This window comes from Micromonospora sp. NPDC126480 (assembly GCF_040302465.1).
Taxonomy (GTDB): Bacteria; Actinomycetota; Actinomycetes; order Mycobacteriales; family Micromonosporaceae; genus Micromonospora.
Map to the genome: position 1 here is coordinate 1 of NZ_JBEORU010000044.1, position 41417 is coordinate 41417.

Sequence of the window (41417 nt, forward strand, 5' to 3'; positions counted from 1 at the left end):
CGCCCAGTCCTCCACGCTCAACACCCTCCCGATACTGGAAGGGGGGTCCAGATTCGCCCGCCGCCTGGGGGTCAGTCTTCACGCGTCGCCGACAGCCGGGCCCTGCTCACCGCCGAAGCCGCGGCTGCTGGGCGAGTACCGCGGCGTTGCAGATCCACCTCGCCACCCTCCAGGCCGAGGCCGCCGAGCAGTTGACGTCGGGCCGGCGGTGTCACAACTTCGGGGAAGATGCTGTCTCGTCGCGCGACGAGGCGACATCTTCCCCGAAGTCGCGCCCTCGCTCGGACGGAGATGGAGCCCCCGGCCGGGATCGAACCGGCGACATCTCGCTTACAAGCTCTGTGCGGGCCGTCCAGCGTCGTCTGCCGCCGTTCGCGACCTCGGGCGTTTGTCCGCGCTCATCCGCCAGCGGGCGCCCTCGTCCGGGCCTGTTGCTGTCACCGCTGCTGTCGATCCGCGGTGGGGCCGAGCTGGTGTTGTCGGTCGACAACCCAGTGGATGACGGTCCTCACCGAGCTGCTGCACATCGAGGCGTCACCGAGCCGGCTCGCTACGCCGAGACTCGAACCCTGAACCCCTCCGGACCAGACCGGCACCGCCTCGTGCGCTGCCTTCTTGCTGCCTCGGATGGGAGCCCCACGCAAAGGCGGATCAAAGCTTCACGGTCCGCCGCCTGTGGACGCGCCCGGCAGCCGTGGGCCGCGTCATGACGGCGAGGGGCGATACAGCCGGGGGCGTGGTTTACCGCCTAAGCTCGATCCCGATCTACACACTCCCGCCAGCGGTGGGAGACCTCTGGCGCTGGGAGTCCTTCGTCAGAGCCCAGTCAGTTCGGGAGGACGCTACCGTGGGTAACGAGCGGAACACTGAGGCGATTGTCCGCTCTCACTTTCAAGCTGACGCCACCGCCAATCTCCTCATCGAGGAGCAAGCCTCGACCGATCCACGGGTCACGAAGTGCCTAGCCCGCGCTAGCAAGCTGGGGAAGGGGCGCGGCAAGCCGGAGTTTGTTATTCGTCATCCCGATCACCCGGCGCTTCTAGTAGTTGTGGAGTGCAAGGCGTCATTGGCTGCACACGAGAGCACCAATCGTGGCCGGCCGGCTGATTTCGCGGTCGACGGCGTCCTCCACTACGCGAAGGCCCTATCGTCGAGCTTTGATGTAGTCGCCGTCGCCGTGAGCGGAGAGAGCTCCAACCGGATGAAGGTATCCACCTTCCGTCACCTTAAGGGAGCCCCTGCAGCAGAACTTCTGAGTTCCAATCTTGGGCCAGTTGAAAAGCTGATTGCGTTTGCCGAGTATCGCCACCTACTGCTCTTTGACCCAGCGGTACGCCGCCGGACACTAGACGAGTTGATGGCGTACAGTCGCACACTCCACAACTTCATGCGGGATTACGCAAAGGTTTCTGAGGCTGAGAAACCGCTGCTTGTGTCCGGAATTCTTCTTGGCCTCCGAGACGATGCTTTCCGGAACACCTATCAGAGGTACAGTCCGCGAGACTTGGCAATCCAACTCTACGAAGCGATCAAAAGAGTACTTAGCGCAGACCTTCCGACATCGAGCCTTGCAATTACGCTCCAGCCCTACTACTTCATTAAGACGCATCCGGAACTAGTTCGACCCGTTCGCATCAAGAATGGGCCGACCATAGTTCCCCTGGTTCAGCTCACCCATGAGATCGATGAGCATGTGCGCCCTTTCGCAGACACATACGATGACGTCGACGTAATCGGGCAATTCTACGGCGAGTTCCTTCGCTACAGTGGCGGCGACAAGAAGAGCCTCGGCATCGTCTTGACACCGCGCCACGTAACGGAACTCGCCGCACGGGTTGCCAATGTGAAGCCAACTGACACTGTTGTTGACACCTGCGCAGGCAGTGGCGGCTTCCTCATCTCGGCAATGGCCTACATGGACTCCCGCGTTCCCCAATATGACACGGAAGCACGCCGACAGATTAGAGAGAACCGGCTCGTCGGTGTGGAGCAGCAGCCCCCGATGTTTGCACTTGCGATGTCCAACATGCTTCTCCGAGGTGACGGCAAGAGCAACCTCTATCAAGGCAGCTGTTTCGATCCCGATATCATCTCAAAGCTTACGGATGGGGCCGGCCGGCACAAGCGGCCCACGATTGGCCTGATCAATCCTCCTTTCGCGCAGAAGGGTGAAGGGCTCCAAGAGCTGAACTTCGTCGAAACACTCCTCGACATCCTCGCCCCCGGTGGTACGGCTTTCTGCATTGTGCCTATGTCCTGCGCGATCGGCTCATCCGCAGCAAAAGAAGCGATTCTGGCACGGCACACACTTACGGCCGTGCTGTCCCTCCCGGATGAGCTCTTCTACCCGGTGGGAACGATCACGTGCGCCATGATCTTCAAGGCTCACGAGCCCCACGAGTTCGCTAACACCCCGACCTGGTTTGGTTATTGGAAGCACGACGGATTCGTGAAGGCCAAGGACCGGGGACGAATCGACTTGTATGATCGATGGCCCGAGATCCGTGACGAATGGCTTCGGGATTACCATGGTCGGATCGTTGCGCCAGGCCGCAGTGCAGCGCGGTATGTCACGGCCCAGGACGAATGGTGTGCTGAGGCCTACATGGATACGGATTACAGCAAGGTGGGCCGCCAGGAGTTCAGCGAGGTGGTCCGCGATTTCGCGCTGCACAGAGCCCGCGGAACAACGGCACCAACTGACGAGCTGTCGGGGGAGTGAGGAACCTTTCATGCCTCAAAGGGTTCGCGACTTATTCTTCGCCCGCTACGGGCAAAACCTAGAATTGAACCGGCTTGAAGTGACTGGAGGCTCCGACGCAGTCAACTTCGTCTCGCGTACGGCGCGCAACAACGGCGTCTCGGCACGCGTGAAGCCGGTTGCAAATGTGCCGCCGGCGGATGCCGGATGCCTCACTGTTGCATGCGGCGGCAGCGTGCTAGAGACATTCGTTCAGGCGGCTCCCTTCTACTGCGGGCGAGACGTGTACATTCTTGAGCCTAAGGAGTACATGACCTTGGCCGAGAAGTTGTGGTGGGCCACCTGCATCCGATCCAACAAGTACCGCTACAACTATGGACGCCAAGCAAACAGGACGTTCCAGGATCTGCCACTGCCGGATGCCGTGCCGGGCTGGATATATGAGGAGGCTGAGCGATGTGTCGCTGGCATAGCGTCACGGCTGAGTTCCGTTGCGAGCGATCTGACAAACATCTGACGGTGTAACTGCTCCGCCACAGCTGGCCAGCCGTCGCCTCGACCCGCCCTCCTGCTGTGGGGCCGCCCCCGGCCGCCACGTCATCAAGCGGACCTTGGGACAGGTTCGGACGCTGGCGCCGAGCGGTGGTTTGCTTGTCGACTGAAGCCCTGGTCGATGACATGTGGCTGGCCCACTACAGCTGCCACCTACTGGTCCAGGCCGTGAGCCTCCGGCCATCCTGGAGCCGGACCCCTCTTGTAGTTCTTGGGTCCGGCGGCGGCAGTCGCTGCGCCCCTTACTCGTCCGTCTCTAGTTCGTCGTCCTCTTCCTGGTATGCCTCGTCTTCTTGGCGAGCGCGTTCTGCTAGCTCCACCAGCGAGCCCTTGCCCGGCCAATACCACCTGGCCGTGCCCTGGACAGCGCGTGGGGCCGAGCCTGTAGCTAACTCCAGCATCCTCGTGACGAGGCCGGTCGGCGAGTAATACTGGTTGTCAGCGAGCCAGCGCAACGGCGCGCGTCGGTTGCCGGCGCTCCAGGCGGCAAGCCCCCGCTTGGGATCCTCTACGACCCACGGCGCCAAGGCAGCTCGCTCGGTGCGGTTTACGCCTCGGAACTCAAGAAGCGTGCCATCAGGAATGAATCCGGAATCGAACAGGACAGAGACTGCATTCATTCGGCGGCCACTTGTAGTTGACCTATACGGCCGCGGCATCTCTGGAGCCACCGCATCGGGGTTGGCCATCTGAGCAAGGACATCCCTTACAACTGTCCTGCTACGCTCCGAGCTCTTACAGGTAGCGATCACATAGCTGGAAGGTCCAAATTGCTTATCGATCGCTCGCGCCAGCCAAAGGAACGCGGTTTTAGTCAGCTCGGGGATTTGCTCAATGGCATGTTTCCAATCCGGGTCTGCCGCGGTGTCCTCGGCCTTCGAGAGGTCGAGCCCAAGCTTCTGAAACACAATGTGCGCGATAAGGAGGTCTCCATAAAGCGTCACAGCGGCTTTGCGGCCCGTCAGCGTCCTGCCTAGGGCCTCCAACTCGGACCGCACCGCCCGCAGCACAAGGACGCAACGCCAGACACGGTAAGCGTTCGGATGCGTGCCGAAGATCGCATGATATGTACGGTCTTCCCAGAGCAGCTCTTCCTCACGCTTGGCCCGTGCTGCGTATTCGGGGCTCTTGTGTGCGCAGGCGAGGGCAATCGCAGCCTCGTCGATAGAGCACCCTTCATCTGGCTCCGGACGCTGCTCGCCACGTTTGATCACATACTTCTTGCGGAGAGCCCTTGCGAAGTCTTCTCTCAGTCGGTGTTGGCCGTGCTCAAGCGCCCTAAAGTCGCGCGTTTCGACCTTATTCTGCGTGTTAGTCTTTTGGGTAACCTGCTCGCCAAACCCTTCAGGACAGTTCTCAAGCGATATTAAACGCACCAGAACTTGCCCAGGATTGGGGGTCTCGGAGCCCTGCCTCAGCGCTCGGTGGATCGCCGCGACGGTCTGTGCACCATTTACGACACTGGCACCAACGATTTTGAAGTCGCCGGGGCCACCTGGGGACGGAACGAAGCGCGGAGTCTTGGCCACAGAGTCACACAGCACCGTTATTCCATTGTTGAAGTACCAGAACTTCTCGGGGTTATTGCGAAGCGTATCGACTATGGAGACGTTGACGTCTGTAAGATCCAGGGAATCTCTAATGTTCTTACTAAACAGTGCGCGACCATGTTCGTCATACCAGCTCGCAATGTCAGCCACGGCCATCGAGCCGTAATAGGCTTCATACGGCTCTTTTTGAATGTTCCAACCCTCCAAGCGAGCATCTAGATCGATCTGCGGTTGCGCGGCGTCTCCGAGGATTGCCTGGTAGAAGTGCTTCAGTCCCAAGACGCGGAGATCGACCATAGGCTTGGCGAAGTTCAGCTTGTCGCACTCTTCTTGTAGCACGGACATTACGTCGTCATGCAACTTAGTGTTACCCAAGAGAGCCACGACTAGCGTGATTTGGACCCCTCTAATTCCGAGAACCCGATCCACATCAGGAGCGATTGCCTGGAACTTATTGTTGAATATCTCGTACTCGCTGTTGAGAATCTTCTGCATTCCGCGAATGAATTGAAGCGCCTCATCTTGCTTCAAGCTCGCATTACCACTCTCAGCCCACTTCGTTTGAACGAGCCAGAGGCGTGGGGCCTTCTCTGGAGCCGAGATTGCCACCGCATCAATGCCTTGGTCCTGGCCGCCGTCGATCACTGCGGCGGCAGCCTCTTCGTCTGTGCAACCGGTTTCAACCTGAACGGCGAGGGCGGTTAGCGCTCGGCTTCGGAAGATTGGGCGTCGCCGATCCTCAGCGGCATTCGCCCAGTCCGACATGTCGATCAGTCGCTCAAACTTCTCAATGATGGCTTCCCGGATGTGCCGGACTTGAATCGGGTTCAACTTGGACTCCCCAGCCCTCGTTCACATCAGCGCCTTAGGCTGATCACCTAGACGACTCATGCTCTTTGGCGAGAATGTCTGTGTCAACCGTCGTTCGTCCTGACTAGACCAACCGCCATCCCGGCTGCCATCGACCCGCCCTCCAGGGGAGCGGGCCGCCGCCCGGCCCGCCACGTCAAGCGGACCTTGACGGCTCGTACGGACGCTGGCGGGTCGGGCGGTGGTCTGCTCGGCTTGCCCGGGTTGATGGCAGGCGGGATGCCTACCGTAACCACCCACGGACCGCGACCCGCCGACCCAGCCCTGGCCATCCCGGAGCCGGAGCGCCCCCGCCGGAGGCGCACTAACCGCAACCCGCGACCGCCGCCAGCTCGCCGACGCGGCCGGCGTGCGCTCCCCTACGCCGCGCGGGCTCGTGGCCGCGCGGCCCGGCCGGCTGCTGGCCCAACATACAACCGTCAACGGCCTGTCGTTCTGCGGCGGCCCACCGGGTTCCCCGCTGTCCGCGCCAGCCGCCGGGCATCCGGCGTGACGGCCGCAGAGCGACAGCGGCAGCGGCCGGCGCGCGCCCAGGCGGCGGCGCGTGCGGCCCGTCAAGGGCCGCCTTGAAGACGTACAGAAAGTTTGAACCAACTCTGCCGGCAGCCGACCGGATAGGGAGTATTGCGCGGTGGTAGCCGGCGCTATGGTCTGTGCATGTCGCTCGTCCCATGGGCCTATGAGATCTCCCGGCAGAACCTTTCTGCCACGTTGCCTCGTCGATGGGCTCACGTTCAAGGCGTCGCCCTAAAGGCACGCACCCTCTCTGCGGCCGTCGGCGATGATGCACCCCTGCTGGAAGCCGCCGCGATTCTTCACGATGTCGGCTACGCACCTCACCTCGCTACGACCGGCTTCCATCCGCTAGACGGCGCGGTTTACCTGCAAGGCTTGGCTGCGCCGGACCGCCTGGTCCACCTAGTAGCGCACCACTCCTGTGCGGTCAGGGAGGCTCGTCTACGGGGCCTGGAAAAAGAGCTCGCGCCCTTCCATGACGAGGAGGGGCCAGTGAGGGATGCGCTGTGGATGTGTGACCTTACAACGACGCCTGACGGAGAGCCTACGGACTTCGCCAGCAGGGTTGCCGAGATCAAGGAACGGTACGGTCCCGGTGACCTGGTCACAGCCTTTATCGACAGTGCCCAGCAGGATCTGTCAGACGCGATAGCTAGAACGAACAGCCGACTTCAAGCAATCGCCGGCTAACCGATGTAAGGAGCGTCGCTCGTTAGGCCATGGCGGATTCGCAAGAGCATGGACGGGTGGATCGGCAGACGCTCAATGGCATCTGGTTCAACCCACCTCACCTCCGACGACTCGTCGCTCGACCGAATGGTCCCGCCAATGGATTTCGCACGTAGGCATACTGAGAACTCCTGTCGGACCTCGCCGTTGTCATACGCAATCACGTGAGCGGGGTCCGAGTAGATGCCAGAGATGCCGGTGAGTTCAACGCGTAGACCCGTCTCCTCCTCGACCTCGCGGCGGGCTGCTTGGGCGGTGGATTCGCCGACATCTTGCGCTCCCCCTGGTAGCGCCCAGAGGCTGTTGTCTGATCGCTTGATGAGGAGAACGCGCCCGGCGTCGTCTTGCACGAAGACGGTCACAGCCACCACAAGGGAGTTGGCCATGGGTGCATTGGGATCGTTCAGGTAGTCAGTCTTGGGCACGTGCTAGGCCCTGCCTTCCTGCTGCGTCGACGCATCCCAGACCGCCTCGAAGCTGCCAGCGTAGGTGTCGAAGAGACCGTAAGACCCTGTCTTCCGGAGGTGCATCGCCGGCGCCATCGGTGCTGTCTTGCCGTAGACGTGCGGGTTCACGAGCATCTCGTTGTCAAAACGGTAGATCGAGTTGTAGAGCACAGTGGAGTGGCTTCTTACCTCGACGTTCTGCACGGCACGGAGCGGCCGAAAGAAGGCGTTGGCGTGGTCAATCTTCGCTGAGATCGTCTCTTGCCCGATCCCTTCGTCAATGCTCCGCTGTTTCACAACGTCGCTGTCGCGGTCGCCGAGCAGGAGGCGAACCCTGGTACCGGCGCTTGCCTTCCTGCGGAGTCGGTCCAGGAGATCGGGCTTCTCGGTGAGGAACATCCCAACGTACACAAGGATGCCGATCTCCGCTGTCGCCCCATCTAGTAGCCGGTCCCAAAGGTACGGCGGAACCGATCCTCTGGTGGGGTAGAACTGCACCATGCCGGTCGAGTCCGTCGCGTCGGTAGCAGCTCTGCCTGCTCCTGGCCAAAGGTAGTCCTCGTCTTCCTTCAGCCTCTTGGCGATTTTGAAGCGTGTACGAGGATGTGGGACTCTGCCGCCGAGCCAGCGACTCACGGTCTTGACATCGCACTCCGTCAGCAACGCCAGCTCGGCCGGCGAAACGCGGGCGCGTTCAAGGGCATCTCGTAGGCGCTCGTTCGCCATCGTCGCTCCCCGATTCGCTGGGACGTTTTTACCACTATAAACGTCCCAAGCGTCACCGCAAGGCCGTTCCGGCGTCACCTTCCTCGATGTGTGCTTGAGGTGCGAGCGAGAAGCCCGCAGGAGCAGTCGTCCAACAGGGGACGCGCTCAAGACACAGGAGGTCTGTTGTGAAGCTGTACGTGGACACCACGCGCAAGCAGGTGACGGCGTCGAAGGACCCGGAGCCGAAGAACGACCAGAACGGCAACCAGAAGTCCGAGAAGAACACGGGCCGGCCGATGTGGTCCACCCAGGTCTTCGTTCTCGACGAGACGGGTGGCGAGGTCATCACCATCACCACGGCGGGTGAGAAGCCGAGCGTGAAGGTGGGTGACTTCGTCGAGGTCGAGCAGTTGGAGGCCATTCCGTGGGCGACCAACGGGCGTAACGGCGTCGCGTTCCGGGCGGTGTCTCTGAAGCCGAAGACTGGCAGCTCGGCGGCCAAGTAGGTCGCTTCGCACGTCGTGCTGTGTGAGCCGCTGGGTGTCCGTGGCTCGCTGAAGCGGCTGATGGTCGCTGACCCAACTGAGATGCGGTTTCCGGGAGTGTTCCTGACTCCTACGTTCCCGGTCCGGTCGCCACCTGCGGGTGGCGGCAACAGAAGGAAATTGGCCCGGGGTCGGTACTGACTCCTACATCTGCCGACCCCGGTGCCGTCCACTCATCCGATCCCAACTGGCATTGGGAGGACTCGTCGTGTCCAAGTCTAGCCCTCGCCGGTTCGCCGGCAAGTCAACCGGAATGGTGACGGTCATCGAGGCCAGGGTTCACCGTTCCTCGGCACGCCGCGCGAAGCTGGCGTTCATCCTCACTGCGGTCATCGTCGGCGTCCTCGCCGCTGTGGTGGCGGCCTCGTACTGGCACCCGATCGTGGCTCTGATCGTCGGTGCCCTCGTCGGCGTCCCCTGCGGTGCCGCCGTCTGGCTGCTCGTGCGTGTCTGGCCGGTCCTGCGGCTGCTGTGGTGGTGGGCCACCGAAATCCTGCTCACGGTCCTCCTGCTGACCGCGTGGGTGCAGCTGGCCAATCACACCTCGACCGTGGTGATGCTGATCGTCGTCGCCCTGGTCGTCGGCGTCCCCGCCGCCATCGGCAAGGTTCGCCGCCAGGTCAAGGCGTGGGCGTGGTGCCTGATCGTCCGGCATCGGCTGCGCGTGTGTTTCGCGCAGTTCATCATCGCCAACCAGTCCGGCAGCCTGCCGCTGATCCTGTGGGCCCGTCCGACCCCGGTCGGTGAGCGGGTCTGGGTGTACCTGCGTCCCGGCCTGTCAGCCAAGGACCTGGAATCCCGCCTCGACAAGATCGCCGTGACCTGTCACGCCTCCACCGTGCTCATCGAGCGCGCCTCGGAGACCAACGCCGCGTACCTGCGGTTCGACATCAAGCGCCGTGAGGTGCTCACCGCCAACGTCAACTCCCCGTTGGTCGACCAGATCGACCGAACGGCACCCGTCTCGGCATCGCCGCTGACGGTCCCGACCGCCCTGGACCTGCCGGACGTCGACGCCCCGACGATCACCCTCCCGGCGCAGGGCAAGCCCGCCACTAAGAAGCCGCCGGCCGCGACGGCCAACGGCAGCAAGCCCGGGGCTTCCTCGTCGTCGACGCCCGAGGACGACGTTTCCGACTGGATCTGACCCCACCCAACCGGGACGCGAGGAGCCATAGCGGCTCGTTCGTGTGGCTTCTCGCGCCCACCAACCCGCCCGAAGGAGGGCAGTCATGACCACCACGACTCCCGCCCCCGCCGCTGGGGTGCCGGTGGGTCCTGGCCTGTCGATGTTCGACCCGATCTTCATCGGCATCGACGAGTTCGGCCAGCCCGTCTACATCGACGTCATCTACCGCAACATCCTCATCGCCGGGGAACCCGGCGGCGGTAAGTCCGGCCTGGTCAACAACATCTGCGGCCACGGCGCGCTGTGCGACAACACCCGGCTCGTGCTCTTCGACGCCAAACTCGTCGAACTCGGCCCCTGGCGCGACCTGGCCGACGCCTTCATCGGCCCCGACATCGACCAGGGCATCGACGTGCTGCGCCGCCTCCTGGTCGTCGCCACCAACCGCTACACCTGGCTACTGGCCAACCGGCGCCGCAAGCTCGCCGAAGGCGACGGCATGTCGGTCATCGTCACCATCATCGACGAACTCGCCATGTACTCCACCGTCCTGGGCACCAAGGCCCAGCAGGAAGAGTTCTCGTCCCTGCTCCGGGGCCTGGTGTCGCTTGGCCGGGCCTGCGGGATGCCCGTCGTCGCGGCCACCCAGCGGCCGTCGTGGGACATCATTCCGGCCTCGCTGCGGGACCTGTTCGGCTACCGGGCCGCGTTCCGCTGCACCAGCCTGAACAGCTCGAACATCATCCTCGGTCAGGGCTGGGCCGAGCAGGGTTACACCGCCTCCGACATCTCGCCCACCAACCAGGGAGCGGCCTACCTCCTGGCCGAAGGCGGCGTACCCCGCCGCATCAAGGCCGCCTACCTCACCGACACCGACATCTACAACATCGCCGACTACGCGGCGTGGATTCGTCGGCCCGGCGGCAACACGGTCCCGACCGGCAACCCGACCGACTGGGAGGCCGTGGCATGACCACCCGGGAACGCTCCTACGCCAAGGCCAACAACCAGAAGGCCGCGCAGTACGTCGAGCTGTGGATCGTCGCTGCGCCGTCCGAGATCGCGGCCATGGTCCAGGTCGCCTCGGCCAGCGGCCGGCTCGTCTTCGCCTCTGCGCCGTCCCCGATGGGCGGCGACGACACCCGCCACCGCCGCTACCTGCGGCTGCGCACCCGATAGCCGGTCGACAGGACCAGTGAACCGCCTGCCAGCAGAGCTGGTCCTGCCGACCACCCGCCAACAGCCCTCGAAAGGACGTGGCTGCCATGAAGGCTACCCAGAAACCACCCACCACCGCGCCGGTCAACACTCCTGCTGACCTGCTGCGGATGGCTGCCCTCTACCTGCGCCGGCACGGCTGGCACCAGGGCACCTACTACGACACCAGCACCGACACCGTCACTCCGCCGGCCTGTGCCGCCGGGGCTATCGGCATTGCCTGCGCCGGCCACCGGGTGGAGCACTTCTCCCAGCTCGCCCCGGACACCCTGGCCGACTACCTCGCCACGCTCGGCGCGTTGGTCGACTACCTCGACGCTTCGTACCCGCTGTTCCTCGTCGACGAGGACGGCTTCGTCATCGACGAGCACACCTCCCCCTACTCCTGGAACGACGACCCGCTGTGCACCGCAGAACTCGTCATCGCCGCCCTGGAGGACGCGGCGAAGGAGTGGGACCGCCTCCACACCGAGGGAGGCGAGCAGTGATGTTCACCGTCAAGGCGTCCTTGACGCACACCCCACAACGCAAGCGCCGCACCGTCGTCGAGAACGACGAGTTCGCCGCGTTCGCCCGGCGCATCATCCGCGCCCACGGCCGCCGCGTCGCCGCCGGCGACGTGGAAGCGCTGCGCGACCTGGTCGCCCTGTCAGCCCAACTCGACGACGCGATCGGTGAGGCCGTGATCGGCCTTCGCGCCTTCGGCTACTCGTGGGCCGAAATCGGCTCTCGGCTCGGCATCAGCAAGCAGGCCGCCCAGCAGCGCTGGGGTGGTGAGAAGCCGTGACCGACTTCGACCGCGAGCAAGCCACCTACTGGTTCGACCAGTCCTGCCGCTACGCCCGACTCATCGGCGGCATCACCTCCTGGGCTGACGCCCCACTCAGCTCTCCCTTCGACATCACGCCTGAGCTGGCGCTGGCCGCCATCCGCCGGCTCCTCGCTGAGCACCGAGAGGCGGTGACCTCCCGTGACTGACCTGCGCAGCCCTGACCTCGACCAGTTGGCCGACCGCACCGGAATCCGGGTCGAGTTCTACGACCCTGCCGGTACCCGCTACGGGTTCCCCACCTTCCCCTACGAGTCGGCCCCTTCAGGGCTGGCTACCCGCCGGCAACTGCGTGCCGCCGGCCTCCGTCCGGGAGGCCACGACCCGGTGGCCCAGATCCTGTGGCGGCACCGGTCACAGCGCCGCGTCGCCTACCTCTACCGCCTCGACCTCGCCGCCCCGAAGCGGACCGCCACCCCGGCTCAGCGCGAGGCGATCGCGAAGGCGCTTCGGGCTCGCCGTACCTGCCGCACCTGCGGCGTCGTGCGGCCCTACTACATCCCCCGCCGTACCGGCTGCTGCCTCGACTGCCACGAAGGGAGCCCCTCGTGAGCTTCAACCTTGCCGACCCCTGCGTGTGGTGCATCGAGGGCAGCACCCCCGCCGGCATCCACGACGTCCTCGGCCCGGTCTACAAGCCCTGCCCGGTATGCCTCGGCCGCTGCCTGCTCTGCGAAGGGAAGGGCCTGTTCCCGGCCGACTTCACCTGCCTGCCCTGCTTCCGCCAGCAACTCGCCGCCCGAGGACTGGCCCCGATCATGTGCGCCCCCTGCTCCGGCGTGGTCGACCTCATCCCCCTCGACACGATCCCCACGGCGGAGGTGACTCCCCATGCCCACTGACCCGCACACCGTCACCGAACAGTTCGCCGCCGAGTACACCCGCAACGCCGTACCCACCATGCTCAAGGCAATCGCGTCCATCAAGCGATACAACCGGTTCACTCTGCTCGGCGCACTCGCCACCAGCTACCTGCACCAGGCCCACTACCTGTGGACCCAGAACGCCGGCTACTTCGCCTACCTGGTACCGCTGATCTTCGACGCCGCCATGGTGTCCATGCTGACCGTCGTCCGCACCTCCGGCATCGCCCGCGATGCCAAACGCGGAGCACTCGTCGTGTTCTCCGGCGCCGCCCTGCTGTCGGCCACCATCAACTTCGCCTCCCCCGGCAGCCTCGGCCTGCGCCTGGTCTTCGCCCTGGTCGTCGTCCTCGTCATCGGCGTCGAACTCGTCGCCGGACGCATCCGCCCCGACTTCGCCGCCATCGAAGCCGAAGCCTCAGCGCTGCTGACCGCCGCCCGCGACCTCGCGGCAAAGAACGAGCAACCAGCCGAATCCACCGACACCACCGCTGGAGTCGCCCAGCTCGTCGACGAACCGCCGGCTGCCGACACCTTGCCGGCTTCGACTCCGACCGTTGACACCCAGCCGGCCCCCGCGCCGGTCGTTGACGCCCAGCCGCCGGCGGTCATCGAGGCACCCGTCAACCCGGTGCCGATCACCAAGCCGGAAGTGCCGGCGCACCTGGTCCCCACCGCCCGCTTCGTCATCGGCCGCCACCAGCAGAGCACCGGCCGACCCATAACCACCGACGAACTCGCCGGCCTGCTCTCAGTCGGCCCGGACATCGCCCGGGAACTGCTGCACACCCTCGGCGAACCCGCCCCCGCCGTCAACGGCACCCCCGTGACCGGTGGTGCCCGATGACCATCCACGTCGTCGACATCGAACACACCACCCACACCTGCCCGGCCTGGCCCGGCGAGCCGCACATCTACGACACCCGACGCACCGTCATCCACGTCATCCCCGGCGGACCCTGCCGGACTCCGGTCACCATCCGCTGCGGCAGCGTGACCACCACCGTTCCCTGCTACCGGCACGAACCGGCCGACCGCCAGTGCGGCGCCTGCCGGCTCATCGTCACCCAGCACACCATCACCACCCGGCACCTCGACGAGGTAGCCGCCTGATGGCGTCGACGCTGGACCTCACCCCCCGGACTTCGGCCCGGGGGGTGGGCTCGAACGCCGACACCATGCCCGTCTACGGCTACACCGCCGCCGGCTCCGCCTTCCAACGCGCCACCCAACCGGACTACTTCGGCTGGCTGGAACACGTCCGCGCCGCCGCCGGCTGCACCCGACCGATCCGGCTCGCCGGGCACCTCTACACCCTGGAGTCCGGTACCGGCCGCATCCTCGATGCCCGGCACACCGACGCGATGCCCGACGCCGCGATCTACAAGGCGTGCGGCAACCGCCGGTCCCGCGTGTGTCCGACCTGCGCACAGACGTACCAGCGCGACGCCTTCCAACTCCTGCGCGCCGGCCTGGTCGGCGGCAAGGGCGTCCCCGAGACGGTCGCCTCGCATCCGGCGGTGTTCGCCACCTTCACCGCGCCGTCCTTCGGGACGGTTCACGCCCGGGTGGTCAAGCGGCACACCTGCGGCAACCGCCGCCGCTGCGACTGCCGCGCCGAACCCTGCCACGCCCGCCGCAACCTCGGCCTATGTCCTCACGGCCGGCCCGCCGTCTGTTGGGCCCGGCACGAGTCCGGGGACGCCGTGCTCGGGCAGCCGTTGTGCCTGGACTGCTACGACCACGACCACCAGGTCGTGTGGAACATCTTCTCCGGCGAGCTGTGGCACCGCACCAAACAAGCCGCGGAACGCCACTTGGCCAAGCTCGCCCGCCAACGCGGCATCCCCCGCGTCGAGGTCGTCACCGAATCCGGGCGCATCCGCAAAGTCCCTCCGGTACGGCTCTCGCCCGGCAAAGTCGCCGAACTCCAAGCACGGGGAGCGGTTCACTTCCACGCCATCGCCCGTTTCGACGGCGTCGACGGCCAGGACCCCGATGCGATCGTGCCCCCGCCGGCCGGGTTCACCGTCGACGACCTCATCGACGCGCTCCGGCACGCCGCCGGCCAGATCGCCTTCTACAGCCCATCGCATCCGGACCGGCCCGAGGGCTGGCCGGTCGCCTGGGGCGAGCAGGTCGACCTTGAGCCGATCGCCACCGACGGCACCGGTGAGGTCACCGATGGCATGGTCGCCGGCTACCTTGCCAAGTACGCCACCAAGAGCACCGAGGCCACCGGGCACACCAGCACCCGCCTGACCGCCGACACCATCGGCGACTACGCCGACCCCGACGGCGACCACACCGCCCGCCTCATCGACGCCTGCTGGCGCATCGGCCAACCCACCGGCACACCCGTGCCCCTGTCCCAGCGGCCCCGCGACCCACGCCCCCGGCCCGGCTTCGTCGAACGCTGGCAGTGTCCCGACTGCGGCACCCACACCCGATACGCCGCCTGCCCGGTCTGCGTCGCCGACCGTCAAGCCGCCCTTGACGCCGAACCGACGAAACCGGCCCCCGGCAGTCCATACGCCCGGCTGCGGCGGTGGGCACACATGCTCGGCTACGGCGGCCACTTCCTCACCAAAGGCCGCCGCTACTCGGTGACGTTCCAGCTTCTGCGCGATACCCGCGCCACCTACAGGCGGCACGAGCACCACCACCAGGGCGACGAGCACAGCGGCGAACTGCGGGCCGTCGAGCACCTCGACGACGACACCACCGCCCTCGTCGTCGGCGCGCTCACCTTCGCCGGCGTCGGCTGGCACACCACCGGAGACGCCCTCCTCGCCAACACCGCCGCCGCCATGGCACGCGAGCGACGAACCGCCGGCCGCGAAGAACTCGCACACGAACTCAGCACCACCCCCGCCGGCACCGCACCGGTCGCTGCCTGACCCTGTCCCGCCGCACGAGGAAGGCCACCAGTTGGACAACACCTCCACCCCGATTACTCCTCGCGTGCTGCGCGTGGAGGAAGCCGCCCGAGCGCTCGGCATCGGCCGCTCGCTCGTCTACGACCTGATCCGCTCCGGCCGGCTGCGTTCCTTCAAGGTCGGCAGCCGCCGCCTCATCCCCGCCGCCGCCATCGACGAAACGATCGCCACCCTCACGGAAGAAGCCGCCTGATGCCCAAACAGCCCAAGCAGCGCCAGTCCACCGCCCGCCGCAACCCCAACGGCGAAGGCTCCATCTACCAGCGCTCCAGCGACGGCCGCTGGGTCGGACAGGCATACGTCCTCACCACCGACGGCACCCGCAAACGCAAGTTCGTCTACGGGGCCACCTGGGAGGAAGCCCACGCCAAGCTCGTCGAGCTCAAATCACGATCACAACGAGGCATACCCGTCCCCGACCGTGCCTGGAAACTCGCCGACTACCTGCCCTACTGGCTGGCCGCCTACGTCACCGACCTCAAGCCCACCACCGCACGCGGCTACGAAAGCGCCGTCCGGCTCCACCTGGTCCCGGCCCTCGGCAGCAAGCGCCTCGACGGCTTGCAGGTCCAGCACGTCAAGGCGTTCATGGACGACTTCCGCCGCAAGTGCCTGTGCTGCACCAACGGTCTCGACCAGATCCGTCCGGCCGACCGTCGGTGCTGCTCCGTCGGCCGATGCTGCGAGCGTTACCCGAGCGCTCGACAGATTCAGTTCGTCCACGCCGTGCTCCGCAACGCGCTTCAACACGCCATGCGCGAGGAGCTGGTGTCGCGTAACGTCGCCAAGCTCGTCCGGGTTCCTTCGCCTCGGTACAAGGTCGGCAAGGGTCTGTCGGTCGACCAGGTGCGCAAGCTCCTCGCCGCCTCCGCTGGCCACCGGCTCCATGCTCTCTACGTCGTGGCGGCCACGATGGGTCTCCGGCGCGGCGAGATGGTCGGGCTCCGCTGGTCGGACGTCGACCTGGACGAAGGCACCCTGCGAGTCCAGCAGACCGTCCAGCGGGTGGCGGGGAAGCTCCACGTCCTGGACGCCAAGACCGAGGACTCCGAAGCGGTGTTGCCGCTGCCCGAGGTGACCTGGCTGACCCTGCTTGAGCATCAGGAGCGCCAGCAGGCCGAGCGGGCGGCGCTGGCCGAGGTCTGGCAGGACCACGACCTGGTCTTCCCCTCCGAGCGGGGCACCCCGATGGAGCCGACCAACCTCAGCCGCTCGTTCGCTCGGCTTCGGCACGTCGCCGGCCTGCCCGGTGTGCGCCTGCACGACTTACGGCACACCGTCGTGTCCCTGCTCATGGAGCTGGGCGTTCCTCCGCACGTCGTCCAGGCCATCGCCCGGCACGCCGACGTCAAGGTCACACTGAAGGTCTACGCTCACGCCAACCTCGACGCGATGCGTCAGGCCCTCGGCAAGCTCGACGGGCGGCTGTCGTGAGCGCGGTTGCTGTCAGCGTTGCTGTCAACCGGCCCTCGCTCACGGATGCCCGCCGCGAATTGCCTGGTGGAATTGGAGCCCCCGGCCGGGATCGAACCGGCGACATCTCGCTTACAAGGCGAGTGCTCTGGCCAGCTGAGCTACAGGGGCGCGTGTGTCGACGCCAGCATAGCGACTGGCGCCCGGATTTCCCGTGCGCCAGGCCTTGCGAGCACGGGAAACGTCGGCATCCCGACGTGCCGGCCCGGGCCGGCCTCGGCGTTTCCTGCCCACCGCGACCCGCTTGACCGGAATGCGTATGCCGTCCGTCCCACCCGCGGCTTCCGTTCTTGGCAGGTGAGGAAAACCCGTTTACCGTGCAGTGACACGGATGACGGTTGTCGTCCGTGGGCCGGCGCGCCACGCGCCGGTCGCTCCTTCACTCGGATCGTCCGGCACGTTCCTGCCGGTGAAAGGAAGCATCCCCCATGGCTACGGTCACCTACAGCAAGGCGTCCCGGATCTATCCGGGCACCGAGCGGCCCGCCGTCAACAAGCTCGACCTGGAGATCGGCGACGGCGAGTTCCTGGTCCTGGTCGGCCCTTCGGGTTGCGGCAAGTCCACCAGCCTGCGCATGCTCGCCGGCCTCGAGGACGTCGACGAGGGCTCGATCTACATCGACGACCGGGACGTCACGCACCTGCCGCCGAAGGCCCGCGACATCGCGATGGTCTTCCAGAACTACGCCCTCTACCCGCACATGACGGTGTACGAGAACATGGCGTTCGCGCTCAAGCTGCGCAAGACCCCGAAGTCGGAGATCGACCGGCGGGTCAAGGAGGCGGCGGCGCTGCTGCAGCTGGAGGAGTACCTCAGCCGCAAGCCGAAGGCGCTCTCCGGCGGTCAGCGCCAGCGGGTGGCCATGGGCCGGGCGATCGTCCGCGAGCCGCAGGTCTTCCTCATGGACGAGCCCCTGTCGAACCTCGACGCCAAGCTGCGGGTCCAGACCCGTACGCAGATCGCGTCGCTCCAGGCCAAGCTCGGCGTCACCACCGTCTACGTCACCCACGACCAGGTCGAGGCCATGACCATGGGTCACCGGGTGGCCGTCCTGCTCGACGGTGAGCTGCAGCAGGTGGACACCCCGCGGGCGCTCTACGACACCCCGGCCAACGTCTTCGTCGCCGGGTTCATGGGCTCCCCGGCCATGAACATCAAGACCGTGCCGCTGAACGAGCATGGCGCCGAGTTCGCCGAGATGTCCGTCCCGCTCACCCGCGAGCAGGTCGAGGCGGCCCGCGCCGAGGGCGGCGACGGCAAGGTGACCGTGGGCTTCCGGCCGGAGGACTGCGACCTGGTCAGCCCGACCGAGGGCGGCATGCCGGTCGTGGTCGAGCTGGTCGAGGACCTGGGCTCGGACGCCAACGTCTACGGCCACGCGGCCCTGGGCGGCGCCAACGAGCGGTTCGTCGTCCGCACCGACCGCCGTCACATGCCGAACATGGGCGACACGGTGTTCGTGAAGCCGCGTGCCGGCCGCAGCCACGTCTTCCACGCGACGACCGGCGTCCGGATCTGACGTACGACACTGAGCTGACGTAAGCGAAGGGGCGGCCCGCCGAAGCGGGCCGCCCCTTTTCCTGCTATGTAGGGGCTCAGTCCTCGACGGACCGGCGGCGCGCCACCTCGGCGAGGGTCACCGCAGCGGCGACGCTGGCGTTCAGCGACTCGACGTCGGAGATCATCGGGATGCTCACGGTCAGGTCGCAGGTCTCGCCGACCAGCCGGGACAGGCCCCGCCCCTCGGAGCCGACCACCACGACCAGCGGGCCGACGGCGGCCTCCAGGTCGTACAGGTCGGTCTCGCCGTCGGCGTCCAGGCCGACCACCACGAAGCCGGCGTCCTTGCACGCCTTGAGCGAGCGGGTCAGGTTGGTGACCTGGGCGACCGGCACCCGCGCGGCCGCGCCGGCGCTGGTCCGCCAAGCGGTCGCGGTGATCCCGGCGGCCCGCCGCTCCGGTACGAACACACCCTGTGCGCCGAACGCGGCGGCGGACCGGATGACCGCGCCCAGGTTACGCGGGTCGGTGACCCCGTCCAGCGCCACCAGCAGCGGGGCGACCTGCTCCAGCGAGGCCGCCAGCAGGTCCTCGAACGGCTCGTACGCGAACGGCGGCACCTGGAGGCCGACGCCCTGGTGCAGCACCCCGCCGGTCATCCGGTCCAGCTCGGCGCGGCTGACCTCCAGGAGCGCGATGCCCCGGTCGGCGGCCGTCCGGACGATCTCGTTGACCCGGTCGTCGATGTCGATGCCCTGCGCCAGGTAGAGGGCGGTCGCCGGCACGTTGGCGCGCAGCGACTCGAGCACCGGGTTACGGCCGACCAGCAGCTCCGGGGCGTCCTTCGCCGGGTTCGCCTTGCGGCCCGGGGCGACCCGGGGACCGCCGCGGCCGGCCGGCTTGCCCCGGCCGCCCTTGGCGGTGGGCACACCGCGACCGCCGCCCTTGCCCCAGGTGGTGTCCTTCGTGCCGGGCTTGCCGATCTTGGGGGCGCGCCCCTCCTCGGCGGCGGCCCGCTTCTCCTTCTCCTGCTTCCAGGCGGTGCGCTGGGGCAGCTTCTCGGTGCCCGAGTACGCCTTGTGCCAGGGCCGTTCGTCGGCGGGCAGGGTGCGGCCCCGCCCGGCCAGGGAGTCCTTGTTCTTGCCGCCCGAGCCCTTGGGGGCTCCGGCCTTCGGCGTCAACCGCCGGCCACGGCGCTGCGAGTTGCCGGCCATCAGCTCTGCTCTCCAATAGTCCAACGGGGGCCCTGGGGGGTGTCCTCGACCACCACGCCGGCCTGCTTGAGCTGGTCGCGTACCGCGTCGGCGGCGGCCCAGTCCTTGCGGCTGCGCGCCTGCGCGCGCTGCTCCAGGGCCAGGGCCACCAGGGAGTCCACCACGCCGCGCAGATCGTCGGCGCCGTCACCGGCGGTCCACGCCGGGTCGAGGGGGTCGACACCGAGGATATCCAGCATCGCGCGGACCTGGCCGAGCGCGGTGCGCACGGTCACATCGTCGCCGCCGGTCAGGGCCGTGTTGCCGTCCCGGACGACCTCGTGCACGACGGCGAGCGCGGCCGAGGTGTTGAGGTCGTCGTCCATGGCGGCGGCGAACGCCACCGGCACCTCGCCGGGCTGGCCCGCTCCGACCCGCTCGGCCGCGCGCTGCACGAAGCCCTCGATCCGCCGGTACGCCACGGCCGCCTCGCGCAGCGCGTCCTCGGAGTAGTCGATCACCGAGCGGTAGTGGGCGGCCGCGTAGTAGTAGCGCAGCTCGACGGGACGGACCCCGAGCGAGTCGACGTACGTCAGGTCGAGCGTGTTGCCGGCGGACTTGCCCATCTTGGCGCCGCCGATGTTGAGCAGGCCGTGGTGCACCCAGTACCGCGCGAATCCCAGGCCCGCCGCCTGCGACTGGGCCAGTTCGTTCTCGTGGTGCGGGAACGTCAGGTCCAGCCCGCCGCCGTGGATGTCGAACTCGTCGCCGAGGTAGCGCCAGCACATCGCCGAGCACTCGATGTGCCAGCCGGGCCGGCCCCGGCCCCAGGGCGAGGGCCAGTACGCGTCGGCGGGCTCGTCCGGCTTGGCGCCCTTCCACAGCGCGAAGTCCCGCGGGTCGCGCTTGCCCCGGTCCGGGGCGTCGCCCGCGGACTGCATGTCGGCCGGGGACTGGTTGGACAGCGACCCGTACGCCGGCCAGGACAGCACGTCGAAGTAGACGTCGCCGGAGCCGTCGGTGGCCGGGTAGGCGTGCCCGGTGTCGATGAGCTTCCCGATGAGCTGGTGCATCTCCGGGATGTGGCCGGTGGCCCGCGGCTCGTAGGTCGGCGGCAGCACGTTCAATGCCCGGTAGGCGGCGGCCAGCTTCAGCTCGTTGCCGTACGCGATCGACCAGTACGGCCGGCTCTGCTCCTGCGCCTTGACGAGGATCTTGTCGTCGATGTCGGTGAGATTCCGGATGAACCGGACCTCAAGGCCGTGCGCGAGCAGCCACCGGCGCAGCACGTCGTAGTTGACGCCGGAACGAAGGTGCCCGATGTGCGGCGGCGCCTGGAGGGTGAGACCACACAGGTAGACCCCCACCTTGCCGGCTTCCCGCGGGACGAAGTCCCGCACCGATCGGGTGGCGGTGTCATACAGGCGTAGCGTCACCGTACAAGGGTATCGGTCCGTGCTTTTCCGGGTCGGCCGGAGCCGGGTCGTACGCTGCTGGTCGTGGACACCACCGCGCGACCCGGCAGCGACCCGGCGGCCCGAGCCGGCACCGAGCCGCAGCCCGGGCCGGACGCGGGCGCGGCAGCGGGTGCCGGCCCGGCCGTGCGATCCGGTGCGGGCGGCGAGCCCGAGGTGCGTGGCGGGGAGAGCGCCCAGACCCTCGACCGCGGGCTGCGGCTGCTGCACCTGGTCGCCGACGCTGCGGGCGGGCTGACCGTCACCGAGGCGGCGGCCCGGCTGGGGATCGGCCGCGCCGCGGTGTACCGGCTGGTCGCGCCCCTCACCGCCCACGGCCTGCTGCGCCGGGACGCGGACGGCCGGCTGCGCCTGGGCGCGGGAGTGCTGAACCTGGCCCGGCGCGCCCAGCCGCTGCTCGCCGAGGGCGCGCTGCCGGCGCTGCGCCGCCTCGCCGAGCAGGCCGGTGCGACCGCCCACCTGACCGTGGTGGAGGGCGGTGAGGGGGTCGCGCTGGCCGTGGTCGAGCCGAGTTGGACGTCGTTCCACGTGGCGTACCGGACCGGGGCGCGGCACCCGCTGGAGCGCGGGGCCGCGGGGCGGGCCATCCTCGCCGGCCGGTCCGGCGCCGCCGGCCCGGTGAGCACCGCCGGTGAGCTGCAGTCCGGGGCGTACGGGGTGGCCGCGCCGGTGCTGGGCGTACCCGGCCTGGAGGCCAGTGTCGGCGTGGTGTCACTGGCTCCTCTGGACACCGCGACGGTGGGCGCCCAGGTGCTCGCGGCGGCGACGGCCGTCGCCGCCGCCCTGCACTGACCGGCCTTGATCCACTCCACTTCCTGGAAGCCGGCGTATCGCGACCGCTGGGATGCCCCGGCTTGCAGGAAGGCGAGTCGCGCCATATCACATCCGACCGGCCCGATTCGCTTGTCCACAGGCGACGGCCGGGAGCGGCGCCACGGCTGTCCACAGGGCGCTCCCGGCGCGGTCGGGTGCCCGCACGCTGTTCCCCATGCCACCTCGACCACATCGACCCGCGGCTCTCGCCTGGGCGGTCTTCCGCGGCTCGGAAGCCGCCGAGCAGGGGCTCCTCACCGAGCACCAGCTCCGCAGCTCCGCCTGGGTCCGGCTGCGTCACGACGTCTACGCCGACGCGCGTCTGGACCGGGACCACGGGCTGGCTTGCCGTGCTGCGGCACTACGCCTACCGCCCGGCGTGCTGTTCGCCGGGCCCTCGGCGGCGTACCTTCATGGTGTCGAGCACGCAGCCACGTTCTCCGACGACGTCCATGTCCTGGTCCCACACCCCATCCGGGTGGGCTCGCAGAAGGGCCTGCGGGTGCACGTAGCCGGGCCGGGCAACTGGTCGCCCGCATCGGAGCCAGCGGGAGACTGCGCCCGCACGAGCCCGGACCAGGCCGCGTGGGAGAGCGCTGTCTGGCTCGAACCGCTCCGGTCGGTCGCCATCGTCGACGGCCTCCTCAGGCAAGGGCTCGCCACGCCGGCGACGCTGGCGGCGGAAGCCGATCGACACGCGGCGCGGCCGGGCGGGCGACGTGCCCGCTGGGTCTTCGACCTCGCTGATCCGGGCGCGCAATCACCACCGGAGTCCCAGCTGCGGGTGCGGCTGGTCCTGGCGGGTCTGCCTCGGCCGGTCACTCAGCATCCGGTCCGCCTGCCGTCCGGCCTGGTCCTGCATCCGGATCTGGCCTGGCCCGACTACCGCGTCGCGGTCGAGTACGACGGGCACTGGCATCATGACCAGGACCGTCTCCACCTCGACCGACAACGGCTGAACCAGTTGGTGGCTGCGGGCTGGCTGGTGTTGCACGTGACCAGCCGCCGTCTGCACCGGGAGTTCCCGAAGGTGGCTGCCGAGGTGCGCGCGGCCCTTGCCGCACGCGGCTGGCGCCCTTGATCCACTCGGTATTCAGGGAACCGGAGCCTCCATAGACCCACGACAGCCCGACCTCCATGAAGTGGAGTCGATCAACGGGGAGGGCCCGGTCGACCTGATGGTCGACCGGGCCCCGCTGGTCCGTCCGGCCCTTACTACGGGCGGGCGTTCGGCTTGAGCGGGGTGGTCACCGCCGCGTAGGCGTCGACGATCCCGTACCCGTAGAAGCCGTTGAAGTTGCGCCCACCGGCGCAGTACGCGTCGTAGGTCTCGTCGAGTCCCTCGTCGCGGTACTGCTGGAGCCGCGGCTCCGGGCAGGCGTGCTCGGCGGCCGTACGGTACAGGTGCTGCTCGACCAGCGTCGGGTTCATCCCGAAGCCGGACCGGCCCTGCTGCTTGCCGTAGCGGCTGACGATCAGCGCCGCCACGCCCGCAGCGTGCGGAGCCGCCATCGAGGTGCCCTGCAGATAGCGGTAGTAACCGCACTCGCCGTTGGCCTTGCAGTCCTTGAAGACCCGATCCGCGACCCGCGGATCGACGTCGCCGTTCGCGTCGACCATCGGGTCCGGAACGGTGGCCGAGATCGGCGACTGCTGGAGCACGTGCTTGGGGTAGGTCGAGAGGATCCGGTTGGACTGGGCGCCGAACGTCGGCGTACCGAAGCCGTCCAGCGAGAAGCCGCCCGGCGCGGCGACCGAGATCTGCTCGGTGCCGTAGTTGGAGAAGTGCGCCTTGCGGCCCGACGGCCCCACCGAGGAGACGCCGATCACGTGCGGGCCCTCCGACGGGAGGCTCCAGCAGCTGTCGTTGTCGATCTCCCGCGGGTACGCCGGCACGGGCCCGTAGTCCGGGCTGGACGTGTCGGTCCGCGGTGCCCCGAGGTCCTCGTGGTTGTTGCCCAGCGCGCCGACGAGCGTGACCCCCCGGTGGTGGGCGAAGGTGAGCGCACGCTTCATCGCCTTGATGATGGCCCGCTGCTCGGCCTGGGCCTCAGGCGAGTCGGCCGGGTTGGCCGTGCAGTTGTAGAGCCACGGGTCGACGTAGAAGGACATGTTCACCACGTCGAGGCCCGCCTTGCCCGCGTGCAGCAGGGACCTGACCACCGGCTCCAGGAAGAAGTACCCGGAGTCCTGCCCGCCCTTCAGCTGGACGATCGAGACCTTCGGGGCCACCCCCGAGACACCGAGGCCGTTCGCCGCCGCACCGATCGTGCCCGCGACGTGGGTGCCGTGCCCGTTGTCGTCGGTACCGACCGGGTCGAGGCAGCTGGGCACCTCGCAGGGGCCGTCGACGTCGGTCATGTCCGGCGCGAAGTTCCGCGACAGGCGCCAGTCGAAGTTCGGTGCGAGGTCCGGATGGCTGGCGTCGACGCCGGTGTCCAGCACACCGACGAGCACCCGCCGGTCGCCCGGCTCGACCTTGCGGGAATCGTCGGCCCGGATCATGTCCAGGCCCCACAGCTTCTCGTCGAGCGGGTCCATCTTCTTGCCTCGGGCACGGGCCGTCGCACGGGCACCAGCCGCCGAGGCGGAGGCGGAAGCCCGGGCGGCGGCGGCCTGGACAGCCTCTTCCTGCTCGACCGGGTCCAGCTTGGGCTTCCGGCCGATGGCCCGCTGCTCGGCGGCGCCGACGAGCGGGCCGGCGGCCAGCACCCTGCGGGCGAAGTCGGCCCGGTCGCCGACCACCTGGTAGACGCCGACCTCGTCGGCCCGTGAAACCACCGTGCCGCCCGCGGCGCGGATGGCCGCCAGCGCGGCGTCGGCGGTGACGCCGTCCTCCGCCACGACCGTGAAGGTCGCTGTCGCTGCCGTTCCGGCGCTCGCCGGGACTCCGAGGACGGTCACCGTCAGTGCCAGGGCCGTTGCGGTAGCGACGGCACCGGCGGTGAAGCGTTTGCTCACCACATCGATTCCTCTCGTTGAGAGATGTGGCGTCATCGAACAACACCGCAACGGTTTCCGCCAGACACCTACCCGATAACGCCCGAGAGATCGGCTTCGTCCGTAAGCGCAGCGATAACGGCGGGCAGGTCCGTCAAGGTGGACACTTCGGCGTCCGGCCGGACCGTGGGCGGGCAGCACCGGCCGGTGCGGTTGAGCCACACCCCGCGCAGCCCGGCGTCCTGCGGCCCCACCACGTCGTGGGCGATCGAGTCGCCGACATGCACCACCTGCCCGGGCAGCGCCCCGGCTGCCGCGACCACCGCCGAGTAGAACTCCGGAGCCGGCTTCTTGGGCACGCCGTCCTCGTGCGCGTACACCTCGAAGGCGAACTCGCCGGCGAGGCCGCAGCGTTCGGCGCGGCTGTTGCCGTTGGTGGCGAAGCCCAGCGTCCAGCGTTGGCGCAGCACGGCGAGGGCGGGCGGCACGTCCGGGAACGGCCGGGTCAGCGCGAACCGTCGCGCGAAGAAGAGCTCCGCCGCGTCGTCCAGGTACGCCTCGAGCCCGGCACGAGCCAGCGAACGGGCGAGCGCGGCCCGCCGGATCTCCCGCACCGGCGCCGCGGCGTGCACGCCGAAGACCGCGTCCCAGTCGGACTCCAGGTCCGCCAGGGACACCTCCGCCGCCGCCGGGGTCAGCCGCCGCATCTCCTCGAGTACGGCCACCAGCCCGCCGGTCACCGCCGGGCGAAGGTCGAGCAGCGTCTCGTCGGCGTCGAACACGACAGTGGTGAGCACCCGGCCATCGTCCCAGACGGTGCCGGCCGCCCCACCGCAGCACGCGTTGGCAACCGTTTGCATCGACTGAACGTGTCATTGTCATTGCATCGTGCAACTTCTATGGTTGCGGAAGCTTGAGTTCTCCTTGGACACGGGGGTGGAGGACAAGTGACAGCTGCTCGTTCCGGATGGCCGGACATCAGGCGGGCGTGGTGAGATTTCGGCTGCTCGGCCCACTCACCGTGCACAGCGACCGGGGTGCGAGAAGGCCCACCGGGCGGGTGCGATCACTGCTGGCGCTGCTGCTGCTCCGCGCCAACGCGCTGGTCCCGTCGCACCAGATCGTCGACGAGATCTGGGGCACCGACCCACCGCGTACCGTCCGCACCCAGGTGCACGGACAGGTCTCCCTCCTTCGCCGCCTGCTGCGGGACGTGCCCGGCGTCGAGCTGCGCACGCTCGCGACCGGTTACCTGCTCCGGGTCGATCCGGCCGACCTCGACGTGACGGAGTTCCGGCACCGCGGGCGACGCGGTCGGGCGCTGCTCGCCGCCGGGCGGCGGCAGGCGGCGGCAGAGGCGTTCCGCGCGGCGTTACGGCTGCACACCGGGCCGCCCCTCGGTGACGTCGACGCGCCGTTCGTGCCTGCGGCCGCAGCGCTGCTCGAGGAGGAGCGGTTCACGGTGCTGACCGAGTTGATCGGGCTGGAACTGCACGAGGGACGGCATCAGCAGCTGATCCCGACCCTCACCGCGCTCGTCGAACAGCACCCACTGCACGAGTCCATGTGGCGGCACCTGGTGATCGCCCTCCACGGTGCCGGCCGGCGCAGCGAGGCGATCGCCGCCTTCCACCGCGCCCGTGCGCTCCTGCGCGAGGAACTGGGCGTGGAGCCGGGAGCGGAGCTGACCTCGGCGTATCAGACCCTGCTGCGCGCGGATCCCGGCGCCGGCCGGCAGAGCGGTGACCTGTGGGACGCCCTGGTCCGGCTCGACGAGGTCGAGCAGGCGCTCCGCGACATCCGTCGCCTGCTGCTGGGCTCGACGGTGCCGGTGGTGCGGTCGAAGGACCCGACCACACCACCGGCACCCCGTCTCAGATCAGACGGTGGAGCACCGAACCCCGAGATCGCGGCGTGAGCCGTCGCGGAGCAGCACGGTGAAGGTCCAGGTCTGTCCCGCGCAGGACTTCGGTACGGAGACCGCGATGTCGTACCGGCCGTTGGCGAAGGTCACCGTGCCCGCCGTCGCGGGCCGCCCGTTCCACGACGCCCCGACGACCGCCCCCGGATCGGTGACCGCGGTGCCGCCCGCGGTCAGCTTGAACCCGACGGTGAAGGATGACGGCGCCGCGGCGTCCGGGATGGAGGTGCCCACCTTCACGCCGTTCTCGTAGAAACCGTCGAAGGTGTACGACGCGGTGGGCCGCAGGACGTTGGCGGTGACGTGGTTCGCCAGTGCGGTCCCGGAGGAGAGCCCGCTGTCCGCGTCGAACTGATAGTGCACACCCAGCCAGATGCGGCTGCGCGCGTTCTCCGTCGCCGCCGCGCTGAACGTGGCGAAGTTGCGGACGACGCCGACCGCGTGCGGGTCCTCGGTGGTGGCGGCGAAGTTGAACGTGTCCGAGCCGAAGAAGCCTCTCATCGCGCCCGCCCAGGCGGCGCCGAAGGTGGCGTGCCCGGACGAGTACGCCGGAAACGGCGGCGAGAACCGGACGTTGTTCCGGTCGGCCGAGAGCGGCTTCCAGCCGGCGTCGACGGTCGTGTCGCTGCGTGCGTCCTCGTTGGCCCGCTGGATCGCGGTCTCCGGCCGCCACAGGTCGATCGTGGTCTGGTACTTCGCGTCCCAGGACACGATCGCCGCGTCGCCCATCGCGATCCCGACCAGAGCGAACAGCCGCGCGTTACCGGCCTGCGTGAGCTTGGCCGCCTTGGCCACGATCTGGGTGTGGGCGAACAGCTGCCCCGGAGGCTTGTATGTCCCGTCGAGGTCGTTCGCCCAGAACCAGGCAGCCTGGGTCTGATCGGCGGTACGGGTGGTGCTGTCGTACCGGCCCAGCCCCTTCACCTCGTTGAGCTGGTCCGCGTACGCCTGGCTGGCGAGCAGCGAGGCGTAGCTGGAGTGTCCGGCCGGAGGCCCCGGACGGAACTGGGTGTTCGAGGTCATCGCGAACGGCCTGACCAGTCCCCATTCCGGCGTCGCGGGTTCGCCGGAGCCGGTGCGGCGCCACTGCCCCGGTACGGTTCCGTCGGCGTAGGTCGAGGTGTCCGGAGCGCCGTCGCCGGCACGGAAGGAGATCATCGCCTGGGCCGCGGCCGAACCCATCCGCTGCCCGTCGGTCCGGGCGGGCGAGTTGGGGATGCCATCCTGAGCCGCGGTCAGATCGGCACTGAAGTTCCGCTGCGGATAGATGCTGCGCAGCGTGTCGTACGCCGCGTAGTCGATGGCGGTTGCCAGGTCGGGGGTCACGCCCGGGGTGGGCGCCACCTTGGTCCGGTACTGCTGGCCGAGGCACCGGTCCGCACCGGTGGCGCAGAGGGCGGAGTTCGCGGCGTCGTAGATGGCGCCGTGCAGCATCGCGCCGGCCCGAGCCAGCGGCCCGGGCGCACCACCCTCCTGCCGGTAGGTCCGCAGGAGGACGTCGTTCCAGTAGAGGACGTGGTCGGAGGGACCGGCGGCCGACGCGGGGGCGGATGGCGCCACCGCGGCGACGGTGCCGAGACTGACAGCCGCGAGCGCGAACGCGCTCCATCGGCGAGGGGAGGTACGCAGCCAGCCCATGGAACTCCTCGGAGAGAGACTCTGATCGACCGGCCTGAATGGCCACGGTCACCGAGATCCTGGGCTGGCCCGCTACGAACCGGCTACGGTGCCGCTACCGCAGCCGGGGTGGTCCGGTAGCCGCGACGCCGACGGCGGAGCCGGATGTCAGCGGTCGGCGGCGAGCACCGGCTCCTGCGCGTCGGTTGCCGCGGGGGTCTCGCGCGGCTCATCGAGGCGGACCAGGGCGACCCCGGCGACGATCAGCGCGCCGCCGAGCAGCTGGACCAGCGTGGGCAGCTCGTCGAGGACCAGCCATGCGATGAGCACCGCGAACATCACCTCGGTCAGGCCGACGAACGAGGCCAGCCGGGCACCCAGGACGCGGGTCGCGGCGATCCCGGCGAGGTACGCGATCACCGCCGCCACCAGTACCAGCCCGGCCACCGGCAGGAGCCAGCTGGTGCGCTGCCCGGCGAAGTCGACCGCACCGAAGGCGGCCCGCAGTGGCAGTGCCCCGACGAGGCCGAGCAGGAGCAGCACGCCGGCGCCGACCGCCATCCCGCCGGAGGCCAGGACCACCGACGGCAGGTTCGCGTCCATCCGGCCGGCGAGCACGAAGTAGCCGGCCAGCCCGACCGCCGCGCCGAGGCCCCAGAGGACACCGACCGGGTCGAGGCGGCCGGCGCCGGTCAGGTCGAGCACGAGGCCGAGCCCGGCCAGGGCGGCGACCGAGCCGGCGACGGTCAGCCGGCGGGGGCGTTGCCCGTGCGCCAGCCACATCCAGCCGACGACCACCACGATGCCCAGGTACTCCAGCATGAGGGCCACGCCGACCGGCAGGTACCGCACCGCGTTGAAGAAGCAGACCTGCGCGAGGGCGACCCCGAGCAGCCCGAAGACGCCGATCGAGCCGAGGTTGCGCCGGAGCACGGACCAGCGTCCGCGCAGGGCCAGCGCCGCGGGCAGCGCGAGCACCACGGCGGCGAGGCCGACACGGACGATCACCACGGCCTCGGCCGACCAGTCGGCGTCGATGAGCGACCGCGCGAACGTCCCGGACGTGGCAAAGGTCAGCGCCGAGAACACGGCCAGGGCGAGGCCGGCACCGCCGACGGATGGTTGGCGCATGGGGCTCTCCTTGGCGACCGCGCCCGGTCATGGGCAAACTATGGGTATGCCGATGACGCTAGGCCGGCGCCCTGACAGGAGTCAAGTTGCTTTTTGCCCATGACACCGAATGTTCGCTGATCGCGGCCGCCGCCCTTGTCAACACCGACAGCAGCGACGGCGAGGGTCTACCGGACGTCGCCGCGCTTGACGAGTTCTTCGTGGCGCACGCCTACAGCGGCCGGCACGAACACACCGAGGCCGAGCTGCGGGCGGTCCGCGCGCTGCGCCCGCGGCTACGCCGGATCTGGCACTCCGACACCGACGGGATCGTGACGATCGTCAACGGGCTGCTCCGGGAGTACCACGCCCTGCCGCAGCTCATCACGCATGACGACGAGCCGTACCACCTCCACGCCGTGCCCCGCGACGCGCCGCTGGCAGTCCGGATGGCGGTGGAGGCCGCGATGGCAATCGCCGACCTGGTCCGCAGCGGGGAGCTGAGCCGGCTGCGGACCTGCGACCACCCCGACTGCGACAACGTGCTCGTCGACCTGTCGAGGAACCGCTCCCGCCGGTTCTGCGAGGCGGGCTGCGGCAACCGGGCCGCCGTCACCGCCTACCGCGCCCGCAAGGCCGCCGCCCGGCGCTGACGGCTCGCCGACGGAGGGCCCAGGATTCCGCCAGGATCTTGTGCCAACCGCGTAACCAGACCTGAGCATGCGGGCATAGAGGCCGCCGGTGTCGAGGGCTTTGGCGAACTGTTCGAGGTACTTGCAGGTCGGCGGCTGCTGCCCGAGTTCCACCGCGATGCCCACCGCTCAGTTTCCGAGCGCGGCATCGCGGTGGGCCCGCTCGCTCCCCGGCCGGGCGGTCCCGCCGCCGGGGCGATGACGCGAACGAGTCAGCTCCAAAGGAGGCCGCACCATGTCTCGGTCCGCCTGGCGGATTCGGTTACCCCGCAGTGGATCGGGCCCGGTCAGGGGTGGGTCATCCGGAGCAGGTCCAGCGCCTCCGCCAACTGCTCCTCGGTGAGCTTCCCGGAGTCCACGTGGCCCCGCGCGATCACCACCTCCTTGATGGAGATCTGCTTCGCGAGCGCCTCCTTGGCGATCGAGGCCGCCTCGTCGTACCCGAGGTGACGGTTGAGCGGGGTGACGATCGACGGTGACCCCTCCGCGTACGCCAGGCAGACCTCGGCGTCCGCGACCAGGCCGACCACGCAGCGGTCCGCGAGCAGGCGGCTGGACTCGGCCAGCAGTTTGATCGACTCCAGGATGTTGCGGGCCATCACCGGCAGCATGACGTTCAGCTCGAAGTCGCCCTGGGACCCGGCGAAGGCCACCGCCGCGTCGTTGCCGATCACCTGGGCGCAGACCTGGCGGACGGCCTCGCAGACGACCGGATTGACCTTGCCGGGCATGATCGACGAACCCGGCTGGAGGTCCGGGATCCGCAGCTCCCGCAGGCCGGCGCGCGGGCCGGAGCCCATCCAGCGGATGTCGTTGGCCATCTTGTAGAGGCCGACCGCGACGGTACGCAGCTGCCCGGAGGTCTCCACCAGCGCGTCCCGGGCGCCCTGCGCCTCGAAGTGGTTGCGCGCCTCGGTCAACGGCAGCCCGGTCGACGCGCGCAGCTTCTCGATGACCTTGGCGGCGAACCCGAGCGGGGTGTTGATGCCGGTACCCACGGCGGTGCCACCGAGCGGCAGCTCGGCGAGCCGGGGCAGTGCCCCCTCCAGCCGTTCGATGCCGTAGCGGACCTGCGCGGCGTACCCGCCGAACTCCTGCCCGAGGGTGACCGGCGTGGCGTCCATCAGGTGGGTACGCCCGGCCTTGACCACGGTCTCGAACTCGGCGGACTTCGCCTCCAGGGCCTGCGCGAGGTGCGCCAGGGACGGCAGCAGGTCGCGCGCCACGGCCTCGGTGGCGGCCAGGTGGATGGAGGACGGGAAGACGTCGTTGCTCGACTGCGACGCGTTGACGTCATCGTTCGGATGCACGTCACTCCCCAGCTCCCGGCTGGCCAGCGTGGCGATCACCTCGTTGGTGTTCATGTTCGACGAGGTGCCGGAGCCGGTCTGGAAGACGTCCACCGGGAACTGGTCGTCGTACCCGCCGTCGGCCACGTGCGCGGCGGCGGCCGCGATCGCCGCCGCCACGTTGGCGTCGATGACGCCCAGCTCGCCGTTGACCTCCGCGGCGGCCCCCTTGATCTGGGCCAGCGCCCGGATCTGGGCCGGCTCGATCCCCCGGCCGGAGATCGGGAAGTTCTGCACGGCGCGCTGCGTCTGTGCCCGCCACAGCGCCTCGGCCGGCACCTCCACCTCGCCCATCGAGTCGCGTTCGATCCGGTAGCCCGTCGCCTCTGGAGTCGTCACGCGTACCATCCTGCCGCGCACCGCGACTGCGTGCAGATGTTCGCGGCGAGCCGCTCAGCCCAGCTCGGCGAGCAGCCGCTCCACCTCCAGCCGCTCCGGCACGTCGAGCTCGCGGAAGAGGGCGAGCGCCCGGGTCCAGTGCGAGCGGGCCGCGGCCGGGTCGGTGGTACGCAGACAGCGGGCGATACCGTCGAGCGCCCGGGCCTGCTCGTACCGGGTGCTGATCTTGGTCGCATCGCTCAGCACCCGACGGAACAGGTCCAGCGCGCTCGACACGTCGCCCTGTTCGAGGATCGCCCGCGCGAGCAGGTTGCGCGAAGCACACTGCGCGATCCGGTCGCCCGAGTCGATCATCGCGGCCAGCGCATCCCGGTGCAGGGCCGCGGCCACCTCCGGCCGGCCCGCCTCGCGCTCCAAGGCACCGAGTTCAACCCCCAGGGGCGGGCGCACCGACGTCGGACGCGCCGGCGGGACGTCAGCGCCGGCCGACGGTGAGGACCGGCTTGGTCACCTCGGCGAAGAAGTCGTTGCCCTTGTCGTCGACCACGATGAAGGCGGGGAAGTCCGCCACCTCGATCTTCCAGACCGCCTCCATGCCCAGCTCCGCGTACTCCAGCACCTCGACATGCTTGATGCAGTCCTGGGCGAGCCGGGCGGCCGGGCCGCCGATGGAACCGAGGTAGAAGCCGCCGTGCTGGTGGCAGGAGCGGGTGACCTGGGCGGAGCGGTTGCCCTTGGCCAGCATCACCATCGAGCCGCCGGCGGCCTGGAACTTCTCCACGTACGCGTCCATCCGGCCGGCGGTGGTCGGGCCGAACGAGCCGGAGGCGTACCCCTCGGGGGTCTTGGCCGGGCCGGCGTAGTAGACGGCGTGGTCGCGCAGGTACGCCGGCATCGGCTCGCCGGCGTCCAACCGCTCGGCGATCTTCGCGTGGGCGATGTCCCGGGCGACGACAAGCGGGCCGCTGAGCGACAGCCGGGTCTTCACCGGGTACTTCGACAGCTCGGCGCGGATCTCGTCCATCGGCCGGTTCAGGTCGACGCGGACGACCTCGGAGCTGTCCAGCTGCGCGTCGGTGACGTCGGGCAGGAAGCGCGCCGGGTCGGTCTCGAGTCGTTCCAGCCACACGCCCGACGGGGTGATCTTCGCGACCGCCTGCCGGTCCGCCGAGCAGGAGACGGCGATCGCCACCGGGCACGACGCGCCGTGCCGGGGCAGCCGGACCACCCGCACGTCGTGGCAGAAGTACCGGCCGCCGAACTGCGCGCCGATGCCGAAGTTGCGGGTCAGCTCCAGCACCTCCGCCTCCAGCTCGAGGTCCCGGAAGCCGTGCCCGGTCATCGAACCGGAGGTGGGCAGCGCGTCCAGGTACTTCGCGGAGGCGTACTTGGCGGTCTTCAGCGCATACTCCGCGGAGGTGCCGCCGATGACGATGGCCAGGTGGTACGGCGGGCAGGCCGCGGTGCCGATCAGCCGCAGCTTCTCCTCCAGGAACTGCATCATCCGCGTCGGGTTCAGCAGCGCCTTGGTTTCCTGGTACAGGTACGACTTGTTGGCCGAGCCGCCGCCCTTGGCCATGAACAGGAACTTGTACGCGTCCGGCTGCCCGTCCGGGTCCTCGCCGTAGATCTCCACCTGCGCCGGCAGGTTGCTACCGGTGTTGCGCTCCTCCCACATGGTCAGCGGCGCCAACTGGGAGTAGCGCAGGTTCAGCCTGGTGTACGCCTGCCAGACGCCCCGGGAGATCGCCTCGGCGTCCGTCCCGTCGGTGAGCACGTGCCGGCCGCGCTTGCCCATCACGATCGCGGTGCCGGTGTCCTGGCACATGGGCAGCACCCCACCGGCGGCGATGTTGGCGTTGCGCAGCAGGTCCAGCGCGACGAACCGGTCGTTCGGCGAGGCCATCGGGTCGTCGATGATCGACCGGAGCTGCGCCAGGTGCGCCGGGCGCAGGAAGTGCGCGATGTCGTGCATCGCCTCGGCGGTCAACGCGGTGAGCGCGGCCGGCTCCACGGTGAGGAACCGGCGACCGCCCGGACCGTCGACGACGTCGACGCCCTCGTCGGTGATCAGGCGGTACTCCGTCTGGTCCGGACCGGTCGGCAGCAGGGGGGCGTACGAGAAGGCGGCGGCACTGCTCATGAGCGGAAAGCCTAGGGCAGGAGGGCCGCTCGGTCCCACCCGCCGGGTAGGTCCTGGGACACCGCTCTCATCGGCGCCGGTCAGGGACGGCAGGTCACCCCTCGTCCGGGCACAGCTCCCCCTTCGGGCCGCAGCTGTCGGCCGGCGCCGGCGCGTCTCCGGTGCCCGCCGGGCGGGGCCCGTCGCCGCCGCCCGGGGGCGGGGCCACCGCGGCGCCGCGGAAGCGGACGTACCCGATCTCCCGGCCCTCGCCGATGATCATGCCGTTGGCACCGACCGCGAGCGCGTTGGCCGCCGTGCGCAGGACCGCCAGCTCCGCGCCGGAGCGCGGGTCGAGTGCCACGAGCCGGGAGGGCTTGTCGTCGACCAGCACCGCCGCGTACGGGGTGAGCGCCGCACCCGCCTTCGCGCCGGCGGGGCGGCTCCAGCGGACCCGGCCGCCGCCCAGGTCCCGGGCGGAGACCGAGCGTTTGTCGGCGGCGCGCACCAGGGCGTACCGGTCGTCGACGGCGACGATCTTCTCGCCGGGGCCGGCGAGAAGGAGCAGGCGGCCGTCGTACCCGTCGAGGACCGCCTCCCGGCCGTCCGGCGCGACCCCGATCAGCACGCTGCGCGCGCCCTGCGGATCCTCCCGCTGCGCGCAGCCCACGGCCTCGGCCGTCCGCAGGTTGACGCCGTTCTGCTGCCACGCCTCCTGGCCGGTGACCGGGTCCCGCCCGGAGATGCTGAACAGGCAACTGCCCTCCTCCGACCGGGCGGTGATCCGCAGCAGGCGGCCACCGACCACCGACAGCCGCTCGTCCCGGCCGGGCTCGATGTCGGTGAGGACCCGGCCGGTGGCGGTGTCCAGCACGTGCACGCGACCGTCGACCGGGAACCCGAGCAGCGCCGGCACCGGCTCCGGGCCGGCCGCCTCCTCGTCGATCCGTACGGCGTCGAGCCGGCGGGTGTCGAGCAGGTCCGGGTTGTCGCCGAGCAGGCCGCTGCGGACCCCCGGCATGAAGGCCGTCCACAGGGGAGCGGTGCCGCGCGGGTCCCAGGCGCTGAGGGTGCAGTCGGTGGGTGCCGCGCAGCGGGCGTCGAGCAGCAGGTTCCGCCACGTCCAGACGGCCACCGCGTCGCCGTCGCGCCGCCGCGTGACGCCGGTCGTCGGGTCGAGCACCTCGTACCCCTTGACCAGGAGCTTGCCCACGACGACGACGGCGTCCCGGTCGCCGCCCGCGACCGCCGACCAGTCGGCCTTGCGCTCCCACAGCTGGCTGCCGTCGGTGAGCCGCCGCGCCTCGACCCGGGTGCGCTGCTCGACGACGATGGCGTCGCCGGCGAAGGTGACGCTGCGCGGCGTCCCACCGATGCGCTGCTGCCAGACCACGTCCGGCTCGGAGATGGGGTCGCTGCGGTCCACCCAGTTCCACAGGCCGGGAAACGGGTTCCAGACTCCGGTCGCCGAGAGCACGACGACGGTCACCAGCCCGAGCAGCAGCCAACCCCGCACGCCAAGGCCGCTCCCCTTCGCCACCGGAACACGGTAGCCACTCGCACCCGCCCCACAACGTCCCGGCGCGCCGTCGGTGTAAGGAAGGGCCCCTTATTAACGCCTGCGGTAGCGGAAGGGCCCCCTGTTAACACCAGCTCACCGGGGCGGCCGGAGGATCCGCCACAGCGCCGACGTCGCGACGAGCGACGCCACGCCGGCCAGCGCCATCACCGTGCCGGGCGCCACCACCTCGCTCAGCGCCCCGCCGGCCGCGGCGGCCAGCCCCTGCACCGCCATCAGACCGGTGCTCACCAGCCCGAACGCCTGCCCCCGCCGGGCCTCCGGCACCGCGTCGAGGAACCGTCGGGCCAGGCCGAGCTGGTAGGCGAAGCCCGCGGTCGCGACCGCGAAGAGCACAGCCGCCGGCCACAGACCCGGCCGGGCCACGAAGGCCAGCATCGGTACGCCGAGCAGCAGCGCGAGCCACGGCGTCCACGCCTCCCGGCGGGCCGGCGCGACGAATCGCCCGACCAGCAGGTCGCCGACGAGCATCCCGAACGCGGCGGCCATCAGCAGCACGCCGGCGCTGGCCTCGGCGCCGAGCCCGGCGGCGTACGGCACGGCGACGCCCTCCGCCCCGACCAGCACCGAGCCGGGGATCCACTGCGCCAGCAGCAGGCCCCGGACCCGCCGGTCGGCCAGCAGCGCACGGTTGACCCGCAGGGTCTCGCGGACCGCGTTCCCACCCCCCGGCCGCGAGCGGCTCGGTCGCCGCGCCAGCCCGACCCGGACGAACAGGGCGGAGAGTACGCAGGTGGCGGCGGTCAGCCAGAGCGCGCCGTACGGCCCGACCAGCCCGAGCAGCAGGCCACCGAGGGCGAACCCGGCCACCTGGGTGCCGCCCGACGCGACGGTGAGCAGGGACCGCCCGAGCACGTACGCGTCGCCGTGCAGCACGTCCGGCAGCAGCGCGCTGCGGGCGGCGCCGCTCAGCGGGGCGAACAGGCTCACGACCGCGACCAGGCCGAGCATGGCCGCCGGGGAGAGCACGCCGAGGGCCAGCACCACCACCATGGCGAACCGGAGCAGGTCGTACCCGACGATGATCGCGCGGGGCGGCCACCGGTCGGCGAGCGCGAGCAGGAACACGCCGCCGAGGGCGTGCGGGAGGAACCCGGTCACGTACGCCAGGGCGGCGAGCAGCCCTGAGCCGGTGCGCTCGTAGACAAGCACCGACAGGGCGAGCATCTTCACCGTCTCGCCGATCAGGAACACGCCGTAGCTGCCGAAGAGGACCCGGAACTCGGCGACGCCGAAGACGTCCCGGTAGGTGGCGGGCCCGCTGTCGGCGTCCGCGTCGGCGCGGGTCGTGGTGGTCACCGGGCCAGCGTGCCAACGGTCCGCGGATCGCACTATCCTTTCGCTGACCACCGAAAGGTCCAGCATGCGCATCGAGGTGACCCCGTCCGACATCGCCGCCAGCCGGTACGCCGTCTCCCCGCTCGGCGAGGCGGTCTCGGCGCTGCGGCTCTGCGCCGGACACCGCTCCGTCCCGGCCCTCACCTCCTGGGTGGCCCGGGCGCGACCGGCGTTCGACCGGCTGCGCCGGGAACTGCCGGCGGTCGGTGCGCTGCTGGCGTTGCAGCGACGGGGCGGGTACAACGCCGACTTCATCCAGCCGCCACCGGACGGCACCGGGCGGGACTTCGCCGACGAGCTGGCCGTGGTGCGGGCGACCCCGCTGGCCCAGGCACGCGAGGAACTGGCCCGCAACCTCGCCGGGCACCGGACACCCCCGGCGTACGCCCACCAGATCTACGAGTCCCCGGACGTGGTCGACCGGCTCGCGGACGGGATCGAGGCGGCCTGGGCGACGCTTGTCGAGCCGGACTGGCCGCGCCTGCGGGCGGTACTGGAACGGGACCTGCTGCACCGGGCGGGTCGGCTGCTCGCGTACGGCTGGGGAGCCGCCGTCGCGGACCTGGACCCCCGGCTGCGCTGGGTGCCCGGCGGGGCGGTGGGGGTACCTGGAGGTGTCCGACCGGGACCCGGCGACGTACACCCTGGACGGGCAGGGCCTGCTCTTCGTGCCGACCGTCTTCGGCACCCTGATCAGCTACGTCGAGCAGCCCTGGCCGTACGCGATCGTCTACCCGGCCTCGGGAGTGGCCGAACTGCTCGGTCCGCCCGACCCGGCCCGCCCCGAGGACGCGCTGGACCGCCTGGTCGGCCGGGGCCGGGCGGGTCTGCTGCGGGCGCTGGCCGCACCGGCCACCACCAGTCAACTGGTCGCGCAACTCGGGCTCAGCCTCGGCGGCGTCGGCGATCATCTCGCGGTGCTCCGCGACGCGGGCCTGGTCGCCCGCACGAGAACCGGCCGCACCGTCCTCTACCGCCGCACCCCCCTCGGCGACGCCTTGACCGCAACCCCACCCCGCTGACCCCCTCCCCGGCGATCTTGCACTTTTGGCCATTGGTATGCCCCTTATGAGTGGAAAGCCGGGGCACAAAGTGCAAGATCGCGGGAGGTGAGGGTCAGCGGGGGGCTGTTGCCGCGTTGCGGACCAAAGGGAGGACGCGGTAGGGGATCTGCTCGGCCAGGGCGATGATCGTCGAGGCGCGGCGGATGCCCTCGTACCGCACGATCTGGTCGATCACCCGCTGCAGGTCGGCGTTCGACCTGGCCACGATGCGGCAGAGCAGGTCGCCGGAGCCGGTGATGGTGTGCGCCTCCAGCACCTCCGGGATGGCCGAAAGGTGTGCGGTGACCGGGTCGTGGCCGTGCCGCTGGCTGATCTCCAGCGTGACGAAGCTGGTCACCCCGAACCCGATGGCGGCGGGCGACACCTCGGGCCCGAACCCGCCGATGACGCCCCGGTCGACCAGCTTGTCGAGGCGGGCCTGCACGGTGCCGCGGGCCACCCCGAGGCGGCGGGAGCACTCCAGCACCCCGATCCGAGGCTCCTCGGCGAGCAGCGCGATCAGGCGGGCGTCGAGGGCATCGAGCTGTACATCCTGACCAGTGTTCATGGGTCCTGACCCTACTCCTTGCGCAACCTGACCAGCCAGAACGCGAACAGTTGCCCAGTGGACGCGCTCACGGTGATATTCGCGGGAGGAGCACAGCGTCGGCCTACGAGGCCGGCCGGTACGCGAGGGAGGCCACCATGACCCAGGCGATCGACCGACCCCAGTCGACCGAGGAGGTCGACGTCGACCAGCTGGTCGGCGCCGTCGACCACGACATCAGCCGCGACCCCTTCCCGGTCAAGGGCCTCGACCACGTGCACTTCCTGGTGGGCAACGCCAAGCAGGCGGCGCACTACTACTCGACCGCTTTCGGGATGACCTGCGTGGCGTACCGGGGGCCGGAGCAGGGCTACCGGGACCACGCCCAGTACGTGCTGACCAGCGGCTCGGCCCGGTTCGTCCTCACCGGTGTGGTCCGCCCGGGCGCCGACGGCGCCGAGCACGTCGCCGCGCACAGCGACGGCGTCTCCGACATCGCGCTGGAGGTTCCGGACGTCGACGCCGCGTACGCCCACGCCACCGCGCAGGGCGCGACCGGCCTGGTCGAGCCGCACGACGTCAGCGACGAGCACGGCACCGTGCGCGTGGCCGCCATCGCCACGTACGGCGAGACCCGGCACACCCTGATCGACCGCTCCCGCTACAGCGGTCCGTTCCTGCCCGGCTTCGTGGCGCGCGGCCCGATCGTGGACCGGCAGCCGATGATCGACGCCGGGATCCAGCCGAAGCGCTTCTTCCAGGCCGTCGACCACATCGTCGGCAACGTGGAGCTGGGCCGGATGGACGAGTGGGTCGAGTTCTACAAGCGGGTCATGGGCTTCACCAACATGGCGGAGTTCATCGGCGACGACATCGCCACCGACTACTCGGCGCTGATGAGCAAGGTGGTCGCCAACGGCACCCGCAAGGTGAAGTTCCCGCTCAACGAGCCGGCGATCGCCCGCAAGAAGTCGCAGATCGACGAGTACCTCGAGTTCTACCAGGGCCCGGGCGCCCAGCACATCGCGGTCGCCACCAACGACATCCTGGCCAGCGTGGACGCCATGCGCGCCGCCGGTGTCGAGTTCCTGGAGACGCCGGACTCGTACTACGACGACCCGGAGCTGCGCGCCCGCATCGGCGAGGTGCGGGTACCGATCGGGGAGCTGAAGGCCCGCAAGATCCTCGTCGACCGGGACGAGGACGGCTACCTGCTGCAGATCTTCACCAAGCCGGTGCAGGACCGCCCGACCGTCTTCTTCGAGCTGATCGAGCGGCACGGCTCGCTCGGCTTCGGCAAGGGCAACTTCAAGGCCCTCTTCGAGGCGATCGAGCGGGAGCAGGAGAAGCGAGGCAACCTTTGACTTCCTCCGGGCCTTAAGGGCCGGAGTTCCCCTCAGCCTCGCGGCTGAGCCGCAGGTTCGCTGGCGGCTCGGCCGCGAGGCTGAGCCGCACGCGAGCGTGCGGTTGGGACCACTTCCTGTTTCACAGGCGACAGCACCCGAGCGGAGCCGGAATGTCTGACGTCACCTCCGCAGGCAGACACGGCAAGACCTGCCGCCAAAATGTTCCTCGCCGCGTTGATGTCCCGATCATGTCGGGTACGGCAGCCCGGGCACGTCCATGCCCGGGAGGAGAGAGGCAGCTGCGCGAGCAGGTAACCGCAGGACGAGCACGTCTTCGTGCTGGGGTACCAGCGGTCGATCACGATGAGGGTGCGCCCGTACCACTGACACTTGTACTCCAACTGCCGGCGGAACTCACCCCAACCGACGTCGGAAATCGCCTTGGACAGGCGACGGTTACGGACCATGTTCGCCACGGCGAGGTCTTCGATCACAATCGTGTCCGCCGACCGGACCAGTCGCGCGCTCGCCCGGTGGATGAAGTCCAGGCGGGCATTGCGAACCTTGCGGTACGCGCGCGCAAGCTTCGTCTTCGCCTTGAGCCGATTGGCCGAACCCTTGACGCAGCGGGCCATTCGCCGCTGGTACCGGGCAAGGTTACGCGCCTTGCGCTCCAGATGCCGCGGGTTGGCGATGCGCTGGCCGTCGCCGGTGGTCGCGAAATCCGTCAAACCCAGATCAACACCGATGGCGCGGCCGGTTGGCGGCAGTGGGGCCGGGGCGTGGGTGTCCACGGCGAAGGTCACGTACCAGCGGCCATCCGACTCTCGAGACAAAACCACCATGGTCGGGTCCAAACGGCCAGGGCCGATGTCATCCCATGTCCACACGAACGTCAGCGGCGCGCTGGTCTTCGCCAGCCACAGTTGGCCGTCGCGCATCCGAAAAGCGGCGCGCGTGTAGTGGGCGGACTGCCGGCCGGTGCGGGACTTGAATCGTGGGTAGCGGGCCCGGCCGGCGAAGAAATTTGCGAACGCCGCATGCTGATGCCGCAGGCTCTGCTGGAGCGGCACCGACGAGACTTCAGACAGAAACGCCAGTTCCTCGGTCTTCTTCCACCTGGTCAATGCCGCGTCGGTTGCACGGTAGGAGGTGGACTCGCCGGCGTTGAGCCAGCGAGCGTTACGCTCAGCCAAGGTTCTGTTCCACACGAGGCGCACGCACCCGAAGGTTCGGTTGAACGTTGCGGCTTGGTTCAGATCCGGATAGGCCCGACACTTGTACGCCATCCTCACGACCCGCAGGTTACGGCAGGGGTATGACATGGGTGGTCACGTCCGCGCTGGTGGTGTAGGAGACGGCCATCGCGGGATCCGGTTTGATGTTATGCGGCGATCGGTGCCGGGTCGGTCTGGTCGGTGTCG

Annotated in this window: 38 protein-coding genes, 1 tRNA gene and 2 pseudogenes; 24 read left to right on the top strand and 17 right to left on the bottom strand. The window is 69.3% G+C overall.

Annotation, left to right across the window (positions count from 1 at the left end):
• The first annotated feature begins 784 nt into the window (after nucleotides 1-784).
• Together ABTW87_RS28335 and ABTW87_RS28340 are read left to right on the top strand one after the other, a co-directional pair.
• Nucleotides 785-2722 (top strand): HsdM family class I SAM-dependent methyltransferase, encoded by a 1938-nt coding sequence (locus tag ABTW87_RS28335; protein ID WP_350654287.1) that lies wholly within the window; start codon nucleotides 785-787, stop codon nucleotides 2720-2722.
• Between the two features lie 10 nt (nucleotides 2723-2732).
• Nucleotides 2733-3218, top strand: a complete 486-nt coding sequence (locus tag ABTW87_RS28340; RefSeq protein ID WP_350654289.1) for a hypothetical protein — start codon at nucleotides 2733-2735, stop codon at nucleotides 3216-3218.
• Between the two features lie 277 nt (nucleotides 3219-3495).
• Here the strand turns inward: ABTW87_RS28340 and ABTW87_RS28345 are convergent, their stop codons facing one another.
• Nucleotides 3496-5634 (bottom strand): AIPR family protein, encoded by a 2139-nt coding sequence (locus ABTW87_RS28345; protein ID WP_350654291.1) that lies wholly within the window; start codon nucleotides 5632-5634, stop codon nucleotides 3496-3498.
• A gap of 696 nt (nucleotides 5635-6330) precedes the next feature.
• Between ABTW87_RS28345 and ABTW87_RS28350 the strand changes: the two genes are divergently transcribed.
• Nucleotides 6331-6879, top strand: a complete 549-nt coding sequence (locus ABTW87_RS28350; protein ID WP_350654292.1) for an HD domain-containing protein — start codon at nucleotides 6331-6333, stop codon at nucleotides 6877-6879.
• Here ABTW87_RS28350 and ABTW87_RS28355 read toward each other — a convergent pair.
• Complete coding sequence (locus ABTW87_RS28355) at nucleotides 6876-7343, bottom strand: NUDIX hydrolase (protein WP_350654293.1); 468 nt, start codon at nucleotides 7341-7343, stop codon at nucleotides 6876-6878. The genes ABTW87_RS28350 and ABTW87_RS28355 overlap by 4 nt on opposite strands.
• A 3-nt stretch (nucleotides 7344-7346) precedes the next feature.
• Entirely contained in the window at nucleotides 7347-8090 is a 744-nt protein-coding gene (locus ABTW87_RS28360) for a DUF5919 domain-containing protein (RefSeq protein WP_350654294.1), read from the bottom strand.
• Between the two features lie 167 nt (nucleotides 8091-8257).
• Here ABTW87_RS28360 and ABTW87_RS28365 point away from each other — a divergent pair, with 167 nt between their 5' ends.
• The 14 genes from ABTW87_RS28365 to ABTW87_RS28430 all read left to right on the top strand — a co-directional run bounded on the left by ABTW87_RS28365 (nucleotide 8258) and on the right by ABTW87_RS28430 (nucleotide 17029).
• Nucleotides 8258-8578, top strand: a complete 321-nt coding sequence (locus ABTW87_RS28365) for a hypothetical protein (RefSeq protein ID WP_350654296.1) — start codon at nucleotides 8258-8260, stop codon at nucleotides 8576-8578.
• A gap of 295 nt (nucleotides 8579-8873) precedes the next feature.
• Nucleotides 8874-9764, top strand: coding sequence for a hypothetical protein (locus ABTW87_RS28370; protein ID WP_350654333.1), 891 nt, complete (start codon nucleotides 8874-8876; stop codon nucleotides 9762-9764).
• Nucleotides 9765-9849: 85 nt separating this feature from the next.
• Nucleotides 9850-10719, top strand: coding sequence for an FtsK/SpoIIIE domain-containing protein (locus ABTW87_RS28375; protein WP_350654297.1), 870 nt, complete (start codon nucleotides 9850-9852; stop codon nucleotides 10717-10719).
• Nucleotides 10716-10925 (top strand): hypothetical protein, encoded by a 210-nt coding sequence (locus ABTW87_RS28380; RefSeq protein ID WP_350654299.1) that lies wholly within the window; start codon nucleotides 10716-10718, stop codon nucleotides 10923-10925. Before ABTW87_RS28375 ends, ABTW87_RS28380 begins: the two co-directional genes overlap by 4 nt.
• Before the next feature lie 86 nt (nucleotides 10926-11011).
• Nucleotides 11012-11452, top strand: coding sequence for a DUF6197 family protein (locus tag ABTW87_RS28385; RefSeq protein WP_350654301.1), 441 nt, complete (start codon nucleotides 11012-11014; stop codon nucleotides 11450-11452).
• Nucleotides 11452-11751 (top strand): hypothetical protein, encoded by a 300-nt coding sequence (locus ABTW87_RS28390; protein ID WP_350654302.1) that lies wholly within the window; start codon nucleotides 11452-11454, stop codon nucleotides 11749-11751. Before ABTW87_RS28385 ends, ABTW87_RS28390 begins: the two co-directional genes overlap by 1 nt.
• Complete coding sequence (locus tag ABTW87_RS28395; protein ID WP_350654303.1) at nucleotides 11748-11942, top strand: hypothetical protein; 195 nt, start codon at nucleotides 11748-11750, stop codon at nucleotides 11940-11942. The genes ABTW87_RS28390 and ABTW87_RS28395 overlap by 4 nt, the downstream gene beginning before the upstream one ends.
• 1 nt (nucleotide 11943) lies before the next feature.
• On the top strand, nucleotides 11944-12345 hold the full coding sequence (locus tag ABTW87_RS28400) for an RRQRL motif-containing zinc-binding protein (protein WP_350654335.1): 402 nt from the start codon (nucleotides 11944-11946) through the stop codon (nucleotides 12343-12345).
• Nucleotides 12342-12635 (top strand): hypothetical protein, encoded by a 294-nt coding sequence (locus ABTW87_RS28405; protein ID WP_350654305.1) that lies wholly within the window; start codon nucleotides 12342-12344, stop codon nucleotides 12633-12635. The genes ABTW87_RS28400 and ABTW87_RS28405 overlap by 4 nt, the downstream gene beginning before the upstream one ends.
• Entirely contained in the window at nucleotides 12625-13503 is an 879-nt protein-coding gene (locus ABTW87_RS28410) for a DUF2637 domain-containing protein (protein ID WP_350654307.1), read from the top strand. Before ABTW87_RS28405 ends, ABTW87_RS28410 begins: the two co-directional genes overlap by 11 nt.
• Nucleotides 13500-13769, top strand: a complete 270-nt coding sequence (locus tag ABTW87_RS28415) for a hypothetical protein (RefSeq protein WP_350654308.1) — start codon at nucleotides 13500-13502, stop codon at nucleotides 13767-13769. The genes ABTW87_RS28410 and ABTW87_RS28415 overlap by 4 nt, the downstream gene beginning before the upstream one ends.
• The gene (locus tag ABTW87_RS28420; protein WP_350654309.1) at nucleotides 13769-15556 is read left to right on the top strand and encodes a replication initiator; all 1788 of its coding nucleotides are present in this window, start codon (nucleotides 13769-13771) and stop codon (nucleotides 15554-15556) included. The genes ABTW87_RS28415 and ABTW87_RS28420 overlap by 1 nt, the downstream gene beginning before the upstream one ends.
• Before the next feature lie 31 nt (nucleotides 15557-15587).
• Nucleotides 15588-15788 carry an excisionase family DNA-binding protein gene (locus ABTW87_RS28425; protein WP_231928426.1) on the top strand — a complete coding sequence of 67 codons (201 nt, stop codon included), beginning with the start codon at nucleotides 15588-15590 and terminating at the stop codon, nucleotides 15786-15788.
• The gene (locus ABTW87_RS28430; RefSeq protein WP_350654311.1) at nucleotides 15788-17029 is read left to right on the top strand and encodes a tyrosine-type recombinase/integrase; all 1242 of its coding nucleotides are present in this window, start codon (nucleotides 15788-15790) and stop codon (nucleotides 17027-17029) included. Before ABTW87_RS28425 ends, ABTW87_RS28430 begins: the two co-directional genes overlap by 1 nt.
• 73 nt (nucleotides 17030-17102) lie before the next feature.
• Here the strand turns inward: ABTW87_RS28430 and ABTW87_RS28435 are convergent.
• Nucleotides 17103-17179, bottom strand: a tRNA-Thr gene (locus ABTW87_RS28435).
• A 317-nt stretch (nucleotides 17180-17496) separates the two neighbouring features.
• On the opposite strand from ABTW87_RS28435, the gene ABTW87_RS28440 reads away from it, so the two are divergent.
• Complete coding sequence (locus ABTW87_RS28440) at nucleotides 17497-18588, top strand: ABC transporter ATP-binding protein (RefSeq protein WP_350654313.1); 1092 nt, start codon at nucleotides 17497-17499, stop codon at nucleotides 18586-18588.
• Between the two features lie 76 nt (nucleotides 18589-18664).
• On the opposite strand, the gene rlmB is transcribed toward ABTW87_RS28440, so the two are convergent.
• Together rlmB and cysS are read right to left on the bottom strand one after the other, a co-directional pair.
• The gene (gene rlmB, locus ABTW87_RS28445; protein ID WP_350654314.1) at nucleotides 18665-19783 is read right to left on the bottom strand and encodes a 23S rRNA (guanosine(2251)-2'-O)-methyltransferase RlmB; all 1119 of its coding nucleotides are present in this window, start codon (nucleotides 19781-19783) and stop codon (nucleotides 18665-18667) included.
• Nucleotides 19783-21198 (bottom strand): cysteine--tRNA ligase, encoded by a 1416-nt coding sequence (cysS, locus tag ABTW87_RS28450; RefSeq protein WP_350654316.1) that lies wholly within the window; start codon nucleotides 21196-21198, stop codon nucleotides 19783-19785. The genes rlmB and cysS overlap by 1 nt, the downstream gene beginning before the upstream one ends.
• Nucleotides 21199-21261: 63 nt before the next feature.
• On the opposite strand from cysS, the gene ABTW87_RS28455 reads away from it, so the two are divergent.
• Nucleotides 21262-22029, top strand: coding sequence for an IclR family transcriptional regulator (locus ABTW87_RS28455; protein ID WP_350654317.1), 768 nt, complete (start codon nucleotides 21262-21264; stop codon nucleotides 22027-22029).
• A 196-nt stretch (nucleotides 22030-22225) separates the two neighbouring features.
• The gene (locus ABTW87_RS28460; protein WP_350654319.1) at nucleotides 22226-23131 is read left to right on the top strand and encodes a hypothetical protein; all 906 of its coding nucleotides are present in this window, start codon (nucleotides 22226-22228) and stop codon (nucleotides 23129-23131) included.
• Nucleotides 23132-23265: 134 nt separating this feature from the next.
• Here ABTW87_RS28460 and ABTW87_RS28465 read toward each other — a convergent pair whose 3' ends face one another.
• Together ABTW87_RS28465 and ABTW87_RS28470 are read right to left on the bottom strand one after the other, a co-directional pair.
• A complete protein-coding gene (locus tag ABTW87_RS28465; RefSeq protein WP_350654321.1) occupies nucleotides 23266-25011 on the bottom strand; it encodes a S8 family peptidase in 1746 nt (581 codons plus the stop codon).
• 68 nt (nucleotides 25012-25079) lie between these two features.
• Nucleotides 25080-25787, bottom strand: coding sequence for an HAD family hydrolase (locus tag ABTW87_RS28470; protein WP_350654336.1), 708 nt, complete (start codon nucleotides 25785-25787; stop codon nucleotides 25080-25082).
• Between the two features lie 170 nt (nucleotides 25788-25957).
• On the opposite strand from ABTW87_RS28470, the gene ABTW87_RS28475 reads away from it, so the two are divergent.
• Nucleotides 25958-26908: an AfsR/SARP family transcriptional regulator gene (locus ABTW87_RS28475; RefSeq protein WP_350654322.1), complete on the top strand. Its 951-nt coding sequence runs from the start codon at nucleotides 25958-25960 to the stop codon at nucleotides 26906-26908.
• Here ABTW87_RS28475 and ABTW87_RS28480 read toward each other — a convergent pair.
• Both ABTW87_RS28480 and ABTW87_RS28485 read right to left on the bottom strand, forming a co-directional pair.
• Nucleotides 26870-28549: a vanadium-dependent haloperoxidase gene (locus tag ABTW87_RS28480; protein ID WP_350654323.1), complete on the bottom strand. Its 1680-nt coding sequence runs from the start codon at nucleotides 28547-28549 to the stop codon at nucleotides 26870-26872. The two genes, ABTW87_RS28475 and ABTW87_RS28480, sit on opposite strands and share 39 nt — an antisense overlap.
• A 147-nt stretch (nucleotides 28550-28696) precedes the next feature.
• Nucleotides 28697-29659, bottom strand: a complete 963-nt coding sequence (locus ABTW87_RS28485; RefSeq protein ID WP_350654324.1) for an EamA family transporter — start codon at nucleotides 29657-29659, stop codon at nucleotides 28697-28699.
• A gap of 86 nt (nucleotides 29660-29745) precedes the next feature.
• Between ABTW87_RS28485 and ABTW87_RS28490 the strand changes: the two genes are divergently transcribed.
• The gene (locus tag ABTW87_RS28490) at nucleotides 29746-30291 is read left to right on the top strand and encodes a CGNR zinc finger domain-containing protein (RefSeq protein WP_350654325.1); all 546 of its coding nucleotides are present in this window, start codon (nucleotides 29746-29748) and stop codon (nucleotides 30289-30291) included.
• A 326-nt stretch (nucleotides 30292-30617) separates the two neighbouring features.
• Here ABTW87_RS28490 and ABTW87_RS28500 read toward each other — a convergent pair whose 3' ends face one another.
• The 5 genes and pseudogenes from ABTW87_RS28500 to ABTW87_RS28520 all read right to left on the bottom strand — a co-directional run bounded on the left by ABTW87_RS28500 (nucleotide 30618) and on the right by ABTW87_RS28520 (nucleotide 37018).
• On the bottom strand, nucleotides 30618-32027 hold the full coding sequence (locus tag ABTW87_RS28500; RefSeq protein WP_350654337.1) for a class II fumarate hydratase: 1410 nt from the start codon (nucleotides 32025-32027) through the stop codon (nucleotides 30618-30620).
• A 45-nt stretch (nucleotides 32028-32072) separates the two neighbouring features.
• A pseudogene (locus ABTW87_RS28505) lies at nucleotides 32073-32447 on the bottom strand (tetratricopeptide repeat protein); the annotation flags it as partial.
• 46 nt (nucleotides 32448-32493) lie between these two features.
• Nucleotides 32494-34161, bottom strand: a complete 1668-nt coding sequence (locus ABTW87_RS28510; protein ID WP_350654327.1) for a fumarate hydratase — start codon at nucleotides 34159-34161, stop codon at nucleotides 32494-32496.
• Between the two features lie 94 nt (nucleotides 34162-34255).
• Entirely contained in the window at nucleotides 34256-35680 is a 1425-nt protein-coding gene (locus ABTW87_RS28515) for an outer membrane protein assembly factor BamB family protein (RefSeq protein WP_350654328.1), read from the bottom strand.
• Between the two features lie 114 nt (nucleotides 35681-35794).
• Nucleotides 35795-37018, bottom strand: coding sequence for an MFS transporter (locus ABTW87_RS28520; RefSeq protein WP_350654329.1), 1224 nt, complete (start codon nucleotides 37016-37018; stop codon nucleotides 35795-35797).
• Between the two features lie 64 nt (nucleotides 37019-37082).
• Here ABTW87_RS28520 and ABTW87_RS28525 point away from each other — a divergent pair.
• Nucleotides 37083-38079 (top strand): annotated as a pseudogene (locus ABTW87_RS28525) (ArsR/SmtB family transcription factor).
• A gap of 94 nt (nucleotides 38080-38173) precedes the next feature.
• Here the strand turns inward: ABTW87_RS28525 and ABTW87_RS28530 are convergent.
• Complete coding sequence (locus ABTW87_RS28530; RefSeq protein WP_350654331.1) at nucleotides 38174-38668, bottom strand: Lrp/AsnC family transcriptional regulator; 495 nt, start codon at nucleotides 38666-38668, stop codon at nucleotides 38174-38176.
• Nucleotides 38669-38805: 137 nt separating this feature from the next.
• Here ABTW87_RS28530 and hppD point away from each other — a divergent pair, with 137 nt between their 5' ends.
• Nucleotides 38806-40011, top strand: a complete 1206-nt coding sequence (hppD, locus tag ABTW87_RS28535) for a 4-hydroxyphenylpyruvate dioxygenase (RefSeq protein WP_350654332.1) — start codon at nucleotides 38806-38808, stop codon at nucleotides 40009-40011.
• A gap of 32 nt (nucleotides 40012-40043) precedes the next feature.
• Here hppD and ABTW87_RS28540 read toward each other — a convergent pair whose 3' ends face one another.
• Entirely contained in the window at nucleotides 40044-41282 is a 1239-nt protein-coding gene (locus tag ABTW87_RS28540; RefSeq protein WP_350654339.1) for an RNA-guided endonuclease InsQ/TnpB family protein, read from the bottom strand.
• Between the last annotated feature and the right edge of the window lie 135 nt (nucleotides 41283-41417).

Coding starts and splice junctions, on each gene's coding strand:
- ABTW87_RS28340 (WP_350654289.1), top strand. CDS start 2,733: ATGCCTCAAAGGGTTCGCGACTTATTCTTCGCCCGCTACGGGCAAAAC.
- ABTW87_RS28350 (WP_350654292.1), top strand. CDS start 6,331: ATGTCGCTCGTCCCATGGGCCTATGAGATCTCCCGGCAGAACCTTTCT.
- ABTW87_RS28360 (WP_350654294.1), bottom strand. CDS start 8,090: ATGGCGAACGAGCGCCTACGAGATGCCCTTGAACGCGCCCGCGTTTCG.
- ABTW87_RS28375 (WP_350654297.1), top strand. CDS start 9,850: ATGACCACCACGACTCCCGCCCCCGCCGCTGGGGTGCCGGTGGGTCCT.
- ABTW87_RS28380 (WP_350654299.1), top strand. CDS start 10,716: ATGACCACCCGGGAACGCTCCTACGCCAAGGCCAACAACCAGAAGGCC.
- ABTW87_RS28385 (WP_350654301.1), top strand. CDS start 11,012: ATGAAGGCTACCCAGAAACCACCCACCACCGCGCCGGTCAACACTCCT.
- ABTW87_RS28390 (WP_350654302.1), top strand. CDS start 11,452: ATGTTCACCGTCAAGGCGTCCTTGACGCACACCCCACAACGCAAGCGC.
- ABTW87_RS28410 (WP_350654307.1), top strand. CDS start 12,625: ATGCCCACTGACCCGCACACCGTCACCGAACAGTTCGCCGCCGAGTAC.
- ABTW87_RS28415 (WP_350654308.1), top strand. CDS start 13,500: ATGACCATCCACGTCGTCGACATCGAACACACCACCCACACCTGCCCG.
- ABTW87_RS28420 (WP_350654309.1), top strand. CDS start 13,769: ATGGCGTCGACGCTGGACCTCACCCCCCGGACTTCGGCCCGGGGGGTG.
- ABTW87_RS28430 (WP_350654311.1), top strand. CDS start 15,788: ATGCCCAAACAGCCCAAGCAGCGCCAGTCCACCGCCCGCCGCAACCCC.
- ABTW87_RS28440 (WP_350654313.1), top strand. CDS start 17,497: ATGGCTACGGTCACCTACAGCAAGGCGTCCCGGATCTATCCGGGCACC.
- rlmB (WP_350654314.1), bottom strand. CDS start 19,783: ATGGCCGGCAACTCGCAGCGCCGTGGCCGGCGGTTGACGCCGAAGGCC.
- ABTW87_RS28460 (WP_350654319.1), top strand. CDS start 22,226: ATGCCACCTCGACCACATCGACCCGCGGCTCTCGCCTGGGCGGTCTTC.
- ABTW87_RS28475 (WP_350654322.1), top strand. CDS start 25,958: ATGGCCGGACATCAGGCGGGCGTGGTGAGATTTCGGCTGCTCGGCCCA.
- ABTW87_RS28480 (WP_350654323.1), bottom strand. CDS start 28,549: ATGGGCTGGCTGCGTACCTCCCCTCGCCGATGGAGCGCGTTCGCGCTC.
- ABTW87_RS28485 (WP_350654324.1), bottom strand. CDS start 29,659: ATGCGCCAACCATCCGTCGGCGGTGCCGGCCTCGCCCTGGCCGTGTTC.
- ABTW87_RS28500 (WP_350654337.1), bottom strand. CDS start 32,027: ATGGTACGCGTGACGACTCCAGAGGCGACGGGCTACCGGATCGAACGC.
- ABTW87_RS28510 (WP_350654327.1), bottom strand. CDS start 34,161: ATGAGCAGTGCCGCCGCCTTCTCGTACGCCCCCCTGCTGCCGACCGGT.
- ABTW87_RS28530 (WP_350654331.1), bottom strand. CDS start 38,668: ATGAACACTGGTCAGGATGTACAGCTCGATGCCCTCGACGCCCGCCTG.
- hppD (WP_350654332.1), top strand. CDS start 38,806: ATGACCCAGGCGATCGACCGACCCCAGTCGACCGAGGAGGTCGACGTC.
- ABTW87_RS28540 (WP_350654339.1), bottom strand. CDS start 41,282: ATGGCGTACAAGTGTCGGGCCTATCCGGATCTGAACCAAGCCGCAACG.